The organism is Blastopirellula marina DSM 3645, from assembly GCF_000153105.1.
Classification (GTDB): domain Bacteria; phylum Planctomycetota; class Planctomycetia; order Pirellulales; family Pirellulaceae; genus Blastopirellula; species Blastopirellula marina.
Genome location: NZ_CH672376.1, coordinates 1627804 through 1685474, shown reverse-complemented (window position 1 = coordinate 1685474; position 57671 = coordinate 1627804). Strand labels below are relative to the sequence as shown.

General features: G+C 57.9%; 49 protein-coding genes and 1 tRNA gene. 21 read left to right on the top strand and 29 right to left on the bottom strand.

Annotated elements, in window-relative coordinates; all coding sequences use genetic code 11:
• Positions 1-26: 26 nt before the first annotated feature.
• The 6 genes from DSM3645_RS08720 to DSM3645_RS08695 all read left to right on the top strand — a co-directional run bounded on the left by DSM3645_RS08720 (position 27) and on the right by DSM3645_RS08695 (position 6602).
• Positions 27-1136: a GNAT family N-acetyltransferase gene (locus DSM3645_RS08720; RefSeq protein WP_161603312.1), complete on the top strand. Its 1110-nt coding sequence runs from the start codon at positions 27-29 to the stop codon at positions 1134-1136.
• Between the two features lie 33 nt (positions 1137-1169).
• On the top strand, positions 1170-2057 hold the full coding sequence (locus DSM3645_RS08715; protein ID WP_002651753.1) for a polysaccharide deacetylase family protein: 888 nt from the start codon (positions 1170-1172) through the stop codon (positions 2055-2057).
• Positions 2054-3610, top strand: coding sequence for a lipopolysaccharide biosynthesis protein (locus DSM3645_RS08710; protein ID WP_002651752.1), 1557 nt, complete (start codon positions 2054-2056; stop codon positions 3608-3610). Before DSM3645_RS08715 ends, DSM3645_RS08710 begins: the two co-directional genes overlap by 4 nt.
• Positions 3607-4815, top strand: a complete 1209-nt coding sequence (locus tag DSM3645_RS08705; RefSeq protein ID WP_002651751.1) for a glycosyltransferase — start codon at positions 3607-3609, stop codon at positions 4813-4815. The genes DSM3645_RS08710 and DSM3645_RS08705 overlap by 4 nt, the downstream gene beginning before the upstream one ends.
• Positions 4816-4946: 131 nt before the next feature.
• Positions 4947-5564, top strand: a complete 618-nt coding sequence (locus DSM3645_RS08700) for a lysophospholipid acyltransferase family protein (protein ID WP_002651750.1) — start codon at positions 4947-4949, stop codon at positions 5562-5564.
• 12 nt (positions 5565-5576) lie between these two features.
• Positions 5577-6602 (top strand): phosphatidate cytidylyltransferase, encoded by a 1026-nt coding sequence (locus DSM3645_RS08695; RefSeq protein ID WP_002651749.1) that lies wholly within the window; start codon positions 5577-5579, stop codon positions 6600-6602.
• Between the two features lie 416 nt (positions 6603-7018).
• On the opposite strand, the gene DSM3645_RS08690 is transcribed toward DSM3645_RS08695, so the two are convergent.
• Positions 7019-10897, bottom strand: a complete 3879-nt coding sequence (locus tag DSM3645_RS08690) for a family 10 glycosylhydrolase (RefSeq protein WP_002651748.1) — start codon at positions 10895-10897, stop codon at positions 7019-7021.
• Positions 10898-11057: 160 nt separating this feature from the next.
• Here DSM3645_RS08690 and DSM3645_RS08685 point away from each other — a divergent pair, with 160 nt between their 5' ends.
• Positions 11058-11585, top strand: a complete 528-nt coding sequence (locus DSM3645_RS08685; RefSeq protein ID WP_002651747.1) for a GrpB family protein — start codon at positions 11058-11060, stop codon at positions 11583-11585.
• A 167-nt stretch (positions 11586-11752) separates the two neighbouring features.
• On the opposite strand, the gene DSM3645_RS08680 is transcribed toward DSM3645_RS08685, so the two are convergent.
• Positions 11753-12085: a hypothetical protein gene (locus DSM3645_RS08680; RefSeq protein WP_002651746.1), complete on the bottom strand. Its 333-nt coding sequence runs from the start codon at positions 12083-12085 to the stop codon at positions 11753-11755.
• 209 nt (positions 12086-12294) lie between these two features.
• On the bottom strand, positions 12295-12525 hold the full coding sequence (locus DSM3645_RS08675) for a carbon storage regulator (RefSeq protein ID WP_002651745.1): 231 nt from the start codon (positions 12523-12525) through the stop codon (positions 12295-12297).
• Positions 12526-12936: 411 nt separating this feature from the next.
• On the opposite strand from DSM3645_RS08675, the gene DSM3645_RS08670 reads away from it, so the two are divergent.
• Positions 12937-13018: transfer RNA gene (locus DSM3645_RS08670), tRNA-Ser, on the top strand.
• Between the two features lie 202 nt (positions 13019-13220).
• Here DSM3645_RS08670 and DSM3645_RS08665 read toward each other — a convergent pair.
• From DSM3645_RS08665 to DSM3645_RS08620, 10 genes are all read right to left on the bottom strand, one after another.
• Positions 13221-14393 carry a PepSY-associated TM helix domain-containing protein gene (locus DSM3645_RS08665; protein ID WP_002651744.1) on the bottom strand — a complete coding sequence of 391 codons (1173 nt, stop codon included), beginning with the start codon at positions 14391-14393 and terminating at the stop codon, positions 13221-13223.
• Between the two features lie 83 nt (positions 14394-14476).
• Positions 14477-14980 carry a hypothetical protein gene (locus DSM3645_RS08660; RefSeq protein ID WP_131282349.1) on the bottom strand — a complete coding sequence of 168 codons (504 nt, stop codon included), beginning with the start codon at positions 14978-14980 and terminating at the stop codon, positions 14477-14479.
• Positions 14981-15056: 76 nt separating this feature from the next.
• Complete coding sequence (locus DSM3645_RS08655; protein WP_002651742.1) at positions 15057-16010, bottom strand: DUF1559 domain-containing protein; 954 nt, start codon at positions 16008-16010, stop codon at positions 15057-15059.
• A 319-nt stretch (positions 16011-16329) separates the two neighbouring features.
• Positions 16330-17022 (bottom strand): hypothetical protein, encoded by a 693-nt coding sequence (locus DSM3645_RS08650; protein ID WP_002651741.1) that lies wholly within the window; start codon positions 17020-17022, stop codon positions 16330-16332.
• A gap of 111 nt (positions 17023-17133) precedes the next feature.
• Positions 17134-20052: a hypothetical protein gene (locus DSM3645_RS08645; RefSeq protein ID WP_002651740.1), complete on the bottom strand. Its 2919-nt coding sequence runs from the start codon at positions 20050-20052 to the stop codon at positions 17134-17136.
• A 108-nt stretch (positions 20053-20160) separates the two neighbouring features.
• Positions 20161-21144, bottom strand: a complete 984-nt coding sequence (locus DSM3645_RS08640) for a zinc ribbon domain-containing protein (RefSeq protein WP_002651739.1) — start codon at positions 21142-21144, stop codon at positions 20161-20163.
• A gap of 7 nt (positions 21145-21151) precedes the next feature.
• Entirely contained in the window at positions 21152-22273 is a 1122-nt protein-coding gene (locus DSM3645_RS08635; protein ID WP_002651738.1) for a zinc ribbon domain-containing protein, read from the bottom strand.
• A gap of 28 nt (positions 22274-22301) precedes the next feature.
• Positions 22302-22928 carry a Holliday junction branch migration protein RuvA gene (gene ruvA, locus DSM3645_RS08630; RefSeq protein ID WP_002651737.1) on the bottom strand — a complete coding sequence of 209 codons (627 nt, stop codon included), beginning with the start codon at positions 22926-22928 and terminating at the stop codon, positions 22302-22304.
• Positions 22929-22989: 61 nt separating this feature from the next.
• Positions 22990-23490, bottom strand: coding sequence for a crossover junction endodeoxyribonuclease RuvC (ruvC, locus tag DSM3645_RS08625; RefSeq protein WP_237564781.1), 501 nt, complete (start codon positions 23488-23490; stop codon positions 22990-22992).
• 158 nt (positions 23491-23648) lie between these two features.
• A complete protein-coding gene (locus DSM3645_RS08620) occupies positions 23649-24257 on the bottom strand; it encodes a hypothetical protein (protein WP_040351712.1) in 609 nt (202 codons plus the stop codon).
• Between the two features lie 379 nt (positions 24258-24636).
• On the opposite strand from DSM3645_RS08620, the gene DSM3645_RS08615 reads away from it, so the two are divergent.
• The 3 genes from DSM3645_RS08615 to DSM3645_RS08605 all read left to right on the top strand — a co-directional run bounded on the left by DSM3645_RS08615 (position 24637) and on the right by DSM3645_RS08605 (position 28128).
• Positions 24637-26259, top strand: coding sequence for a type II and III secretion system protein family protein (locus DSM3645_RS08615; protein ID WP_002651733.1), 1623 nt, complete (start codon positions 24637-24639; stop codon positions 26257-26259).
• A 66-nt stretch (positions 26260-26325) separates the two neighbouring features.
• Complete coding sequence (locus DSM3645_RS30880; protein WP_002651732.1) at positions 26326-26958, top strand: hypothetical protein; 633 nt, start codon at positions 26326-26328, stop codon at positions 26956-26958.
• A 69-nt stretch (positions 26959-27027) separates the two neighbouring features.
• On the top strand, positions 27028-28128 hold the full coding sequence (locus DSM3645_RS08605) for a tetratricopeptide repeat protein (protein ID WP_040351711.1): 1101 nt from the start codon (positions 27028-27030) through the stop codon (positions 28126-28128).
• Positions 28129-28135: 7 nt separating this feature from the next.
• Here DSM3645_RS08605 and DSM3645_RS08600 read toward each other — a convergent pair whose 3' ends face one another.
• From DSM3645_RS08600 to DSM3645_RS08540, 13 genes are all read right to left on the bottom strand, one after another.
• Positions 28136-29101 (bottom strand): type II secretion system F family protein, encoded by a 966-nt coding sequence (locus DSM3645_RS08600; protein WP_002651730.1) that lies wholly within the window; start codon positions 29099-29101, stop codon positions 28136-28138.
• 33 nt (positions 29102-29134) lie between these two features.
• Positions 29135-30067 (bottom strand): type II secretion system F family protein, encoded by a 933-nt coding sequence (locus DSM3645_RS08595; protein ID WP_002651729.1) that lies wholly within the window; start codon positions 30065-30067, stop codon positions 29135-29137.
• Entirely contained in the window at positions 30067-31515 is a 1449-nt protein-coding gene (locus tag DSM3645_RS08590) for a CpaF family protein (protein ID WP_002651728.1), read from the bottom strand. The genes DSM3645_RS08595 and DSM3645_RS08590 overlap by 1 nt, the downstream gene beginning before the upstream one ends.
• Positions 31516-31557: 42 nt before the next feature.
• The gene (cpaB, locus tag DSM3645_RS08585) at positions 31558-32484 is read right to left on the bottom strand and encodes a Flp pilus assembly protein CpaB (RefSeq protein ID WP_040351710.1); all 927 of its coding nucleotides are present in this window, start codon (positions 32482-32484) and stop codon (positions 31558-31560) included.
• A gap of 178 nt (positions 32485-32662) precedes the next feature.
• Entirely contained in the window at positions 32663-33199 is a 537-nt protein-coding gene (locus DSM3645_RS27935) for an A24 family peptidase (protein WP_002651726.1), read from the bottom strand.
• A 234-nt stretch (positions 33200-33433) separates the two neighbouring features.
• Positions 33434-33787, bottom strand: a complete 354-nt coding sequence (locus tag DSM3645_RS08575) for a hypothetical protein (RefSeq protein ID WP_002651725.1) — start codon at positions 33785-33787, stop codon at positions 33434-33436.
• 152 nt (positions 33788-33939) lie between these two features.
• Positions 33940-34293 carry a hypothetical protein gene (locus DSM3645_RS08570; protein WP_002651724.1) on the bottom strand — a complete coding sequence of 118 codons (354 nt, stop codon included), beginning with the start codon at positions 34291-34293 and terminating at the stop codon, positions 33940-33942.
• A gap of 181 nt (positions 34294-34474) precedes the next feature.
• Positions 34475-34864 (bottom strand): hypothetical protein, encoded by a 390-nt coding sequence (locus tag DSM3645_RS27930; protein WP_002651723.1) that lies wholly within the window; start codon positions 34862-34864, stop codon positions 34475-34477.
• Between the two features lie 119 nt (positions 34865-34983).
• A complete protein-coding gene (locus DSM3645_RS27925) occupies positions 34984-35406 on the bottom strand; it encodes a hypothetical protein (protein WP_002651722.1) in 423 nt (140 codons plus the stop codon).
• A gap of 11 nt (positions 35407-35417) precedes the next feature.
• Positions 35418-36680, bottom strand: a complete 1263-nt coding sequence (locus tag DSM3645_RS08555) for a hypothetical protein (RefSeq protein ID WP_002651721.1) — start codon at positions 36678-36680, stop codon at positions 35418-35420.
• Positions 36680-38296, bottom strand: coding sequence for a hypothetical protein (locus tag DSM3645_RS08550; RefSeq protein WP_002651720.1), 1617 nt, complete (start codon positions 38294-38296; stop codon positions 36680-36682). Before DSM3645_RS08550 ends, DSM3645_RS08555 begins: the two co-directional genes overlap by 1 nt.
• Positions 38280-38747: a TadE/TadG family type IV pilus assembly protein gene (locus DSM3645_RS08545; protein WP_131282346.1), complete on the bottom strand. Its 468-nt coding sequence runs from the start codon at positions 38745-38747 to the stop codon at positions 38280-38282. Before DSM3645_RS08545 ends, DSM3645_RS08550 begins: the two co-directional genes overlap by 17 nt.
• A 95-nt stretch (positions 38748-38842) precedes the next feature.
• Entirely contained in the window at positions 38843-39070 is a 228-nt protein-coding gene (locus tag DSM3645_RS08540; protein ID WP_131282343.1) for a Flp family type IVb pilin, read from the bottom strand.
• A 334-nt stretch (positions 39071-39404) separates the two neighbouring features.
• Here DSM3645_RS08540 and DSM3645_RS08535 point away from each other — a divergent pair, with 334 nt between their 5' ends.
• The 3 genes from DSM3645_RS08535 (at position 39405) to DSM3645_RS08525 (ending at position 42639) form a co-directional block, all read left to right on the top strand.
• Positions 39405-39872, top strand: coding sequence for a TadE/TadG family type IV pilus assembly protein (locus DSM3645_RS08535; protein WP_002651717.1), 468 nt, complete (start codon positions 39405-39407; stop codon positions 39870-39872).
• 55 nt (positions 39873-39927) lie between these two features.
• Positions 39928-40554 carry a pilus assembly protein TadG-related protein gene (locus tag DSM3645_RS08530; protein WP_002651716.1) on the top strand — a complete coding sequence of 209 codons (627 nt, stop codon included), beginning with the start codon at positions 39928-39930 and terminating at the stop codon, positions 40552-40554.
• A 552-nt stretch (positions 40555-41106) separates the two neighbouring features.
• Positions 41107-42639 carry an ammonium transporter gene (locus DSM3645_RS08525; protein WP_237564780.1) on the top strand — a complete coding sequence of 511 codons (1533 nt, stop codon included), beginning with the start codon at positions 41107-41109 and terminating at the stop codon, positions 42637-42639.
• Between the two features lie 120 nt (positions 42640-42759).
• On the opposite strand, the gene DSM3645_RS08520 is transcribed toward DSM3645_RS08525, so the two are convergent.
• A complete protein-coding gene (locus DSM3645_RS08520; RefSeq protein WP_002651714.1) occupies positions 42760-43017 on the bottom strand; it encodes a hypothetical protein in 258 nt (85 codons plus the stop codon).
• Between the two features lie 111 nt (positions 43018-43128).
• Here DSM3645_RS08520 and DSM3645_RS08515 point away from each other — a divergent pair, with 111 nt between their 5' ends.
• The 3 genes from DSM3645_RS08515 (at position 43129) to DSM3645_RS08505 (ending at position 47662) form a co-directional block, all read left to right on the top strand.
• Positions 43129-43773, top strand: coding sequence for an RsmD family RNA methyltransferase (locus DSM3645_RS08515; protein WP_002651713.1), 645 nt, complete (start codon positions 43129-43131; stop codon positions 43771-43773).
• 156 nt (positions 43774-43929) lie between these two features.
• On the top strand, positions 43930-46599 hold the full coding sequence (locus DSM3645_RS08510) for a hypothetical protein (protein ID WP_131282340.1): 2670 nt from the start codon (positions 43930-43932) through the stop codon (positions 46597-46599).
• Positions 46600-46768: 169 nt separating this feature from the next.
• Positions 46769-47662 carry a diacylglycerol/lipid kinase family protein gene (locus tag DSM3645_RS08505; protein ID WP_002651711.1) on the top strand — a complete coding sequence of 298 codons (894 nt, stop codon included), beginning with the start codon at positions 46769-46771 and terminating at the stop codon, positions 47660-47662.
• On the opposite strand, the gene DSM3645_RS08500 is transcribed toward DSM3645_RS08505, so the two are convergent.
• Positions 47657-50599, bottom strand: a complete 2943-nt coding sequence (locus DSM3645_RS08500; RefSeq protein WP_002651710.1) for an FAD-binding and (Fe-S)-binding domain-containing protein — start codon at positions 50597-50599, stop codon at positions 47657-47659. The two genes, DSM3645_RS08505 and DSM3645_RS08500, sit on opposite strands and share 6 nt — an antisense overlap.
• A gap of 1056 nt (positions 50600-51655) precedes the next feature.
• Between DSM3645_RS08500 and DSM3645_RS08495 the strand changes: the two genes are divergently transcribed.
• The gene (locus DSM3645_RS08495) at positions 51656-52144 is read left to right on the top strand and encodes a M50 family metallopeptidase (RefSeq protein WP_002651709.1); all 489 of its coding nucleotides are present in this window, start codon (positions 51656-51658) and stop codon (positions 52142-52144) included.
• 14 nt (positions 52145-52158) lie between these two features.
• On the opposite strand, the gene trpE is transcribed toward DSM3645_RS08495, so the two are convergent.
• Positions 52159-53664, bottom strand: a complete 1506-nt coding sequence (trpE, locus tag DSM3645_RS08490) for an anthranilate synthase component I (RefSeq protein ID WP_002651708.1) — start codon at positions 53662-53664, stop codon at positions 52159-52161.
• 347 nt (positions 53665-54011) lie between these two features.
• On the opposite strand from trpE, the gene DSM3645_RS08485 reads away from it, so the two are divergent.
• From DSM3645_RS08485 to DSM3645_RS08475, 3 genes are all read left to right on the top strand, one after another.
• Positions 54012-54545: a UvrB/UvrC motif-containing protein gene (locus DSM3645_RS08485; protein WP_002651707.1), complete on the top strand. Its 534-nt coding sequence runs from the start codon at positions 54012-54014 to the stop codon at positions 54543-54545.
• Positions 54546-54606: 61 nt separating this feature from the next.
• A complete protein-coding gene (locus DSM3645_RS08480) occupies positions 54607-55689 on the top strand; it encodes a protein arginine kinase (protein WP_002651706.1) in 1083 nt (360 codons plus the stop codon).
• Between the two features lie 300 nt (positions 55690-55989).
• Positions 55990-57459 carry a neutral/alkaline non-lysosomal ceramidase N-terminal domain-containing protein gene (locus DSM3645_RS08475; RefSeq protein ID WP_002651705.1) on the top strand — a complete coding sequence of 490 codons (1470 nt, stop codon included), beginning with the start codon at positions 55990-55992 and terminating at the stop codon, positions 57457-57459.
• The last annotated feature ends 212 nt before the right edge of the window (positions 57460-57671 follow it).

The following is a 57671-nucleotide window of genomic DNA, read 5'->3' as shown; positions in this document are numbered from 1 at the left end:
TAAGCCCCACCCTGCTTGGAAATAGCATGCGCGTCGAACGCCTTACTACCTTGGCGGACCTCACCTCCAGCGCGATCGATTGGTCGCCGCTGGTCCGCGGAGTTCCGTTTCGTCGTCCCCAGTGGCTGATCCCCTGGTGCGAAAACTATGCGCCCAGCGACCTTTACCTCGTGGCCGCCTACGACGGCGATCGCTTGGCCGGACTGTTACCGCTCTACCGCACGCGCTCGGCCGCCAAAGGCGCTACGCTACGTCTGATCGGTGACGGCGAAATCTGCACCGACTACTGCAGCGTGTTAGCGACGCCGGATGACTTGCCGGCCGTTTGTGCGGCTATCGCCCAATGGCTGACCGCAGCGGCGACCTCGCCGGCCGACAACTGGGATCTGCTGGAACTGGAAAACATCGCCGCCGATGACGAAGGCTTCGCACTACTACGCAATGGTCTGGAAGCGGACGAGAACCTGCTGCACCAGCGCGAAGCGCTGCAATGCTGGCGCTTGGAACTTCCCGCCAGCCAAGCGGAGTACGAGGCTTCACAGTCCAAATCGCATCGCAAGCAAATCCGCCGCTTTTTCAAGCGGACCCTCGACACCGATCGCGCCCAACTGCACGTCTGCAGCCAACTGGCCGAGATGCCGAAGGCGATGGAAATCTTGATCGACTTGCATATGCGACGCCGCCGCAGTCTGGGCCAGCCAGGCTGCTTCGCATCGCCGCAGTTTGATCAGTTTTTACGGCAAGCGACGGCCGAGATGATCTCGATCGGCAAGTGCGAAATCCTCTGGCTCGATCTCGATGGTGCGGCGATCGCCGCCGAGATTCATTTTCTCGGTGATCACATTCCATTCTGTTATCAAGCCGGCGTCGATCCCCAGCGACTCACCGAGGACCCCGGCAGCTTGATGCAGGCGGCCATCATTCGCCGCGCGATCGAGCAAGGGAATACCGCGATTGATTTCCTCCGCGGCGACGAACCTTACAAAGCTCACTGGCGCGCGACCCCGCGGCCATGCGTTCACTTGCGAGCGACTCCTAATCGGGCGACCGCCAAAGTCCGGCACGGTCTGTGGCTGGCCGGTCAAGAAGTAAAGAACTGGGTCAAAAGCGGGCTCAACATATCTGCGGCCGACTAAATCGACCGTGGGGACTAACCTCCAAAAAGTGCAATGACTACCTTGCGAGAGCGGCTGATCGATCTTTATTACGGCGCGACGTGGCTTTGGCGACGTCGTTGGAATCGGTTGCGATCCCGCGTCGGTTTGTCGCCGGTGATGATCTTGTTCTATCATCGCGTCGCCGATGACAACCCCAGCAGTTGGACGATTTCCAATCGCGGCTTTACCGAGCAAATCGACTGGATCGGCGCTAACTTTGAATTTGTTTCACTGGAAGAAGCGCAGCGGCGGATCGAGCTGCGCTACAACCCGCGTCCCGCGGTGGCGATCACCTTTGATGACGGATACGCCGAGAACTGCGAACAAGCGCTGCCGTTGTTGATCAAGCGAAAGATCCCGTTCACCTACTTTGTCAGCACCGGCAACATCATGACCGGAAAACCATTTCCCCATGAGGCCAACGCGCCGTTTCAAGCGCCGGTCAACACGCTCGAGCAAATTCGGAGCTTGGCTGCAGCTGGCGTCGAAATCGGCGCCCATACGCGCTATCACGCCGACCTGGGCTCGATCGATAACGAAGAACAATTGTATGACGAAGTTGTCACAGCGACGCGCGATCTGGCCGCGGCCGTGGGACAACCGATTCGCTACTTTGCGTTTCCGTACGGCTTGCCCAAAAATCTGAATGACCGTGCGTTTGAAATGTGCCGTGAAGCAGGAATGCTGGGCGTTTGCTCTGCTTACGGCGGTTACAATCTGCCGGGGGACGATCCGTTCCATCTGCAACGCATCCATGGCGATCCGCAACTGGCGCGGCTGCGCAACTGGCTCACGATTGATCCGCGCAAACTGTCGGTTCCCCGTTATACGCCAGAGACGCTGGTCGAAAAACATGCTGCTCCTCGTTATGCGACAGAAGCGACGGGAGTGATGGCATGAGCGCCGGCGCTACGTCCGCTTCCAATTCGGTATCCAACACCAAGAAGACGACGATCTCGGCCACTCCGCTTGCCGAAAGTCTCGTGCTGCTGGCCGTGCTTACGGTCGTCCAGCGGCTTGTCGGTTTCGTCCGCGGCGTCCTGTTTTGCCGCTGGCTCTCGCCAGAGCAACTGGGTCAGTGGGATTTGCTGTTCGGCTTTTTAATGCTGGCCGGCCCGTTGGTCGTCTTGGGCGTACCAGGAACCTTTGGCCGCTACGTCGAGTATTACAATCAACGTCAGCAGCTACGCACCTTTTTGAAGCGAACCGGGATCGTCTCGCTGGTGCTGGCGACCATCGGCTGCATTTCGCTGGTCATCTGGAATCGCGAAGCGGCTCAGATGCTGTTCAACGAGACGACGTCGTACAACACTATTGTCGCCGCGTCGATCACGTTGGCGGCGGTTGTGGGCTTCAACTACTTGATTGAGCTGTTCATCGGCATGCGTCAGATGCGCGTCGTGTCGGTCTTGCAGTTTGTGAACAGCCTGATTTTCGCCGTCGTCGGACTTGGTTTGATCCAATTCTGGGAAGCGACTTCGATGGCCGTGATTCTCTCGTATGGGATCGCCTGTGCGGTGACGTTCGTGCTCGGCGGCTTCTTCTTGCTGAGCAAATATCGCTTGCTTCCCAGCGAGACCGAGATCACGACCAATCGCGAATTCTGGGCGAAGCTGGCGCCGTTCGCCGCCTGGATGTGGGTTGCGAATCTGCTCTCCAATTTGTTCCTGGTGGTTGATCGTTACATGATCGTTCACTTCGGCGGTTTTTCGCCAGAGCAAGCGGCGTCCGAAGTCGCTAATTATCACAGTAGCCGCGTCGTCCCTTGGCTGATGGCTTCCGTCTCCGGCTTGGTGATCGGCGTGTTGTTGCCGCACCTTTCGGCCGATTGGGAAGCGGGCCGACGGCGCGAAGTGGGCGAAAGCTCCAATCTGATCGTCAAGCTTGGCTCCTTGGTCTTTACCGGCGGCGGCGTGGTGATCTTGTTGGCAGCGCCTTGGCTGTTTGCTGTCGTCTTCAACGGCAAGTATGACGGCGGTTTGGCGGTGCTGCCGTGGACGGTCGCTTCGTGCGCCTGGAGCAGCATCGGCGGTTTGACGTTGCTGTATCTCTACTGCGCCGAGAAAGCGAAGCTGGTCAGCTTGCTCTATGCCGTTGGCTTGACCTTCAATATCTGTTTGAACTTCCTGCTGCTCCCGCGGTTAGGACTAGAGGGCGCCGTGCTCGCGACCGCCGTCTCGAACGGAATTACCTTTTGCGTCGGACTCTCGCTTTGCAAGCGGCTCGGCATGGAGGTTGACTCGTCGACCTGGATGGCGGTCATGCTGCCGATGACCTTGGGCTTTGGCCTGCTGATCGCAGCGCCGATCTGGATCGTCTGCGTTTGGCAAGCCTGGGTGGGTCATACGATTTTGTCAAACCACGAAAAACATCAGATCCTGAATGGAGTCGCCATGCTCCGAAAACGTTATGCCAGCGGCCCCAGTACCGCGAGTCCCGGAGACGCGTCATGAGCCGCTACTTTCGCCAACCGCTCGACCGCCGCGGCCCGCTGCGCGTGATGTTTATCACCACCAGCATGCCGGTTGGCGGCGCCGAAACGTTGTTGGTCAACCTGATTCGCCGACTCGATCGCACACGTTTTGCGCCCGAGCTGTGTTGCACCAAACAGCGCGGCCCGCTGGGCGAAGAACTGAGTCACGAAATTCCGACCTTCGATCATTTGCTGAGCGGCAAGTACGATCTGCGAGTCTTGCCCCGCATGGTTGAACTGTTTCGCCTGCGGCAGATCGATGCGATCGTCACTGTCGGCGCCGGCGATAAAATGTTTTGGGGGCGCCTGGCCGCTTATCTGGCCGGCGTGCCGGTGATCGCTTCAGCGATTCATTCAACCGGGTGGCCCGATTCGATCAATTGGCTCAATCGTCGTTTGACCGGTATTACCGATCGCTTTATCGGCGTCGCCGATCCTCACGGAAAACATCTGGTCGAAGTCGAAGGCTTTCCGCCGTCGAAGGTGGTCGTCATACGCAACGGCATCGACACCGCTCGCTTCCGCCCTAATGTCGAAGCACGTCGCAAATTACGTCGCGAGTTGCAAATCGCCGAGAACGCCCCGGTGTGCGGCATCGTCGCGGCGCTGCGTCCCGAGAAAGACCATCGTCTTTTCGTGACGGCGGCGGCGAAGGTCTTGGAAACGCTGCCGGAAGCTCGATTTTTGATCGTCGGCGATGGTCCCGAGCGCCCGGCGATCGAAGCGAAATGTCGCGAGTTGAATGTCCAACGGCAAGTGATCCTGACCGGCAGCCGGAGCGATATTCCGGAGCTGTTGGCCGCGTGTGACCTGTTTGCGCTTACGTCCAAAAACGAAGCGAGCCCTGTTTCGATCCTCGAAGCGATGTCGGTCGAACTGCCGATCGTCGCTCCGCGTGTCGGCAGCATCCCGCAAGCGGTGGATGACCCCGCTAACGGATTGCTTTACCCGGCCAGCGACTTGTCCGCCGTCGCCGCAGCGATGCGACAGTTGCTGGCCGATCCTGCTCGCATGCGGCAAATGGGAAAATCGGCGCGTGACAAAGCGATCGGCTACGGCTCTCTCGAAACGATGGTCGGCGGCTACGAATCGCTGATCGAGTCGGTCTATTCGGCGAAATACCCGGAATCCGCAGCAATGAGCTCCCGATCCGGATATGCCGAAAATCCTGCGTCGACTGCGTAACATCCCTCAATTACAGACCTTACGCCGGATCAGCGGACTATCGGAACCGAGGGCCGCGCGATACGATAGAGGCGTCGACATTTCCCTTATCGTGATCGGCGGTAGATGGACTGGCCGCCTGAATTTTTGCCGTGGACCTGAATCTCACTGCACCATTTCTGGCGGCGTTGGCGAAGGTATTCGCAGGCCCGAGCGTGCGCTGGGTCGACTGTCAGCCTGACACGTGTCAGCGGGTCTATTTCGCGAATCATACGAGCCATCTCGACCCGATCGTAATTTGGGCGTCGCTGCCTCCGGATGTTCGTAAGGTCACACGTCCGATCGCCGCCAAAGACTATTGGTCGCGTGGTTGGTTCCGTCGTCATCTGGCCCGTTCGCTGAACGCGATGTTGATCGACCGCGACAAAATCAAAGTTCATCAAAGCCCGGTCGACCTGATGATTCGGGAGATCGGCGACCAATATTCGCTGATCGTCTTTCCGGAAGGGACGCGCGGTCATAGCGACAGCGGCCAGATTCGCGAGTTCAAAAGCGGCATCTATTATCTGAATAAGAAGCGACCTGATCTGGAATTGGTGCCCGTCTACATGGACAATATGAACCGCATTTTGCCTCGCGGCGAATACCTGCCGGTGCCGATGCTAAGCCGCGTCGTATTTGGTCCTCCGATCTGGTTGGAGCAAGGGGAAACGAAGAATGATTTTCTGGCGCGTGCGCGCCAATCGGTGCTGCGACTGCGAGACGTTTAATCGGCCCACGGAATGACTTTGCTCTCTCAAATCTTCACCCTGATCGCTCAGTCGCAAAGCGTCCATCTGCTCGATGGTCCGACTGGGGTATTGTTGGGGGTCGTGATCGGTTGCTTGTTGATCGCGACGGCCGCCGGCCAGATTCTCAAACGCCAACCTGACTCCAGCGTCAATCCGGCGATCGTGCAGGCCTTTATCCATCGCGTCCGCGCGTGGTGGCTGATGACGGCGATTTTGGCGGTCACCTTTTTGATTCCCACGCCGATCGCAACGGTCATTTTGTTCGGCCTGATTTCGTTTTGGGCGATGCGTGAGTTTATCACGCTGACGCCGACGCGACTCGGCGATCACCGGACCTTATTTTGGGTCTTCTTCGTCCTGACGCCGGCCCAGTACGTGCTGGTCGGACTAGGGTCGGCGCACTACGAACTGTTTAGCATTTTGATTCCGGTCTACGGATTTCTGTTTGTCTCGGCCCGGATCGCGATCGCGGGAGACTACAAACGCTTTCTGGAACGGGTCGCCAAAATTCAAGTCGGGCTCTACATCTGCGTCTACGCTTTAAGCTACGCGCCGGCGCTGCTTTACCTCGAGCAATGGAAAAACACCGACTACACGACGTCGGCCGGTCTCCTGTTCTTCTTCATCCTGATCGCCCAACTCAGCGATCTGCTGCAGTTTGTCTGCGGCAAGCTGATCGGCCGCAACGTGATCGCGCCGTCGATCAACGCCAGCCGGACCTGGGAAGGATTCTTCGCCGGGACCGGCGTCACCGCAATCATCGGCGCGGCATTGTCGCTGACCGGCGCTACGCCGTTTAACTCTTGGCAATCGGCCCTGATGTCGATCGTCATCGCCGTGATGGGCGCCGCCGGAACAATGACCATGAGCGCCATCAAACGTGACCGCGGCGTTCGTGATTATGGAACGCTTGTCGAAGGCCACGCTGGCGTCTTGGACCGGATCGACGCGATCTGCTTCGCCGCGCCGGTTTTCTATCACATCACGCGATATTACTTCACGACCCTCGCGGGGTGAGGAAGAAAACCGGAAACGGGAAAGCGGAAACTGACTCGGCGTCGGACCGGACCGCTGTGATTTTTTTTGGCTGTCCAAGCTCTCTGGTGTTAATTTGGGAGAATTGACGGCCTTCTCGGATGTCAATCTCGGATCGGACGATAGGACCGGACCGCTACATTTTTTTTATCGGATCCCTCAACCTCTCTGAATGTTAATTTGGGAAGGTCACTATACAGCTCGGCGTCCGGACTGGACCGGACCGCCAGCATTGGTGCGTTTCGACATGTCGATTCTCTCGATGCGTCGAAGCTGGTCGAGCGGACCAAGATTCCCATTTCCCCTCTCGCCGTACGGCAATCGACCACGGATCTGTGCGGATTGTCAACGGACAATCTTTGACCGTGGGCATGGCCCAGCCAAAAGTGGTCGCCTGTTTAGAACCGCGGGAAGCGGGGGGTGTATTTTCGGAGCCAATCGAAGCGGGATTCTTCTTTCGGTTCAGCCGGAGCCGCGCGGTCAGGCAAGGTTGCGGTTCGCTCGACGGTCTTCGGCTGCTGCGTCAACTCGGGCGCGATCGGTACGCGCTCTTGCAGGAATCGGACCCAATAGCTGTCGAGAATGCGGTAGCAATCGGCGAATTGACCTTGATGGTACTTACCGTCTGAGAGCGTTCGCAGCTTTTGCAGCTCGCGCTTTTCTCCTTCGCTAAAGCCGACGTCGAACACCTGGACTTCGTCGACCGAGACGTCGCCTGCGCCCATCAAGTCAAACCCAACTTTCAGGTCGACCAGATCCGACGGCAAATCATAGACGCCATGTTCAAAGATGCGCCAGTTCGCTTCGACCGCCGGATTGGGCCCGGCGCCTAGCGATAGCGGTTGGTAATAGTCTTGCCCATTCACTTCGCCGTCGACCGAAATCCGGAGCGGCGGCGACAACTGCGCCTTGTTGCTGCGAAGCTGCGCTCGTACGAAAAGTCGCCCTGTGCTGGGACGCGGAATCGGCTCGCTCCGAATCCACGCGACTCCGCCGCCGCTTTGCATCTGCAGCGCCGCAGCGCCCACCGGCGGGTTATCAGGATCAATTGCAATTCTGGCGTCCGCCGCGGCGTTGTACTTCCAGCCCAAGATGCCTTCGGCTTGCGGCGGCGACTCGAAGCCGGGGTTTTTCAACACGGCCAGCGGCGGAACGCTACGCAAACTACGCAGTCGCAGCGAAAATTCTTTGTTGCTTTGATCCAGCGCGGCCAGCAGCGCCGGCGGCAGCAATACTTCGGCCGATTCAAACAGCGTGCCGGGAGTATCAATCGAAAAGGCTTCGAGTCCATAAGCCGGTAATGTCAGTGACCAGACGGCGTCTCCAGCGGCCAAAGCAACGCTTTCAGCCGTTGGCTCGCCAAGCGGCGCCGCCGATGCTGCGGCCGCATGTCGCACCGTCATGTTCAGCGTAATCGGCCATGGAGATGCGTTGGCGAAGTAGCAATAGGTAACCCCGTTCTTGACCAGGCGGCGAGCCACAACCGGTTGCAACACGCACGGCGTCGACCAGGCGATGTCGTCAAAACGTTCACGCGGTAAAGCGGTCATCGTTTGCAAAACGTCACGGACCACTTCTTCTTCGCCCAGCGGAACCGACCAGCCGCCGCGCAATAAGATCGCCGCATCGACATCGACCAGCGCCTCGATCAACGGACGTCGCGCTTGCCGCCCCACGCCGACAAACTCGGCGGCGATCCAAGAGAAATTATCGGTTCCCCCAAACGGGTTCGCTTCGTCCAGTTTGGCCAGCCGCATGGTCGCTGGGACATGAAACTCCAGCACGCCGCGATTCACGTGCTGACTATAGGCCGCTTCTTCCTGCGAAGCGTTGATCATCTCATACGAGCCCAGGTTTGCAGGCTCCCCTTCCGGTCGAACATAGCCAGTCCGCAACAGCGCGATCGCGTCGCTCGCTTGCAGTTGATGCCGACTGACGCCGGCTTCGAGCAGCGCCCCGTCCAGCGTCATATTGCGCGGCAAACTAGGCGCCAAGCGATCATTCCAGTCATAGCCCCTGAAAGAGCCTGCCGTGTCGAGCATCAATAGGCCCGTCGGTTTCTTACGCCGGACGATTTGGGCCGCGGCTTCATAAAACTGACTCATTTGCTCGGCGCGCCAAGCGAGCCACGCTTGGCGATGCTGCGCTAAAATCGCGGTGGAAGGGCGTTGTCCCAACTCTTCAATCGAACTGGCGATGCGCGTCTCTTGCAAGAACCGGTTGACCGTCGCACGATCCATTCCCCATTTGGCGCCCGGCAGCTGGGCGTAGCCGTTCGCGTTCAGTTGCAGCGTGACGCCGCCAAACGACGGATGATGTCCATAACGGTTGACCAGTTCCTCGATCAGCTGCTCCATCGCGGCGCGAACTTCAGGATGCAGCGGACTGTAATAGGCGCCCTGCCCTCCTGCACTGCTGATCTCGATCGCAGCGCGACCTTGATCGTCAACCAGATCGAGCCGCTCGTCGCCCAACGACTCGCGTAGTTTCTCGAGCGATTCTAGCGGAGCGTTGAATTCGATCGCCGGGAAGAGCGTCATCCCGGCTCGATCAAACTGCCGCAGCAGCATTTCCAACACATCTTTTTGCACAGGATCGCGCCCATCCAAAAAGTAAACGCCTTTGTCGTACTTGGGATTGGTCCGAATCAGCTCACTCGGAAACAGGGCCGAACCTTCGCTCAGCACCGAGATCGACGCTCCGTTATAGCCTGCATGTTGCAGGTACTGGATCAGACGATCGCCCCCTTCGTAGAAGGTGACCCAGTCGTCGAGACTGCGCTGCGATACCGGATTGACATCTTGCGTGGCTGAAAAGGTAGAACCAAACAACGGCTTTTCGTAATGTGCGATCGCCAAGCGACCATCGGCCAACGGTTTGGCTTTTGCCGGCGCGACGGCGGCTTGTCCCGCTAACACGCGGATCCGGCCGAACACCGCTTCGCCCGTCTCGCGTCGATTTGTCAGCACGACCAGCGGCGTCGTACTCTTGGGCCAGAAAACGATTCGATGCGTTTTCAGCTCGGCCGTTTCTCCACCGACTAGCCCGCGATTTTCTAGTCCAGCGTCGACACCCAGCGGCGAGATCGAGCCTCCCGCGTTCGGTTCGAGAATGCTGATCCCCAAACTTTGCGCGACGTCGCTAGGGTATTCAATTTCTAAGACATGCGGCTGGCCCACTTTTTCAATCGCCAACGGAAATGCGTGCCAAGCGTCGACGGTCAGCTCGGTCCACTTGCGATCTAGATGCGTTCGCGTCGTCGGCGGTTGGTTGAATAGTTCGGTCGGGCGTTGCCGGCGCCAAGGATTGTATTGCGACAACCGCGACATTCGCAGCCACCAACCGGGACTGGCCGGGTCGATGTCAACGATCGTGCGCAGCGGACCATCATCGGCGGCCGCAGCGTGCTGCGGATCGATCACGACCAACTGCACTCTCCGTTCGAGCAACGGCTTGGCCGAGAAGACCAGATTGGTCAATCGATCTTCAACTAGCGTCGCCGTCAGTTCGTAGACCCCTTCTTCTTGGGGAAGCGGGACAGCGTAAGTCGTTTGCAAATCAATGCCGCCGCTGCGATCCGTGGTGTACGCTTCACTTTGCGTCCAAATCGCATCGGTCTTGCGAGCATGGCTCAGCCGCAGATCCAATCGCAATTTGGCGCCAAACGACAATTGCGGCTGATTCGCCTGATATCGAAGCGAGAACGTTTCGCCTGGTGCGAAGATCAGATTCTTGCGATCCATCACAACCCGCAGCGCATCGCCAGGTGAGCGTCGCACCAACAGTTGCGTTCCCTGCGGATCGAGCGCCGCGCTGTGCGAGCGATCGAGCAGCGTCTGCAGCGGGATGACGATCGGCTGCGCCGGCTGCGTCGCGGATTGGGGGTGAATATCAATTTGCAACTGGGCCGAGAGAGGCGCTGTCACCGCAATATCAAAGCCGTCGTAAACGCGCTCGGTGCGATGTTGAATTTGGATGGCGCCATCGATTTCGCGAACCGAGCGGGCCTCATCGGCTTCCATCCCCAACAACCGTTTTAGCTCGATCTTGCCAGAGGAAATGCGCACGTCGCCGCTCCAGCTTTGCACCGGACCTCCGCCCCACGCGATCCGCAAATCAAGCTGGACCGGTTCGCCGATGGTTTGCGCAACGGCGAAATTCCCCCAGCAAAGCAGCGACCAGGCGAAGAGAATGGGCGCATAGAGACAGACAAGACGCGTACTTTTATGACGCGCACGCCTCGCCGTCGGACCTCCTTGTCCGGGAGAAAACGCCATCTGCTGGTTGGATTTCGGTTAAGATGCCATCGTAGCAATCATTCAATACTGGTCGCGGATTATAGGCGTTTGATCGTCTCCGCGACTAGAGAGATCTCAGCGGTAATCCAGCGAATTGGGTTTCCCGCAAGCCGCTAGCACCGCCCGAGGAGGGACTGCGATGAGCCAACTTGTTTTGTACGCCTACGACCCCCGCTGGCCGCAAGCTTTTGAGCAGATGAAATCAAGCCTGCGTTTCGCCGCCGAAGGACTGATTTCCGCCGTCGAGCATGTCGGCGGCACGGCGATTCCCATGGCGCCAGCTAGAGACGGGGTCGTCGATTTGCTCATCGGCGTCGACGATACGGACCAACTTGCCGAAGTCGCCCCCTATATCGAAGGGCTCCGCTTCTCGGCCGTCGACACGCGTCTGGCCGAAGAGGGAGTGCTGGCCGAATATCGCCGTCGGCGATTTGGCAGTACGCCTGCCTATCGGTTGCTGTTGACCCCTGCGAGCGGAGATTTTTGGCGCAATGCGGTTCGGTTTCGTGACGCGATCGCCCACTGCGGCGGCTCGACTGAGCGTTACGTGCAGCTCAAACGGCGTCTGGCGATCCAAGGAGTGGATGGAGCGCAGTACGAACTTTCGAAGCTCGTATTCTTCCGCCATATTGAAGAACAACAAAGCGGCGGAGAGCTCGCAGAATAGCCTTTGGGCGATGCAAGCCAGCCGGAGAGTGGAGAGGCTCGGGGAAGTCGTCGTTCGGCGCCCAGTCGCGCGTTTGACAGAGCGCCTCTCTACTCTCCGACTATCGGCTTACATCGGCGATCAAGCGGCAACGGATCCGCATGACCGCAGGGAGGTAATCGAGAGAGTTACGCCGAAGCGTCGTCCGCAGAGGCATCGGACGTCAGGTGATCTGGTTTAGCCGTACGACGACGGCGTTTGGTCTTGGTGGCGCTCCACTCTTTGGTGAGCGATTCAAAGACATCGGGCGATTCGTAGCGAATCACGTTTTTGCCTTCCGGCATCGGGCCGATTAGCCCGCGGAAGATCGGCATCCCTCGCAGCGCCAGATCGGTGCTGCAATCTTCGACGCCGACTTGAATATGCATTTTCAGCAGCGGTTCGGCGTTGTCATAATCTTTGATCCGCAATTGACCATTTTGTCCACGGGTCACAATTCGGAACGTATCCTTCTTTGCCATAATACCTGCTCGCTGGTGTCTCGTCGTTCGATCCAGTCGCTGTGGCGACAAGGATAGTTATCGACGAGTTGCTAGCAGAGACAAAGGTTTTCTGGCCAAGGACTTAAACCGAGATTATCGGCTACAAGCGGCACAACGCGTACGATAGGCGTCTCACCACCCGGCTTGGTGATGCGACTGCTTTTCTCACGGAAATGTCTGGGCCAGAACTAGCCGACATACGCATTCTCGTGATGCGATCCAGCGTGCGAATAGAACGGAATCGCGGCCGGCAGCTCGTCCTTCTCGTCTCGCACTTCTAACTCGCCGCGGCGAATCCCCATCTCAGGCGGTGCGTCAATCCCGATGCGAACTCGACCACCCTTCAACTGGCTGATGGTGATGACGATGTCGTCGCCGATGCGGATGGTTTCGCCAGGTTTGCGTGTCAGTACCAACATATCTAGGCTCCTTTGGAAGAATCAGAGGGGAAATCCATTTACCTTGCCTGAGCGAAAGGTCTGTAGAAGCAAACGACAAACCAAACCGGCAAAAAGTGACCAAAACGCCAGATTTTCTCAATTTTGGTCACTTTTCGGCCAGTTTTGCTCAAGTAACTGGGTGCTACTACCGACAGGCGCCCCGCCAGACTGGTCTCAATCCGTCCAAATCCGCACAAACGCACGAAGAATATCAGGACCGATTGAACAGCAAAATCAAACGCTCGTCGTCTTAGCTAAGCGTTACCACCGGACAACTTGATCAGAAACTGTTTCAAGATGAGACGAATCGCCCCCATTTGCCCCAGACGAACCGATAGGGGAGCGGACTTGTCTCTCAGACGTCCGACGGTAAACTAAGGGACTTGCCCTGGAGGGTATGCGAATGGTTAGCAACCTGACTCGAAATCAGGCGCCCGGCAACGGGTTGAGGGTTCGACTCCCTTGCCCTCCGCTTTAAGCCGAAAAGGCTGTTGAGATAAGGACTTGCGTCTGAGACGCGGGTCCTTTTTTGTTTCTTGGCGAGTGATTTTTTTGAGGGTCGAACTCGGAGCGATATCTGTCTTGGCGCCGAGAACGACGGCTTTCTCCAGATCTGCTGTGTCGTAATGGCGGAGATCGTCCAATTTCACGCCCCAAATTAGAGCGACCTCCGTCTAAGAAACCGCGACCGGCCGATTCTGCGTTGCGGCAACCTTCTTCTGTTGGGCGTTGGCCCGCTTCTTTGAGCGGCGGCGATACCACAGCAGAAATCCAGTCACATAAAGAATGGCCGGAGTGATCCCCAGCCCCACGACGCACCAGCGACCGACGATTCCGAAGGCTTCGCCGTTATGCAGTGGGAATTGCCAGGCGTCAAACGTGTCGGTTGCAGTGAATGTCTGCGGAGCATGCGTAAAGAGGATCTCGCCAGAGTATTGATCTAGGTAAACCTGGGTTCGTCCGAACGAAGTTTGCACTTCGCCCGGTTGGCGAAACGCGACTTCGTAGACGCCTGCCTCCCCTTCCGGCGGATGCAGGTGATCGTACACGGCGGTCGGAAATTGCTTGTTCGCGACGACGATCGCTTCGTCCGCGGTCATTGCCTGACGTCCTTCTGCATCGGCGGACTTCAAATCTTTGGGCGGCGACGTCTTTTCGGAGACGACTTCGAGAACCGGCTTGATGACGAACGGCAGTTCCATATAAACGCCGGTAAAGGTGATCACCAGCAAAAAAAGGACAGAGAGAATCCCCGTCGTCTTGTGGAGGTCATAGTTAAATCGACTTCCGGAACGAATCGCGAGCGCAGCGCGGAAGCCTCCTTTGATTAACGGCCACCAGAGCACGATGCCGCTCAGCAGCGACACCAACACAAGGATCCCAATTACTCCGACGGCTAAGCCGCCGAACATTCCGGCCAACAGGCGAAAGTGGAGACTGTAGATGATTCCCATCGGGTCGGTTCCAAAGGTCCGTTGCCCCGTGACCTGCGCCGTGTAGGGATCGACATAAACGACGATAAACTCGGGCGATCCTTTGGTTCCGCCGCGATACAACACCGGCCAGACGCCGTTTTCTACCCGCGGATGGCCAACGACCAGCGCCTTAGAAATCTGGCCGGTCGAGTCCCCCTGGTATCCGGCGTCCGCGGCAGCCAGGACCTGTTGCAGCGTCTTCGGCTTTCCGGAACCTTCTGTCAGCAGCAACTGGGGGAAGAACCATTCGTCGATCGCATGGTCAAAAACCAGCAGACTGCCGGTTAGTCCCAACAGCACAAACGCGAGACCGAAGGTAAGTCCCAACCAACGATGGACGATGAGCCAGAGACGACGGAGACGGACATTCATAATTTTGTCGAATTCGATTTCAGCGAGTGGACGAAATGAAGTCTCGCGTCCAACATTTCCGCCAGACGCACCACGGCTGCCCCTCAGAGACCAGGACCGGGGCCGACTTTACCCGATTGTCGCGGAGCGCTCATGGTGATCTTCGCTTTGTCGATGATGACCGGCTCAATCGGACTGCCGTCATCCGCAATGGTAACCGTCAAACGCGTCACGGTCGGCGTCGCAAAAACCCGTCCCAAGCGGTCGGGCGAGAGTCCTCCCAGCTTGGGATCTTGCGGCCACAAGATGGTGAACTTGTACTCACCCGGAGGCGCTCCGTCCCCATATTCGTACGTCGTTAACGTATAAGTCCCATCCGCGGCCACCAAAGCGGAAGGACGCGACGCACGCTTGTCGATATCCCCTTTAACCGGATGCAAGTTGATAATTGCGCCGGCGGGGATTTCTCCGTTGACCGTGACGCTGCCGACGGCCGGAACCAAATCCGAGTGCCACTCCTCTTTCGAGCTGCAACCAAGACTCCAACCGAACAGGGCCAGCGCCGTCGCAGACATCACTGCGTATCGTGCGGGTGAAGGACGATTCATGGTAATCATTGAACCAGGGAGTTGAGTGTTTGGCGAATAAACCTCACGCGATATCAATGCATGAAGACAGAGCGGACTAGTACTCGCCGACGACCTCGCCGCCGGCACAACTGGTCATCGCCCAGAGGGTGTCGAGATTGATCGTCTCGGGTGCGAACCGTACCGAACCATCCCCCAACAGAATGTTCATTCCACCGGGGTGGAAAGCGTACGGTGCGCTGTAGAGATTTGTAACGTTCATCACTTCTGAACCGGCAAAGAGCGTGATCGTCGGTTCCTCTCCTGCGGTCATCGGCGGCGTGACCAGTACCGGTGCGAAGTAGGTTCCCAGCACATTGGAGGTCCAAGCTTCCCGCTCTTCACCATAGTTGGTTCCATAGCCGGTATAGATTGTCGGCGTCGATGCGCCCCCCGGCTCTTGCTGGTTTTTCGCCCACCAATGGGCTCGACCAGCTGACTCATACATACAGATCGTATTGGTCAAACCATCGGTGACATCGCGAAAGCCAATCTTGTCGTTGTACTGAAAGAAGGACTTGCCGGGCGCATTGTATTGATCTGCGGCGTTGAAAGGTGAGTAGCAGTAGGCGTAGTCGGAAGTCGCCGAACCGGCCACGGTTTGCTCTCCCCCGCCGGGAGCAGACGGACAAACCAGCGCTTCGGGAACGCTTGCTGCAATCGGAAGATTATCAGCATGATGCCAGGCCTCGTCATAGTTGTATTGGTCTTCTAGATTCGATAGCTCCAGATAGGGAAGCAGAGCGACAAAGGCGCTGCGCTCCGGCGCCGATACCGGCGTCCCTCCCAGACTCCCGATTAGCGGAAAGCAGCCCAGGACATCGTGATAGTTATGGATCGCCAGTCCCAGCTGTTTCAGATTGTTGGTGCACCGCATCCGCCGGGCCGCCTCGCGGGCTTGTTGCACCGCAGGCAATAACAAGGCAATCAACACGCCGATGATTGCAATGACAACTAATAATTCGACCAGGGTAAAGCCGCTGCGTTTGGTGTTTGCTGTAGAGATTTGCATCAGAGGAACTCTCGCTGGTTGATCGCCGGTTGCGACGACAAAGTGGAGCGTTGGCTCGCCCGCGAGAGGCTGGCTAATAGCTATTGGTGGGATATTTGAATCAGCATAATTGCCAATAATTTATTGACACTGATTCTCAATAGCTCCATTTTTAGTTCGTCGGAATGCGAGAAACAACCACTAACACCTAATTTTCCCCATAGAATGGTGGAATCTTAAAATTCTAGATCATAAGGTCGATAGTCTCTTTTAGCGACGAAAAGAGACTAAGCCCCCCTTATGGTCAGCCCAGTCTTGCCGGTTGTTACTTTACGCCCAATCAGTTGGCCCCCGCTGCCGTCAACTTCTTCACCGTCACAATCCAGCGCTCGGCGACTTCTACCCCGGCTCGCCGCTCTAAGCTGCCGGTGACTTTCGCCTGCTTGCCATCCAACGTCTCGGCCATCTTGCGCAACTCTTCACTGGAGCCCAGTTCCAACTCCCAGGTGATTCCCTTTGCGGTAATCGTTGTTCCGGTCGTTTCTCCGCCGATGGCGACAAGTCCGGTTTGCAGCTTGCCGATCACGGTGACCTGGATCGAACCTTCGCTGGCCGACGCGGCGTTGATCGGCTGGCCGTTGACCCGTTTGACGCCGGCTTTGTTGACGGCGACCAGTTTGTAGCCAAAGCCGGGGCCTGCCATTCTCGTGCCGGCGGTGACAAAGCGGATTTCTTCGATCTGCATCGTTGGTCGCAGCATGACTTGATTGGGCCCATCCACGACGCCCACGAGGACGATTTGTTGGGTGAAATCGATCTTCGGCAGTTCTTCACCCGGGCGCCAAGCGGTCCAGAGCTTTTTCCATTGCTCCGTAGCGGTGACAAATCCCGACTCTGGCGCCAGACTCTTCAGCGAGTTGTTGGGCGTTTTGCCGGACCATTCTTGCAGCACTTTTACTTCCAATTCGGTCGCCATCCCCAGCGGAGCAATCACCGCCGATAAAAGAAGTGCGAGCAATAGACGGGTAAACATGTTTATCTCCGTGGAACCTCGTGAAAGTGGGGTCTTCTCTTTCGTTATGACGACGGACAGCGGCGTTTCGTTTTCAGGCAAAAGCTCGATTGACTGCATCCTCGACGCTGATTATCGCCAATTCAACACTTGAAACAGCCCTTCACGCTGCCGGGCTCGCTGCGGCAATGCGAGCAGCGTGTCGCGGTACAGACTTAGCATCAAAGCGACCGCAAAGAACGTTCCACCGCCGATCATCATATAAACGGCCACGCTTTGCAGCATGCCCGGCAATTGCACGTAGCAGAGGAGCGTGCCGAAATAAAGCAGCATCGCCACCGCGCCGCTGATGGTGGTGCCGCGAACGCGGCAGACCAGACCGACGCCGACCAACACCAGCGCGATCGCCAACACGCCGATCTCATGGAACATTCCCCAGGCCGTCAGATCCGGGGAAAATTGAAAACGACGCCACAAGAGCGCCACGGTCATCGGCACGGCGAACAACAGACTGCCGAGCCACAGTCCGACCGACACTTCCTCTCGCTGATGACCCGCTTCGCGCGCCCAACCAACATGACTTGCGATCAGCATCAACGCGCCGATCACCGTCGCGGCGATTTCGACCTTTTGATGAATCGACAGTTGACTCGACGCCGCACAAAACAAGACTAGCGTCACCGTTTGGCAAATCGCCAACACAAAGTACCCGCGGCGCCAAGCGGCGGCGGAGATCAGACCGGCCGCGATGACCGACGCGACGATCAACCCCAGCAGCAAACCGACGATCTGAGCGTCAAAAACGCGCAACGGCAACCGATTGAAAGCGAACAAAATACCCGCCGCGCCGGCCAGCGTCAGCAGCGTGTTGCCGCTTTGAAACAACGCCAACGAGGCGCCGCTCGCCGCGTTGCGATCGGCGATTCCCCAGCGATAGAGCCCCAGTTGCATCAGACCCGCGACTGCAAACGTAGCGATGTAGGCGGCAAAGCCAACGTCGGCGTATGACAACGCTTGCCAAGCGGCCAGCGCTCCGGCGACGCTCGCCAGGTGAACGCCAAAGGCCCGCTTTTGTAGTCGCGCCGCTAACAGATAGAAGAAACAAGCCTCGGCGAAAAAGATCGCTAGTTGCAGATGAAGCGAACCGCCGGCGATCGGCGTCAGGACAAGTTCCGTTTTCAGTTCCAACGACGATACCATCACTTTGAGCAACAACGTCGCCGTCGCCAGATGCGCGGCGATCTCTAATCCGCTGGCGGCCCGCGGTTGGTGTAAGCGAGACGCAATCAGATAAGCGACCGGAATCACCATCATGATCGGCGCGGTGACGTACCAAGCTTGAAATCCATATAGCGCCAAACCGCCGACCGTCGCCAGCATGACCGACAACGCGCCCCCTACGAAGTAAACGCGCTCGGCCTCTCCTTCATCTTGCAGCGCGACATGAGCGCCAAAGCGACACGCGACGGCGGTTCCCACCATCGCGATCACATAGGCCCACGTCCACGCGGCGTGAGGGTCACCGTATTCGATTCGCAGGTACTGATAGATTCCAATCGCCAGCGGCGCCGCGAGCAGCACGACCGCCAACGCATGCGTGACCGTTTGGGCCGAACGGAGGTTGATCAGTTTCGAGCCTTCGTTTTCGGTCGAGCGAACCAGCAATAAGCGAATTCCATTAATCAGCAGCGACGTGAAGGACATCGCCAGGATCAGCGTTTCCGGCGAGATCTCAATCGGCAGCAGATCGATCAAGACGAACTCGGCGAAGAAACAGCCGATGATCGCGGCCGCCAAAAACTTTCCGCTGCGCTGAACGACCAGATGAGAATAGGCGTACAGATAGATTGCACCCACCGTCAAAGCCAACGCGAGCGACTTCAAGCCGAAGTGTTCGGCCAGCGGCGGTCGGGCAAAGGTCAACGGACCATGGAACCAGTCTCGCCAAACGTTGACCAGCAGCGGCTGATACAGCCAGGTCGCGGCGCACCAGCCGATCAAGATCGACACGGCGCCAAGCAAGACGAGATGTCCCGCGCGAAAACTGGCGCGACCAAATTTGTCGCGACTGAAATCTCCCTCATCCGGTGGAAAGGCGCGCTCGGCGTGAATCGCGACGGCGGCGATCCCCATCAGCAACGTCGCGGCGGCCGCTCCTTCCCAAAACTGAGCGACGTTTTGATCGGCCAGGATCAATAGCCCGGTCAATGTCGCTCCGCCGACAACCACATACACAAAGATCGCATCCCGAACTTGCCGCGCCATGACCACATACAGCAGACAGATCACCAGCGCCGGGATCCAGAGATGTCCTCCCTGGTCAAGCACAATCAATCCTTGCGCGTCATAGAACCAAAGATGCAGCGGCATCAACAAGCAGGACAACAGCGCCACGCCGCGACCGGCGGTTTGAAATTTCGACCAGCGAATCAGTCCAAAACCGCTTAACAAGATCGCCAGGTTTCCGGCGCCCAACAGCAGGGCCACGGTCAACGGATCATCAAAGAAACCGATGGTCGCCAGCCAGATGACCAGCCCAACCATTAGCAGCGCGCCGCCGAGCGCCATTAGATATTGCAACGTTTTTGGATCTAAGGCGACTTCTAAGAAACCGCGTCGCGGCGCTTCGGCCACTTCGGCCGTTGCAGTCGCTTCGGCGATGAGCGGTTCTAGCTCGCTGTCGTCATCGTCGGCGGGTCGCGGTTGTCTTTCAAGTTGGGCGCGCACTTCGCGGCCGCGGGTACGGTTTTCGCGTTGGCAAACCTGCGCCTGATACAGAGTAATTCGTCCCGCCTGCAAGTGTCGCTGGATCTCTTGATCAAGAAAGGTGCGATAACGGAACTCTTGCGGCAGACTCTGGGGCGCCTCGTCCGATTCTGGCGAAGCCAAATCATCTGGCGGGACGGCCAGTGGATTGTCGATCAGTTGGCGATAATGTTGCAAAATCGCCTTCTGGTGATTGGCCGTCACATATCCCTGTTGACTCCACTGCTGGAAGGCTTGCAACGCGAAGTCGATCGCCTGGGCGTAATCTTGACGCCGATCAGTCATGGCCCGCTCCCGAAGGTGGTTAGTAATGGCCCCCTGCCGTCGAGAATGGGGGACTAACAACCAACGCGTAAGAAGCGCGGATCAGGGACATTCGACCGCCAAATTCGGTTATCGCCCGGCGATGCCTGCACACAGGGCCATCAGTGCGACAATCGCAAGTCCCACGCCGATCGTCACCGCAACGGCGACGCCGAGCTTCGCATAAGAAACGGGCGCCTGGCCAAAGGTCTTGCCGGTTTGGCCATTGATCAGGAAGCGAAAGATTTTGTCTTTGTAGCGATAGGCCATGATCCAGATCGGCAACAGCATCGGCTCGCTTGACATATCCTGGATGCGCAAATTGACTTTGACATTTCGACTGCGCGGCGGAACAAACTTGACGTCACAGGCCTGACACTCCAGCGTTTCCAAACCGCTGCGTGCGTAGGGGCGCGCATATTTTCGCGAAACGTTGAAATCCTCGACGGTGAACGCATCAAAATCGATCGTCTGCGGCTCAACCGCTTCGCTGAGATGAAACGGTCCGACGGCGTCGGTCTCATGCGGCGTCAGCGCTCCGCTGGCGCCAACGAGCAGACCTTGATATTCAGCGCGATGTTGACCAGAGACGGGTCGCCATTCGCCTGCTGCGCCATACGGCAGGTCGGAAGTATCGGCGGTCCAGTTGCTAAAGACCTGCGCCTGAAACACCCAAAACGGAACGTAGACCGGCGTAATCTTTTCGAGGATGGCCGCGTTCGACAGATCGCCTGGGCGCCAGAACCCCTGTTTCAATTCGCTGCGCATCAAACGCTCGGCTTGATCGCGCGTGATCGCAAAGGCGATCGCCGCTTCGGGCGCGATGGTCTTATGATCGTCATTCTTAATCAGCTTTTCGCTGCCGCAAAAAGGACAGCGTAGCGTTCCTGCTTTCGCCGAGTAACTCATCGAAGCGCCGCAACCTTGGCAATCAAAACTGAGCGTCGAAGTGGTCGACTTATCAGCCGTCTGCCCTTCACGATGCGGAGCTTCGGTCCCACAGTTCGCGCAAAAGAGATCCTCTTCGTCGATCAGAGCGCCGCAAATGACGCATTTTTCGAGATGGTCGCTCATGCAATGACTAATACAACGCTTTGAGAATCAGGATGATAACCACAAGCAAGAGGAGAAGTCCCCCAATGCCGCCGATCACGGCGCCGATCCGCCGCCACGAGATCGGCTTGTCGCCGACGATCTTACCGGTCTGGCCGTTGACCAGAAAACGATACAACTTGTCTTGATAGCGATAGCTGAGCAAGTAAACCGGCAGCAGACAAAGATCGGAGTTTTCGTGACTGAAATTTGTCTGAACAACCAAATTCCGATGCGTGTTGCCGGGTAAAAATGAAGCGATGTTTTGCTGCTCGCGTCGATAGAACTCTTGCTTGCAAATCTCGTGCGCCTGTTCTTTTTCGATCGAATACTCTTCGGCGCTCCACCCGGCCAGATAGAACGGCTCGTATCGTTTCAGCGCAGGCAGGTTGAACGGCTTGATCTGATCGGCGTCGGTCTGTTGCAACCCTTTGCTGGCCGATACCAAATAGCCGCTGTAGTACTCATGATGCTGGCCGTCCAGCGGCCACCACTCGGTCTCGGTGACGGTGCGCGTCTTCGTCACCATCTTGCCGTTTTCCATCGTGGTGTACGTTTCGGTCCGATACCAATACTCGCCGATCGACGCCGACCAACGGCTTTCGGCCAGCATCGAAAATCCCCAAAACGGCAGGTAGACGCCGCGCAGTTTTTCAGCGATCTTCGCCAGGTGCAAATCGCCAGGGCGATACCATTGATTATCCGTGATCCAAGCGTGAAAACGCGCTTCGGCCTGCTCTGGCGTCACGCCAAAGCCGATCACGAACTCGGGCCGCTGGCGTCCGATCTCCTCAGGCGAATACTCGACGACGTAGTTGGAGTCGCAAAAGGGACAGACAAACGCCCGCTCGTCGATCGAGACGTTCACCTTGGCGCCGCAAGCGTTACACTGAAAAAATTTGTGCTGATCAGCGCCGCGCCCCGCAGGCTTGATCGGCTCGACCACTTCGCTTGGCGTTCCGCAAGCAGGGCAAAACTTGTCTTGGGGCTCAACCGGACAGCCGCAAGACGGACAGGGATGCCCGGCAGGGGGAACGACGTCCGCATCGACCACGTGGTCCACGAGCGGTTCGACCAGTTCTTCTTCCGGGAGAGTTTCGGCAGAGGACATTGCGGCGTGTCGACTCGGCGGTGTGGGGTTAGCTCGAATGACTCAACTGATAGACGGCTTGCAGCAGGGTTTCGACATCTTTGTACTTCTTTTTCTCTTCCAGCGCCGCATCGATCAACCGGCGCGCGTCGCTCTCGCTGTGCCCTAGTGAACGGAGCACGTCGAAAGTCTCAGAAATCACATCGCGCGGCGCGATATCTTCGCCGAGCTCGCTGCGACCGACCAGCAAAGCGAATTTCGGCACCTTGCGGCGCAACTTGGCGACAATTCGATCGGCGGTCGCCGGACCAACGCCTGGCAGCGCCGAAAGTCCCTTTGTGTCCTGTTCTTCGATCAACGAGGCGACTTCTTGGACCGGACGAACCATTGCCCGCAAAGCTTTTCGGACGCCGACCCCATCGACCGAGCAAAACAGCTCGAAAAACTCCCGCTCGATCCGATCCGAGAAACCGATCATGCGCGGCGTCAGGCGCCCCTGTTGAGGGTTTCCTTCGAGGTATTCGATCGTGTGCAGCGCGACTTCTTCGCCGAGATGGTTCTGCAATTGCCGACGCACGAACTCGGGGATCAAAACTTCATATTCGAAAGCGCCCACGGTGAGCGTTAGCACCGCTTCGCTGACGGAAGTCACTTTGCCCGTAATTTTGGTAATCAAGGATCGGTTCCTGGTGGCGCAGTCGAAGGCGAAACCAAGGTTTTAGAGGATATCGGCGCGGTCACGCAACCTGCGTCGGCATGCTCGCCAGATAATAGTGGCACAGCGCCACGGCCAAAGCGTCGGCAACGTCCGGCGGTTCGGGGATTTCGGGCAGGCTCAGTTCGCGCTGCACCGAGAGTTGCACCTGGTTTTTGGGCGCCCTGCCCGATCCGGTCAGCAGTTTTTTGATCTGCGTCGCCGAGTAATGGTGGATCGGCATTCCGGCCTGTTCGGCCGCCAGGCAAAGCACGCCGCGAGCGTGCCCCATAATAATGGCCGTCTTGGGGCGCTCGTAATGCGAATAAAGTTGCTCGATCGCCATCGTCTGCGGTTGCAGCGTGGTGATCACGTCGCGCACGCCGTCATAGATCTCGCGAACACGGGCCGGCAACGAGCCGCGCGTCTTACCGCGGACGACGCCTGCTTCGATGATTCGAATGCGGCGATTTTGGACTTCGATCACTGCATATCCGGTGATGTTCAGCCCTGGGTCGATCCCCAGAATTCTTGTGCACTCCATCGCATTCCTACTGACAGCAGCGGCGCGGGTCGCGCGTGGGGCGGCGCCGCCCCACGCAAATGTGATTGTAACGGCAGCAAGGTTTTCGAGCGAGGCGCATAAAAAGGCCCCGTACCGACGACGGGGCTTGGTTGGCGCTCTAGGCGAGACTTGTCCTGTTACGGAACCAAGGGATCGATCGCTTCGACCGGCGGAGCAAACTTGGCGTCGAATTCTCGATAGACTTCGTCAAACACGCCGTTGGCGTAAGGCAACCGCGGATTGGCGACCCAAGACTCAGCGACGGCTTGCTGCGGCGCAATTTGAGCCGCGTTGTAAGGGCGAAAGTAGTAATAGAAGTGAGGCGTCGCATCATAAGGAAAATGCTGACGCATGTTGCCTGGACAGCACCACGGGCTGGGCAAACAGTGCTTCGACCAGATGCCGGCATGCTGTTCGCAACGATGGTAGTAGTCGTCGCTGCGGCGCGACGTGCGATCGTAGTAAGCTTCGGAAGGACCGTAGTTGAGCGGCGCCGCGTCGTAACGCAGAACCGAAGTTTCTCCCGTGTGAACCGGCATCGGCTCAGCATACTGAACCATCGGTTCTTGGCCAACCGGCGGTGCGTTGTACTTCACCTGCTGCAGTGCGCCAGTCCCCACGTCGTCGGTGGCGATTTGGGCCGCTTCCGGCGTCCGCAAGGAAGGCGGAGTCAGATGTCGCGTCGTGCCGTGACCAGGACTTGCTGAGACGGCAGCTATCGCAACAAGAAAGGTGAGTTGTACCATCGTCCGCTACTTTCCAGGAATGAACGTCGAGAGACCGACGCAATCCAGCCATTTTGATCGCGTCTTGTTATTAACGTCGGACGTCTGCTCGCTTTGTCTCATAAAAATCAGAGCGATCGCAAAAGCTTTCACAGTCTTCTACGCTGCATCTAGATTACCTGTCTCACCATTCTTAAGCGCAACGCTAGCAATGCTTCGGACCGCCACCGCTCTGAGACCGCTGGATAAATGATCAAAATCGTTAGATTTTGCCAACGGAACTGAACTGACTTAGGTGACTTTTCCGAAAGTGAGACTATTGCCGATCATCGTGACTTTGCAAAAAGGCAAGGTTTTGCTCGTCACAGAACGGCGGCGGCGACCACAAAAGATAAATAGGATGACAATGCGCAATCTCAGCACCGCTCTCGCAACACTTGCGATGATCCTCTCGGCAGGGGGCATCGCGTTTGGTCAGGCGCAGGAAATATTGCCGGCCCCCAACCAACTCGAACAGCTTTCCAGCCCGAATGCCGCGACGCTCCAAAAGCAATTCGATCTGATTGATGAGGTGCTGGAGCCAGAATTGATTTTCAGTCTTATGACCTCGCAATCGAAGATCGTAAGAACGAAGTCCCCCGTCTTTCGCGTAGCGATCACCAATCCGGCGGTCGTTGAGGTCAACGAGTTCTCACCCACAGAAATGGAAGTGATCGGCTCTGCGGTTGGCCAGACGACCATGACGCTCTGGTTCAACAACGCCGATGGCACGGTCTCGACGCTGCGATACTTGATTATCGTATCGAACGACGACAACCGCGCTGATCTCGAATACGGCAAACTTCAGGCGCACATCAACGAGATGTTCCCCTATAGTCGGGTGCAACTCTTTCCGATCGCTGACAAGTTGATCGTTCGCGGTCAAGCTCGCGACTCGAAAGAAGCGGCCGAAATCTTGGCGGTCATCGGCGACCAGGCAGTCAATCAAAATGGCAATATCAGCGGCAGCGGCACGGTGAACGTCGGCTCTGTGGCCCGTTTGCCCGACGCGGAAGACCTGGAAACAACCTCACTGATCAACTTGTTGGAAGTTCCCGGCGAACAACAGGTCATGCTGAAAGTTCGCGTGGCTGAGTTGTCGCGGCAAGCGGCCCGCGAGTTAGGAATGGATTTTTCCGTGATGGAAGAATCGTTCTCGATCGCCCACACGATCATGGGCGGCGCCGGCAACTTGTCCGCCATCTTGGACGGCGGCGACGTTGAGCTCTTCATTCGCGCCTTCAGCAGCAACGGCTCGGCGAAAATCTTGGCCGAACCGACGTTGATGACGTTGAGCGGACAATCGGCCAGCTTTATCGCCGGTGGCGAATTCGCCGTACCGACGGCAGTAGGAGTCGGCGGCATCGGAGCGGTCAGCACCTCGTTCCGTGGGTTCGGTACGCAAGTTCAATTTATGCCGACCGTCATGGACAAAGACATGATTCGTTTGTCGGTCGCTCCTTCGGTCAGCTCGATCAATCAAAGCTTGAGCGTCGACGGAGTGCCGGGTCTTGATATTCGTGGAGCCGTCACGACGGTTGATCTTCGCGAAGGCCAATGGTTGGCGATCGCCGGCTTGATCCAGGACGAACAAGAGGCCTCGCGGTCACGACTTCCCTTGCTAGGCGACATCCCCTACGTCGGCGCCGCCTTCGGCAGTCAAACGACCAAGCGAATCGAAACCGAACTGGTCATCCTGGTCAGTCCTGAATTGGTTCATCCGATGGAACGAGATCAGGTTCCGTTGTACTTGCCAGGCATGGAAGTGACCGAACCGACGAACAAAGAATTCTTTCTGCATCAGCAAATCGAAGGCTTGCCTGGCTACGACTATCGCAGCACGGTCTGGCCCAGCTATCGGCACCAGATCCATCACGAGAATTTTGAACATGTGCGAGCCGAACGTCAGGCCCGCAAATGTCGCGGTCAATTCCAAGAAAGCGAAGGGTACTACATGCACGGTCCGGCTGGTTTCTCCCAGTAGTTTCCGCCGATCGCTGTTTCATGTCGCCCTACTATCCCACATAAAGCCAACCGAGGGTCTTTCCCTATGAAAAAACGCCGCAACATTGTCGCTGGATTCGGCCTGACGGTCGTCATGTTCGGTGCTCTGACTGGCTGTCAAAAACGAGGCATTATCCAACCGGCGCCCTTTCCCCCGCTCGGAACGGTCGTCGATCAGATGAATGCGGCGCAGGAAGAAAACGCCGAAGCGGCCAAGTTTGTGATTTACATGCACGAGTTTGAAGCCAGCCAGCCGGAAGAACAAATCCGCGACGTTCAATCGTGGAGGCTCAACGACTATGGCGAAGATCACGTAAAGCAAATCGCCGCGAAGTTGAAAGAAGGGGTCGGCTTCCCGGTCGTCGTCGAACGCAATCAAACGAGCGTCGATCCTCGCAGCACTTACAAGTATCCGGTCCACTTCAACGCCCAAGTCGACGAACGACGGCGTCAGGTCGTAGTCGCGGCGCTCGTTCACATGGGAGTTGAAGACGCCGAGAATCGCGTCGTCGTCGCTCCTTCCTTCTCCGAAGGCTTGAACGCTCAGGAAGCGGCGTCCGCCTATGGACGCTCTCGCCTTGGCAATGGCGGTCGCGGCGGCGGCGGTGGTTTTGGCGGCGGATTCGGGGGTGGTTTTGGCGGCGGCGGTGGATTCGGCGGCGGCGGCGGTTTCTTTTAATCGCTCCAGACCACGTCCTTCCCCATTGATTTGAACGCGCGACTTCAAACGCAAACGATAGTCAACATCATGAATAAATACGCTCCACTCGCTGTGCTCGTTTCGATTGCGTGCGTCGGTTGCGCCTCGACTCACAACGGCGGTCTCTTTTCGTCCGTCCGACCAGGCCCGACGAACTTTAACCAAGAGCTGAGTCTGGCGCGGCTGTCCGAACGTCAAAATAAGACGGAATCAGCGGAGCGCATTTATCATTCGATTCTGAAACACCAGCCGGACAATGTCGTCGCCAACCACCGGTTGGGCGTGATGTCGGCGAAGCGCGGGCTGCACGACGAAGCGACCAAGTACTTTCAGACGGCGGAAGCGGCCGGACTTCGTTCCGCCGAGTTCTATAATGACTACGGCTATTTGCACTACCTGCAAAACGAAACCGAAACCGCCGAACAATATTTCCAAAAATCACTGGCCGTCGACGCTTCCTACCGTTCGACTCACAACAATCTCGGCTTGATTCTGGGAGAATCTCAGCGTTACGACGAAAGCCTGAAGCACTTCCTGCTTGCCGTCGACGAAGGAGAAGCCTACGCCAACTTGGCCTTCATCCAATCGCAAATGGGCGATCTGGAAACCGCCGAAAGAAACTACCACCGAGCTCTGGAACTGGACCCTGAGTTGAAACGAGCGGCCCAAGCTTTGGTGCAGATCGCCAGCAGACGCGGGACGGTCAAGCCGGTCGATCGCATTCCAGGCAATCAAGAGAAGCAATCGGCCGATCGCGTTGCGAAGAATCTACGACAAGCGGAGACGGATGTCGTCGCCGCTTCGGTCAACGAAGCGATCGCGGCGAAACCAACAGCGCCGACCGAGCAAGCGATCGCGACGCTCTCGTCCGATGCAGTCGCACCCGCTTCGTTCATGACGGAGAAATCATCCGCTGCCGCTTCGATCGAGACGCAACAGCAGGTAGCCGACGCCGGACAAGCGTCGCTTGAGACCAAGGTCGAATCGTCGATGACCAGCAAGTCGGGACTGCACTATCCGCAGATCATGTCGCTTCCCCCTTCGCTGCAGACTAGTCACATCCGGAGAAGTCTGAACGCGAATCCCAACGCAGCCTCGCGACTAGGTTTCGCCGAGAACACGCTGCGGGATACTCCGCGTAGCGAATAGACAGACGCTATCGATTAGGCGTGGCGCTCGGCGGCCCCGCCGACGAGGATTGATCCAAAATGCCGCCCGACTCTCTGCCTGAGCCCATGAAGTCTTGCAACCGCAGCACCGAAGGGCCGAGCAGTAAGATATAAACCGGCGGCGCAAGTAAGAAGATGACCGGAATCAGCAGCTTGATCGAGTTCTGGTTGCCACGCTCTTCGGCCAACTGACGACGCGAACGTCGAATGCTGTCGGCGAAATCGCGAAATGCGCCGGCCACGCTGCCGCCGATGCGCTGAGCCTGGGTCACCAAACTCGCCAGCGCGTTGACTTCCGGCACTTCCAATCGCTTGGCGAAATTCTGAATCGCTTGGCCCAGCGAACCGGTCTCGGCTTGGCGATCGAGAATCATCAATTCGCACGCTAAATCTTCGTGCGAGCGAACCATCTCGTCACTGACTCGCTTGATGGACTTCTGCAGCGGCAGTCCGGCGGTCGTCGTCATCGTGATCATGTCGAGCGCATCGGGCAAAGCATGTTGAATCCGACTGACGCGCGCCGCAGCTTGCGAGCTGATAATGACGCGAGGAATCGCAAAAATCAAAATCAAAACCGCCACGCTTACGATCAGAATCAATTGCGTCGTCGTTTCGTTGGCGTCCGCCAACGCGATCAACGTTGCGCCGACAAAAAAGACCCACGCGACAAGCGCCGCGTTCCGCACAGCCAGAAACTCGTCGGCGGCGTCGCGATGATAGTAGCCGGCTTTGACCATATCTTTTTGCAGCGTTTCGTACGACTGCTTCGACTTTGGCAGGATGCCGGCGAAGGCGCGGGTCAGGCCTCCCAGTCCGATCGATCCTTTGGCGCCGGGATGCAGCATCTCACTAGGCTTGTTCCGATCCGAAGACAGCAACAAGCGCCCCGCGAGATAGATCAGCATGGTGACGCCAAAAAAGGCGCCGACGATAAGCAGTGCGGGATTCATCATAAATGAGATACTCTCTACAAATCGGCCAGTCGCCTAGTAGTCGGCTCGCACCAGGCGATAGACGAAGTACAAACCGAGCGCTTCGCTGACCAGCGCGAATAACAGCAAGTAACGCCCCCACGGGTGAGCGAAGAACTCGCTGAAATATTCGGGTTGAAACAGCAAGAAGAAGACAAGCAAAAGCGGAGCGAGCAGCGCGATAATCGTCGCCGACATCCGCCCTGAACTGGTAATGCTGCGCAGTTGTCGATGGTAAGCCATGCGGTCACGAATCACCGCCGCCAACCGATCGAGCGTCTCAGGCAGCGCCCCGCCAGACTCGCGATGCACGCTAATCGTGGTGGCGAAAATCTTGACGTCCATCAGTTCGACGCGATCCGCCATTCCTTCCATCGCCTTCGGCGCCGACAGCCCCACATCCAGTTGCTTGGCGCAACGACGAAACTCGACGCCGATCGGATCTTCGCTCGATTCGCCGACCAGTTGAATCGCTTGTTCAAAACTTTCGCCGGCTCGAACCGCTCGCGCGATCAATTCCAGCGCGCTGGGAAATTGATCCTGAAAGGCCCGCAGTCGACGATTTTTGATCCAGATCAAAACCCCCAGACAGGCGAAGATCCCCAGCACCGTCACCAGGCCGGTCACCAACGGGTCTTCGGTGATGACAAACGCGGCGACTCCACAAGTCGCACCAACGGCGATCATCAGCGCCACCGCCATCCCCGGGCCGAAATCGAGACCTGACAGATAGAGCGTACGCGTCAACCAACTATCAAACTGGCCGATCGACGCTCCTTCTTCCGCAGCTCGGCGCGGCGGAAATTGCCGTAGCCCTGTCGAAACGGTCGCTCCGCTTTCTCCGCCAAACGCCAATTCCTTGACGGCGAGAAAAACGAAGGCCGCGACCGAAGCGACTCCGGCGAAGATGATCAGCGCGACGATATTTGGATCGAGATTATCGAACACTACGCACCCTCCTCTGGATCGCCGCCGGCGTCATGCATGTCGGCGTCCGCAGCCAGATCCAGCAAGCCTGACTCGTCGCTCGACTGGGCGACTTCGCCGCGTGAGTTCAAGTACTTCGCGTAGATCAAATCAGATTCGTGTTTCTTCATGACGGCGTCGTCAAACTCGACGCCAGCGTTGGCGAAACGTTCGCGACAAAGGGCCCAGTAGCCGGTTGCGTAGAAACGACCTTTGGCGCGTCCTTGCTCGTCGAGTCCCTCTTGGCGGAATCCAAAGATGTCGTCCAGCACGTAGTCCCCATTCTCGTTCACTTCGCGAATCTCAGCGATGCGGGTAACGCGGCGAACGCCCCCCTTCAATCGCGAGACATGGACGACCATTTTGATCCCGGTGGCGATGTATTGGCGGATGACTTTGACCGGCAATTCGAAGCCGGTCATCGCGACCATCATTTCGAGTCGAGCGAGCGCGTCGCGAGAATCATTGGCGTGAATCGTCGTTAACGACCCTTCGTGCCCGGTGTTCATCGCTTGCAACATGTCGAGCGCTTCCGCGCCGCGAACTTCACCGACGATGATTCGATCGGGCCGCATGCGTAAACTATTGCGAACCAAGTCACGCTGCGTGACGGCGCCGGCGCCTTCGGCGTTGGAAGGCCGCGTCTCCATCCCCAAGACGTGCGGATGCTGCAGCAGCAGTTCGGCCGAGTCTTCAATCGTAACGATTCGCTCGTCGTGCGGAATGTAGGTCGACAACGCATTGAGCAACGTCGTCTTACCGGCGCCTGTACCGCCGGAAATCAAAAAACTAATTCGCGAAGCGACGGCCGCTTGGAGAAAATCAGCCATCTCCTGCGAGAGCGAGTCGGTCGCGATCAGATTCGCTAGATGCAAGTGTTCGACGCCAAACCGGCGAATCGACAACTTGGGTCCGCCCAGCGCTAGCGGCGCGACGACGGCGTTCACACGTGATCCATCCGGCAGGCGAGCGTCGACCATCGGACTGACTTCATCAATCCGCCGACCGACGCGCCCCACCACGCGCTGAATGATCCGCAGCACATGGGCGTCATCGGCGAAGATGACGTCGGTTAATTCTAACTGGCCGAATCGCTCGATATAAACCTCGCGGGCGCCGTTCACCAGGATGTCGCTGATGGTCGGATCGTGCATCAACGGCTCAATCGGCCCGAGGCCGAATAGTTCGTAGTCGAGCTCTTTCTCAAGTCGCTCACGCGTCTCGGCGTCCAGCTTGAGATTCTTGCGCTGGCAATATTTGCTCGACAGATTGCGGATGTCGCCGCGAATCGCTTCTTCGTTGCGGTTGGTGACGGCGCCCAGATCGAGTGAATCGACCATTTCTTCATGGAGCGACGTCTTCAAACGCTGGAATTCGATTTCCGCCTGGTCGATGTTACGATTGGGCGCGGCGTGGTTCGGCATGATCATCGCGCGGTAGCCTACGAAGAGAGTTGGGGGGAGGAGATACGCTTAGTCGGCGCTGGCGACTTCCGCCGCAGCTTCAACGGCGCCGGAAGTTTGCGAAGCGCGGAACAGTTGGTCCCGTCCAGCGACGTTCGGGCGGAACTCCAGTTCCGAGATTTGCCCACCGCGATAGACCCGCATCATCTGGCGCAACGGCGGACGGCGATCAAGCAGTTCGGCCAACGTCCGCGGCGCACCGTTATAAGAAACGACTTCTCCGTCCAGCGGCACCAGCGCGAGTGCGAACGTTCCATGATCGTCGGCGACTTGCAGCTTGGTCGCTTCGTGCGGCAGCACGGCCAAAGTGACGGTCGCGTATTCACGCATGCGTAGTCGTTGCGACTGCTCATTGACGATCGGATGCAGCGCCGAAGGACTCGAGTCAAACGCCAATACCTTGACGTCTTGCAGCAATGTGACCGTCGTTTCGGCTAGTTCGTTTTCCGGATCCGCTTCGGCGCGAAAGAGCACGTCGACTTTGGTGCCGGGGCGAGCGAATCCTTCCACCGCTTCGTCATATTCAATGCGAACGGTAAACGCACGTTGACCAGCTCCAAGATTTTGCACGATGCCGGGCCCGGTTCCTTCGGGATAGAACATGTCAGGCGTAAAGACCGACTTTTCAGTCAGCTCTTGACGCAGCGTGCGGCCGATAATCTGGGTGGCGTTCACCATATAGCCGGTGGGCAGCGGCTGCTCTTCCAACTGTTTTTCGGTGTACTGATAGATCACCACATCGCCCAGCGTCAGCGTACGGCCAGCCGGCAGATTGACGGCCGCTTTCGGAACGACAAACGTTTTGGGCGGTGCTGTCGTTTCAACCACCGGCGGCGTTTCTTTCATCATATTCTTGCGGACCACATAAGCGGACAACAAACCGAACATGACGGCGACAACGCCCAACAATAAGGTTCCAGGACTCAAAGAAGACATTGCTGCTCACTCCGCTTACGCGATCGTTTGCTGATTTGAAATCTGAATTCAGCGGCGATCCGTGCCGAGACAGCGGTACAACCTCCTGTTGTGCCGAAGTAGTGATCTGGTACTTAGTTTAATTACAAGCGGCGAATTTCATGCTAGAAACACCACATTTCGGTGGGATTGGGGCAACCTAGGCGTTATCCAGGGGCGGTTTTAACAGGGTCGCCAGCTTGAGCAACAGAATAATCCAACTAGCCAGACAAACTGGAACTCCATAGGGGATCGTCTGCCGAGCGATGTCTAACTTTTTCTGGGTAGAGTCCCCCGTTTCACCGGGCTCCGCGTTGTCCGATTTGGCGCGAAACATCATCTTCCCCACGAAAATGGCGATGGTGATGATTAGCGCTAAAACGGCGCTGGCGACAAACACAAGCAAAATCAGGATCGGCCCGAACCAAGCGCCCAAAGCGGCCATAAACTTGACGTCTCCGCCGCCGCCGCCCCCGATAATAAACAAGATAAACAGCAGCACAAATCCGACCAAAGCCCCCAGCAACGCATGCTGGAGCCCGCCCCAACCGTTGACTGCGGACTGAAACAACAGGCCGATCAGCAGCGCCGGCATGGTCAACCAATTTGGTAATTTACCCGACGTCAGATCAACGTAGAACGCAATAGCCGTAAACAGGGCGACCAGAATGATGGCGACGAAGTTCAGCTTGTCCACTATCGGCCCGTCTTGGTTGGTTCGTAGCGACGAATCGCTCTAGTTTCCCATCTCAACGCTCTCCCAGCGGGAAAGGCTGACTTGCGCGTCCAGTGCGCAAAAAACGCATCTCTGCAAATATTGAAGTCGAAAGAGAGACCGTCGACCCAAGAGCCGACGATCTCTCCATTCGATTCTTCCCATTCACTGAAAGCGACGTGTGGCGATTTCAGTGACATCTTTAACATCCAACTACTAGCGGTTCGGCGTCGGAGCGTTGCCGCCCTCATCGCCATCATTGCGACCATTGATATTGATGCAGTTGTCAATACGGCCATTGCGATCGTCGTCGCCGTCGCAATAATCTTGCTGGTCGCCAAAGTCGCTGCCCGAAACGGCGGCCGAGTGACCGGTAACGCCATACAGGGTGTAGCTTTGATCCATGTCCTGGATCGCGCCAGCGACGTCCGACAATTCGGAAGTAACCGCGTCACGGACAGCCGACAGGCCAACGATCAAACCGATGACGACGATCGTCGCAATCAAGATCAATTCGGTCGAGACGATGAAACCGGCTTCATCGTTCCAAATACGTTTCAGCAAAGACATGTGCATAGACTCCAAAAAAGGAGGGGAACTTTAGTAAACTCGTCGCGGCATCCGATCCGCGAAATCAGCAAAAACTCTTCAACACGCTGGCGTAGGACAAGGCGATCCGTCTTGGCAACTGCCAGGATAGAACACGCTTACCAACGCAATCACTACAGGCTGGGGGTCGGAGCCGAGCCGCCTTCGTCGCCATCGTTGCGATCATCGATCACAATACAATTGTCGATTCCGCCGACGGGATCGCCATTGCTATCGCAGAAATCCGTCGCATCACCAAAGTCGCTGCCCGAGACGGCGGCCGAGTGGCCGGTAACGCCATACAGGGTGTAGCTCTGATCCAAGTCCTGGATCGCGCCAGCGACGTCCGACAATTCGGAAGTAACCGCGTCACGGACAGCGGACAGGCCAACGATCAAACCGATGACGACGATCGTCGCAATCAAGATCAATTCGGTCGAGACGATGAAACCGGCTTCATCATTCCAAACGCGCTTCAGTAGAGTCATAGATCAAACATCCTAAAAAACAAAAAACATGGGGAAGGGTAAGGTCTTGCTAACACGCAACCAAGGCCGCAACGGACTTGATTTGTCGCACTAACAAAATGAACTTTGCGTTAGGTGGCCTTAAACAGAAATTGCGTTCTGATCTAGGACCTTGGTCGACATTCAACAAACCAAAACTTCTTCAGGGAATCGGCGCGTCTTCGCCGGCGCCGCCTGCGTAGTTCGGCCCAAAGCTGAGCCCCGCCGGCGCTTCACCATCTTCATCCGCCCAAACCAGTTCGTCTTCGTCCACATAGGCCGCCGAAACGACAACCTGCGACGGACCGATCGGCGGCGTCACGGTGATCTCATACGCAAACGATTGATCAAGACTGTCAATCGCCACGCCGAGATCGCCATACTCCTGCACAACGTGGTCACGCAAACTCGTCAAGCCGACGATCGCGCCTAAAATTAAAACTGTTGCGATCAAGATCAAGCCATACGCAGAAGCGACTCCGCGCTCATCGCGCCAAAGCTCTACCGCGAGATTTACCCTGATGGATCGCAAGTTGTTCGTATGTCGATTCATGATTCTGTCAGGTAGGAAGCGTAGATTGTGATGGCTTTAACGGCGCTGACTAGCAGGCTTCACCATTTTTTCTTCTAACACGGCCAGCAAGGGGACCACGCCGAGGGATCCGTTCTCCACTAAGGGTGGGGAGATGGCGCGGTCCCGTTTTCATCCGTGTCGTTACCGCCGATGACGATCCCACCCGGCTCAGATCCTGCGACGTCTGGGCCGTCGCCGAGATCGGGTAGATCCGCATAGCTGAAGTTATTAAAGCTGGTAACGACATGGACGTTCCCGCCCAGTGGATCGCCGAACGTGTTGTCGACGACGACCTTGTCGCCCATCACTTGCAGATATCCGCCGCTTTGAAACTCCACTGCGTAGGATTGATCGAGTTGTCCGACTGCTTGCCCAGTGTCAGCCAACTCTTGCACGATACCGTCGCGTAGCGCCGCTAGACCCACGATCAAACCGATCACGACGATGACGCTGAACAATAACAATTCGGCCGAATTGACGAAACCCGATTCGTCGGACCAAAGTCGATTTAATAGTCGCATGCTAGCGATCCTTATTCTGAACTGGGCGAAGCGTTACTTTCGCCGGAAGTTGTCGTTGCTAATTTCAGGGCCTGATCGCACTCGAGACGGCTCCACTGCTGCGCGGGAAGTGCGCCCCGCCACAGCGCCAGCGCTCGGCCGACATGGCTTAAAAAGGTGTAGTTATCACGAATAACGTCGTCGCTCATTTTTTCAACTTCGGTCGCTAACCACTGTCCCGCGCGGATCTTCGTCTCACGCGGGGGCTGTACCGCAGCGGGGGAGATCGCCCACCACTCCAGCGCATGACCGGTCGCTAGTAAGCGCCGCGACAACGGATCGGCAAGCCCGTCGTCGATCGGATCTCGCTCGGCGTTATACCAATTTTGATCCCAGTAACCGGCGTCGTTTTGACTCTCGATCAGCCGGCGAGTCGCGTCGGTTAAATGAGCGACAATCTCGTCGCGCGTCACGTTGTCTTGAAAAATCCCGACCTGCTCGTCCAAACGCAACAGCGCGGCCAACGTGAACAGGCGATGATTGCCGTAGCAAACGCCTTGCACCGCTTGTTGACGCATTAATCGCTGCGCCATTTGATCAAACGTGATTCGCTCACCTTCGCGCGACACCCAGGCCGAGTTATCGGCGGCGAAGGTGGCGGCGGCGATCGTCGTCCATTCGTATTCTTGCTGGTTCAAACGGAAGTCTTGCAGCGCGCCGACCAACAGCTCTCGGAGCGTCAGCGAAGTTTCGCCTGACTGAATTGCGTAGTCGAGCGGCGTGCCGATTTCGGCAAGCGTCGCCAACGTGTGATCGACATGACTGGAAGTCGCCGCTCCCTGTTGCGTGCGGACGCCCCACCCCATTTCACCAGGCGTGATCAGATCGCGCGAAGCGTCTCCCCAGTATTCATGGAAGACGCTCATATCGGTCAGCATTTTTCGCATTTCTTCGCCAGAAAGGCATTCGGGATCGGCGAACTTCGCATCGGCGCCCCAACACCGCAACGCATGGTCGACGTGATTGATCTTCGGTTGCTGGTGACGCAACCGAGGTCGCAGTCGCACCAAGACCGTCCGCAACTGATCGTCGGTGATCAACTCTGGCATGTCATACTGCGGAGAGACGAGCTCGGCCGTATTGCGCAGCGACGGCAGACGGGGAGCGCTCTGCCGTCGATCTTGCGACAGCGCCCATCCGACGCCTGCGAAAACGGTCGCCAACAGCGCGACTTGCACCAAGATGAACCAGACCGGCTTCATGGCGCGCTTCGTGATGGAATCAGGCGTCGGCATCAGTCGATCCTCCGCTGCAGAATGAGAGCGCGATCGCTCTCCCAGGCCAATTGCCATTGCTCATCGACGTCGCCCAGCGCTTGCGTCGCGAAGTCGGCCTGCGTCCGCTTGTCGATCACCAGCGTGTCGACCGCATAACGATCGAGCACGCGTTTCCAGTCCGCGCCGCCTCGCAGTAGGCGGCGATAGTCAAACTTCGCTTGTTGCGGCAACCGTTCAAAATCGGAACTGACGAACAGATCCGGCGATTCGCTCACGGCGTACCCGATCCAGTCGCTCCAGACGAGCGGGGCGAACACAAAGCGAGGCCTTGGATTTTCGTTGAAGTATTGGACGACTCCCACCGGCGGATCGTCGACCGCTTTCACCAATGGACGCGGAGTTCCACCCAGCACCGAAGCGCTAATCGGACTCAACGCGAAACCAATCCAGATCACCAAGAGAGAAAACAGCGTAAACACGAATCGCAGCGGCCGCTGCTCTTGATCAGCGTCGGACGTCGTCAGCTTCGTTCGGATGGGCGAGAGGGAAAACATGCCGGCGGTCAGCGGCAGACAAACCAGGGTCGCGATCGCGACAAACGTCAGGACGAAATGCGTATTGCAGGCCGCCAAGCCAGCCGCGACGACAAACAACAGGACGTCGCCGCCGTAAACTTCGACTTGCGAACGACGGAGCAGATAGGCGAAGGCGATGACGAACAAAGCGACGACCAAGCCCAGCGGCGAAAACAGGACAAGCGGGGCCGAACCATCAAGCGGAACGGCGATCTGAGCGATCGCGTCAGACCACACGCCGAATCCCCACGGATTAAGCAACGTCGCGAATAAGCAAAGTTGCATGAGCCATGCCCAGGCCTGAACGGTGCGGTTTCCGCAGGCTTCGCGCAGCTTACCGCTTTGCCGAAACGCGTCGCTCGCGACGCCGCAGGCAATCGCTCCGATCAACAATGGGCCGGCGATAAACGTCCAATGCGTATTGGTCCAAGCAATGATCGCCAAAGGCGAAACAATCCAGGTCCACAGCGAAGGAGCGCCATTGGGCGACCGCCAACGCGTAAAGATCGCCAGCGGCGCCAGAAACAACGCCAACCGGACCGCCGACGCCAGCGCCGGAGACAAGCCTTGCCAGTCAAACAACAGCGTCGCCGCCGACAAAACCACGGCGACTAGTTTCAACAGCGAAGGGTAAGGACCGCGACAAAGGAGAAAGTAGACGAACAAGAGATATCCGACCGCCAGCAATGTCGCCGCCAACGAAATCGCTTCTGCCCCGCCGATGCGATCCACCAGCGCCAGCGAAACATCGGCCAGCCAATGGGTCGCCCGATACGGCGTTCCGGCGGCAAGCGGCATCTGCAACGGATGCGACGGCAAGCTGGCCTGGGCCAGGATAGCGCGGCCAACGTTGACATCGCGCCAGACGCCGACCGACGGCAAGGGCAAGTAGTAAAAGAGCAGATAGGCGGCGACGAACGTGCAGACCACGACAAAGTCGATTGCCGAAAGTGCGTAGCGGTCGCTCAAGACCGGCGCAGCCGCATGCTTTTCGGCTTCGTGGCTGTTTTCGGCGGCAGGATCCATGCCAAGTTGCTCCTGTTTAGGCGCCGCTAACATGGGTCGTCTCAATGGTACGTTGGTCAAAATCGAGCCCGAACGTTTTCAGCAAGTTCAGGGTCGGAGCAGCACGCAGGGAAACCGCCGCGGTGACGCGAACTTCATTGCCGATCACCGAGCCAGGCGCGAGGGTGATTGCGGAATCGCCATACACGGTGTGTGATCCGACGAGATCAATCGCGAGTGCGATTTCTGGCGTGCTGGTCGTGATTCCATGCAATTGCATCGCCCGATTGAAGGTCACTAGCGCCGTTTGCGGCGCGTCGAGAGGATCAATCGTCTTCGCCGCTTCGCGGGCCGCTTCGGCCACGGCCGCTTCGACCGTGGCTTGGAACGCCGAGAGCGTGGCGAACTGCACAATCGCCAACGATGCGATCAATAGCAACGGAAAAGCAATGACTAACTCCAACGTTTGCACGCCAGAGCGCAGTCGCTTTCGAATCGACACCATTTTGGGAATCAGAGCGCGCATACAGACAGGCATTTCTGCTAAAGCGTTAAAAACGAGTTGTGAGACAATCGAGCCGCTCAACCGCGGCCCAAGTTCTAAATCTGGATTTGCGAAATCGCGTTCGCCAGATCGATTAACTCGTTTAACAGTGCTCCGCGCACCGTCGCCAAACCTGCAATCGCCCCGATCCCTATCAATGTGAGGAGGATCAGATACTCGACAAACACGCCACCACACTCATTGCGGGCAAGTTTGCGTAATCGAGATGTCAAAAAATTCATCGTAGCGCGAAATCCGTAGTAGCTGGGTGGGGGGAGTAACATCCAGAACTCGCTTTCCTGCAAAGTCAAACGAGTTTTCGCCAAACGCGCACGTTAGCTAAACCCCACGGTAATAACGCGGTCACCCGCTTTCAACTTCCGATATCACTTTTTATTTGCATTCCTTGCCAAAGCGCATAACCGGCCTATATGTCGAAACTTGCGCCAATATCGCCAAGAAACGGTTGACGACGAGATCGCGGCTCACGTTAATGAATAAGAGCCGCTGATCATCCTCCTCCCCCCATGTAGAACGATCCGCTTGTTTCACCCAGACCACCTACAATCGCATAAACAAAGAGGCGCGGGTTCATCTCCCCCCCGTCGCGGCGGGGTCGTGCTGGAACTGGTCCTGACGCTGCCGATCCTCCTTATCTTGCTGCTGGCCATCGTGGAGTTTTATCTGCTTTACGCCAACTTGCAGCGATTGGAAGCGGCCAGCCGCGCGGGCGCGTTGGTCGCCTCGCGGATCGATCTACCCGCGACTGGCGCTCCGCCTGAGGTCGTAATCGCCGCCGTCGATCGACAGCTCGAAACCTTAAATCTCCCGGGTCGACGGATCATTTTGGTCCACAATTCGGTCGGTCCGATGACGCAGTTGAACGCCGGCGCTAGCTACCCTGCGCCCACCGAATTGCTTGACCTGCTGCCGACATCTCGTCCCTGCGTTCGCGTTGCAATTCAAACGCCGATGACGGGGCTCACGCCCAACCTTTTAAAGACTTTTGGGATGGATATTACCGGGCGAATCGTGTCGCAAACGACGACGCACCGGCTCAATACCGCGCCGATCAGCCTTCCCTAGATTTTCGACGACTTTCTTACCAATTTCCTTCTTTCGCTCGTCAATTGAACCGGTCATGCAGCGCCAAAATCATCAACGCCGATCGAACACGCGACGCTTGCGTCGCGGAGTCTCGGTTTTGTGGCTGATTGTCATTATGCCGTTAGCATTAACAGGCTTGATCTTCACGATCGAAACGGGCCGCTTGTGGCTGGCTCGCGCTGAAGTCGAGAACGCCCTGGAAGCCGGCGCGCTGGCCGGAGTGATCGAATGGAACCAACTGCTTGCCGTGAACAATCAGATCTCGACGCAGACCCCGCGGCAAATGGCCGCCGAGATGGCCGGATCCAATACGGTGCAAGGGGCCAATTTTGCGTTTGCAGATCCCGATCTTAACTATCTGCCATATGAAGTCGGCCAAGTTCAAACCCATTTGAACGGCAATAAGCTGGCCGGCGGAGAACTGATTTTTGGCGCGATTACGCAAACTCAGCCGACCGTCATCTTCGATCCCGCTGCGAACCCGCTGCTCCCCACCTACTATCGCGCCGTCCTGGCCCGGTCGGCCTACCAGATCCCCAGTCAATGCAGCTTGGGCGGGTTTTCGCTCGGCCCCTTTACTATTCAGGCCGAGACCGTCGCAATGATCGACGAACAAGGGCGAGCTCGCGTCGTCCGAATTGATTCGATCGCTTCTCCTTAGCGCCCCTTCTTCGCGGCGTCGAGCCGCCGGTGTCGAAAGCAGCCTAGACGCGCGTTGCTTTCACCCTGCTGGGTAACTCCCTGATCGACGAATTCTCGGGGGCAAATTGGTCTCGCGCCGTCGTAATGCGTTCTGGAAATCGTTCTGCCTCTAACCGGCTGAAACGGCCCGTTGCGGTCCGTTCATCTTCCATCACCGGACGAAATGCCGCGATTCAGGCGGCCGATTGCTAAGAGATCGCGCAGAGTCCATGCGCATGATCGCAGCAAAGTGACCAACTGGCGCAAAATCTTTCTGGTTTATGAACAAACCGTCGTCGGCTGCAACTACTTCTCACTACACGGTTTGTCGCTATTTGCGCCAATTTCTCTCCCTTTTTCACAAATGGCGCCAGCACCGCGTGGCACGACGGTTGCTTTTCCACCCGATCGTGCACGTGTGGTTCGTTTTTCTGGCGGTTGCCGAGAAAGGCAAACATGAAAGATGGACCTAAAAAATTTGGCCCTGGCAATAGAGGCTGACTGTTTTCACTCCTACTTAAGGTAATGGCCCATGTTGAGCTCCCTCTCCCTTAACCCGAAATTATGGTGCACGCTTTGTGCACTGGCGGTTGCGATGGTAGTCGCCGCCCCGCTGCGAGCGCAAGACGGCGCCGCGACGGAAGAAGCTGCTGAAGGTGCTCCCGCTGCTGAAATGGCGGCGGAAGAAGAAGTCGAAGAAGCGGAAGCGCCTCCGACGATTGAATCGCTGAGTGCTGACCTCGCTGCGTTCCAAGGCGATGTCGATACTCTCTGGACTTGTTTGGCTGCGTTCCTCGTCTTCTTTATGCAAGCTGGTTTCGCGTTGGTCGAGTGTGGTTTCACTCGCGCGAAAAACGCTTGTAACATCATCATGAAGAACTTGATGGACTTTTCCGTCGGGTCGTTGGTGTTCTGGCTGGTCGGCTTTGGTTTGATGTTCGGAGCGACCAATGGTTTCTGCGGCACGACGCTGTTCATTTTTGACGGCGCCAGTGATGCGGCCTTGGAAACCAACTCGAACGTCGGCTTTAACTGGGCCTTCTTGATCTTCCAAACCGTGTTCGCTGCGACGGCCGCTACGATCGTCTCCGGCGCCATGGCGGAACGCACCAAGTTCGTCTCGTACCTCTGCTACTCGTTCCTGATCACGCTTATCGTTTACCCGATCTTCGGCAGCTGGTGCTGGGGTGGTTTGTATGCTGGCGGCGGCTGGCTCGAAGGCATGGGTTTCCTGGACTTCGCTGGTTCGACGGTTGTTCACTCGGTTGGCGGTTGGGCGGCTTTGGCCGGCGCCATCGTCATCGGTCCGCGTATCGGCAAGTACACCGCCGATGGAAAAATCAAGCCGATTCCGGGTCACAACATCCCGTTGGCCGCACTCGGCGTCTTCATCCTGTGGTTGGGATGGTTCGGGTTTAACCCGGGCAGCACGACCGCGGTTGGCGGCGGCAGCTTCGCTTACATCGCCGTGACGACTAACCTGTCGGCGGCCGCTGGCGCCATCAGCGCTCTGGCCGTCTCGTGGATCATGTTCAAGAAGCCTGACACCTCGTTCGCGTTGAACGGCGCCTTGGCTGGCTTGGTCGGCATCACCGCGGGCTGCGATATCATGTCGCCGATGTTCGCCGCTGTGACCGGCTTGGTTGCTGGCGTGCTCGTCGTCTTCTCCTGCGTCTTCTTTGACAAGATCAAAGTCGACGATCCGGTCGGCGCCGTTTCGGTGCACGGCGTGTGCGGAGCGTGGGGAACCTTGGCGATCGGTTTGTGGGCCGGCGATGTCGGCATTCTGACCGGTGGCGGATCGGCTCAGCTGATCACGCAAGCGATCGGTGTTGCGGCCGGCTTCGGTTGGGCCTTCGGCACCAGCTTGGTGATCTTCCTCTTGCTGAAATTCACGATCGGACTTCGCGTTCCGGCTGAAGAAGAAATCAAGGGCTTGGACATCACCGAACACGGGATGTACGCCTACCCGCCGCACTTGGTCTCGGAATCGCTCGGCGGCACGCCCGGCGGATCCCCGGCCATGTCGACTTCGACTTCGGGAGCCGTAACTCACGGCGCCTAATGAGAAATGTCATGGCGAGCCTGGCTAGATAGTCAGGCTCGCCTTTCGATGATACTTCGGCCTTTGCCTGGGCCAGAAGTTCGACCCCAATGGCCTGTAAGGGTGTTCCGCCTCGCCCTTTCAGGCCGGGGTTTTTTCTTGGCGACACTGATCCAGCTTTTTCGCCGCGCCCGCCGACTTCCAGCCGCGCCACAGGATCGAGACAAAGCAAATCGCCGTTGTTCCGGCTCCTCCAAACGCCAATACGGGCCACTGCAGCATCAGCCCTACCAACATCAGCAGCGTCGCCCCATTGCCGATCGCAACCGACAAGATCTGGGCGCGCCGATGGCGCTGGATCTGCTTTTCTAGCTCGCTGGCCTGCTCAATGTCGGTCACGGAATGATGTCGCTCATGGGGTTTCGTCTGGTCAGATCCGGTTGACGACGACCTGCAATTCTGGTCGTCTGGATAGATTATTCTGATGTCCAAACAATTGATTGTAGCGGAATGCCTAGCCGTCCTGGGAAACCGAAATCGAACCCGCGCTCTTCCGACAAAGAGCCGCGGCTCGATGCGCCGATCCGGATTATTGGTGGGGACTTCAAGAACAAAAAGCTCGTCTATTCAGGCGATGAGTTGACTCGCCCCATGAAACAGCGCGTGCGCGCCGCTGTCTTCAACCTGATCGGCCCAGCAATCAAAGGGAAATACGCGATCGACCTGTTCGCCGGAACCGGCGCACTCGGGATCGAAGCGCTGAGCCGCCGGGCCGTCGGAGCGACGTTTATCGAACGTCACATTCCGACCTCGAAACTCGTGCGGCAGAATCTCGACGATCTGGGTCTTAGCGATCGCGCACAGCTGTTCGCCGCCAACACCTTCTTCTGGGCCAGACGTCTACCCAAGTTTGACGAGACGCCGTGGGTCGTTTTTTGCAGCCCACCGTACGAACTGTTCATCAGCCAGGCGGACGAAATGCTGGCGCTGATCAACCAGATGATAGCAGCCGCCCCCCCGGACAGCATCTTTGTGGTCGAGTCCGACGAGCGTTTCGACTTTGCTAGCCTGCCCTATGCCGAAGCGTGGGATGTCCGCGAGTATTCGCCGGCTGTGGTGGGAATCTTGCGCGATTTAGGCGAGTTGACCAGCTAGCGTCGCGCCAAGTTCACTTCCTCTGTGAAAAATCCCCGCTTCCCAGTATTGTTTGCGCGAATCGGATTTCACTACGCGGGCAGAGAATCCGATTTTAGGGTTACGTCCCTTTTCGGGCTCGCAGCGGACAGGCCACTTCTCGAGGGGCATACCAAGGTGACTTCTAGGCGGAACCCGCAAATCCTTCACCCAGCCTATTGGGCTTACGGCGTATTACTGCTAGGGCTTAGTGCGGCATCTCCCTGGCTCTGGCAGCAATCCGAAGCGCCCAGCCATGACAGCCGTCTGGCCGCAGCGCAACCGGCTGCGCCGATCGCTCCCCAGCCGCCCAAAACCAATAAGCCCCCAGCTCGGCTCCAAGGCGAACCGACCCCGGCCACAGTTCCGACGTTGGCCAAGGGAGAACCGACCCCGGCGAAACGACCAGCGCCCGCCCGAGGGGAGCCGACCCTCGCCAAACGCCCGGAGCAACTCGCCGCCAAGGGCCCAACGCTCGCCGATCCCAGTTCACGCCCGCAGCAAGCCGAAATTGCACCGCGTGTCGAAAAGCAGTTCTCGCTCGATCTTACCCCCCCGCTTCCGACCGATTCGCCATCCGAGCCGCCGGTCGAACAAGCGATGCTCGCAAGTCCGGCGCCGCGTACCGATATCCCCGACCCAGTCCTTCCTTCGTTGCCACGCGCCTCAGCGACGGTTCGCCCCGAAGAAGCGCCTGATCGTACGCGGCTGATCATCTCCGAGCCGATCCTCTCGAATGAGCCGCTGGCCGAAGTCTGGCCGCCGGCGCCCCAATTACGAGCTTTGGCCGAACGAGTTGCGTTTCATCCCGAATGCAAAGCTTGGGCCGCTCGACTGAATCGAGAGCTGGACCAGCTAGCAGGGCTCCCGCTCGATTCTAGCGAAGCGACGGAGAGCTTGGATGCGTTGGTCGTGATTCACAACGACGCTTCGACGCTGGCCGATCAATTGGGCTATTCGTGGAAACGGACTGACATGCTGCAAGTCGGCTTCGCGCTGCAGCGACGCTTGGCGATCTGGCGACCGCTGCATGCTTGCGCTCAATCTGGCGCCATCGCCGAACGTCCTCCGCTTGATCCGCAGCAGATGGCGACGCCGCTCAACGCGGTCGAAGCCGAGTTGCGAACCGGCGGCGAGCTATTAAGCTGGAGCGACTTTCTGTTACTCGACCACATTCGCGACGCGATGTCGCTGGGATATCCCGAAGTGGAGCGACGCACGCTCGCTCGTAAAGTACTTCGCCGCATGGAATCAGCGGAGTTGAACGACGCGCAAAAGCAGGTTCTTACCCAACCGGCTTTCGCTCCGTTCCAACAAGAGTTGACGGTCTGGGCGGCGGAAGACGTCTCGCTGGCGACGGCGCTGATGCAAATGGAACAGTTTGAAACGACATTGGCCTCGATCGACGCGATTCGTTTAGCCGACTCTTGTCAATCGCTCAGCTACAGCTCCGACACGGGGCTGACGGCTCTTGCGGTGTTGATCGATCAGCATTATCGCAACGCCAATTGCCGGATCGCGGTCAACGCCTCGTTTATGGACGCACTGTTGCCGCAGATGGAGCCGGCCGAACAAGATGTGGACGACACAATCCTGGGGAACCGCGTACGAGGGCGAAGTCGCCGCGAAACCGAATTGAAGATCCGTCTCTCGCCCGATCCGATTCAATGGCGCGTGCAATTGGATGTCTACGGCGTTGTCGATAGCAACACCTCCAGCAGCTCCGGCCCGGTGACCGTCTTCAACCATGGTCGCTCGCGCTATCAGGCATCCAAACAGCTGGTCGTGAATCCGCTCGGATTTTGGGTGTCGCCGGCGACGGCGTCGGCCCAAACTACAACCGGCATCAACGGCCTGCGAACCGATTACGATGAAGTGCCGCTCCTTGGCTCGATCGTTCGCTCAGTCGCTCGCAACCAATCCGAAGCGAAGCAGCTCGAAGCGCGTCGCGTGGTCGAATACAAAGTCGAACAAAACGCAACGCAACAACTCGACGCAGGGCTCAACGAGAAGGTCGAGCTCTGGCAAGACAAACTGCTCAACCTGGCGGTGGATCCGCTGCGCACGATGGGACTTGCTCCTGCCGTTATCGATTTAAACACGACCAGCGATCAACTCGTGGGGCGTTTCCGCATCGCAGGAGACATGCAGCTTGCGGCCCACACGCCGCGTCCGGTCGCATTTGCCGACTCGGCCTTTAGCATGCAACTGCACGAATCGACCCTTAATAACAGCGTACGACAATTGAACCTGGCCGGTCGGCGCTATCGGCTGGACGATGTCGTTCGCCAAATCGAAGGCCGTCTGCCGCAATCCGAAGGCAGCCTGCTCGAACAGCTTCCGGAAGGCATTGAAGTTGTCTTCGCCGATGAGAATCCGATCGAAATCCGCATCTATGACGGCAAGGTCGAAATGTCGCTCGGATTGGCCGAACTGGCCAACGGCAGTCGCATCTATCGCAACTTCCGCGTCATCGTCGCCTACTCTCCCCAAATCACAGGCCTGCGAGCCGAATTGGTCCGGGAAGGGACGATCAAGTTAGACGGATCAGAACTCGGCTTCGGCGGTCAGATCGCGTTGCGAGCGGTCTTCGCGAAGGTCTTCTCAAAGCAACGCTCACTACCGATCATTCCGCCGCAAGTTGCCGACGACTCGCGGCTGCAATCGTTTGAGCTGAGCCAATTGGCCCTGTACGACGGTTGGGTCGCGTTGGCGATCAGCCCGAAAGCAGCGGTTGCCGCCGAAACGACGGACGAGCCGAAAATCCGCATCGGCCAAGGGGCCATCCTGCAGAAGATCACGCACTAAGCGGCGTTGCTCGTGCGACGATCAACCAACCTTGCCGACGATCACTTGACGCTCACGCTGGCTTGCCTGGGAGCATGTTTGTCCGAGCAATCGACCCATTGTCGATTTGGCGCCAGATCTGCTCTAGGATGGGGATCCGCTGTTCCACCCCCTTTAGCAGGCACCACCGATGCGCCGTTACTTCGTCATTTGGAATCGCAACGCTCGCCAAGGCGCCGTCGCCGAAGAAGCGAAGCTCGAACTCCTGGCCCTCGCCGGCGATTCGTTTCACGAAACCGAATCCTTCGAACAGGCTTGCCGCTGTCTCGATCAGGTCACCGATAACGACCTGGTCATCGTCGCCGGCGGAGATGGTGGAATCAGCGGCATGATCCATCACCTTCATTCGGGAGACGTGCGGCCGACGTTGGCCGTCGTACCGCTAGGCACCGGCAACGACTTCGTTCGTTCGCTCGGCTATGCGCCCGATCCCACCGCGGCGATCGCGGCGATCCGAGCCAATCAGACCACGAACGTTGACGTGGTGAAGCTGGAATATGACGGTCAGTCGAAATGGTTTATCAATGTCGCGGCCGGCGGCAATCAGCGCAAAGTCGAAGACCGCGTCAGCGACGAGGTGAAACAGTTTTGGGGCCCCTTCGCCTACGCGCGCGGCAGTCTCGAAGCGCTCCCCGAGCTCGAAAAGTATCCGCTTCGGCTGACGCTGGATGACGACGCGCCGCTGGAACTGGATCTCTGGACGCTCACGATCGCCAACGGACGCACCGTCGGCGGCGGCGTCGAAATCGCTCCCCAGGCCAAGGTCAACGACGGTCAACTGGAAGTGACCGGTCTGCAAGGGGAAGGGCTGATCGAACTCGGTTCGATCGCCGCCAGCTTTCTGCAAGGCAACTACCTCGATCACGAGTCCGTCTTCTACCGCCGAGCCGCCAAAATCGGCCTCCACAGCGAGAAAGAGTTCGAGTTCTCGGTCGATGGCGAACTAATCACCGGCCACGACTTCACCTTCACTACCCTGCCCCACGCGCAGCCGATGATCGTAGGGCCCGAGTTTTCTTCATGACGAAGACGCCGCCTCAGGCCGCGTCAATTCTTCCAGCAAAAATAGGACCGATCGATAGTCGGCGCCGGTCGCCTGATTCATGCCGATTTCGCAGGTTCGATTGCTTGAGACATAGCCGTCGAACTCACGATGATCCAGTTCGGCCGCTTGCTCGGCGGTCGCCGCTTTGGTTAGCTCTGGATGCAATAGCCCGCGATCGCCGGCGAAACCGCAGCAGGTTGCGTGAATCGGCACGACGGTCTCCAGCGCCAAGGCCGCGCAGAGAGCGCGTAGTTTTTCTCCCAATCCCAGATGCTGCGTCGCACAAGTAGGATGAACAGCGACCGAGCCGACCGGCCGCGCGATCTGCAACCGCGGCAATAAAAAGTCGTGCGCCCAGTCGATCGAATCGAGCAGCGAGAGCTGCGCGTGTCGCTCGCGATTCTCCGGCGTCAGGTACTCGAGAATCTCGCTGGCGATCCCAAGCGTACAGGACGACGCGTCGCAGACAATCGGCAGTCGGCCCGCGTCGCTCCAGCGCCAAAGGCTTTCGACAATCTTGTTGGCCATAAACGCGTTCCCCTGGTCATAACCCTTTGAGTGCCAGACCGTGGCGCAGCAGTTTCCCCAGATGTCGCTGGGAATATAGACCGGCATGCCGGCGCGAGCCGACACGGCGACCATCGCTTGGGCCAAACTGGGCGCCGGCTTGGCGTCGGGCGAATCGCCGAAGATCCGATTGACGCAGGCCATAAAGTAAACCGCCGTCGCGTTGGCGGGATCGGTCTGCGGAAGTTTCGTATCGGCCGCCGCCGGCAAATTGGGGAGCCATGCCGGCGCTAGATCGTGACTGACGATCGCCCGCGATGCGCCGGTGATCGTTTTGGCGGGCCACTCGCCCAAGGTACTTGCCGAGAGTTGATTGGCGCGAAGCGCGGTACGCGTGATGCTTTCGACCGTCGACCAATTTTGGGCCGCCTTTTTGGCGACATACTCTTGCGTCGCCGAGTGCTCTTGACGACGAAACTCTTTCATCAAATTGCCGGTGTTAATGTTGACCGGACAAGCGATCGCACAAACGCCATCGCCGGCGCAGGTTTCAATCGCTTCGTACTCGTAATCGCGCAGCAGCGCCAGCGTGACCGGCGAGTCGGCCGGTTGCCGCATCATTTCGCGTCGTAAAATGATCCGCTGTCGCGGCGTCGTCGACAGATTGCGGCTCGGACAAACCGGCTCGCAGTAACCGCATTCGACGCAGCGATCAACTTCGTCTTCAACGATCGGCGTCGTGTGCAAATTCTGCAGATGTGATGCGACGTCTTCCGACAACAGTACGCCTGGCGAGAGTATCCCATCGGGATCGGTCAGCCGCTTCAGCTTCCACATCAGCCCAGTCAGCTTGGGTCCCCATTCGCGCACCACAAACGGCGCCACGTTGCGACCGGTGCCGTGCTCCGCTTTGAGGGAGCCGTCGTATTTGTCGACGACAAGAGCCACCACATCGGCCATGAACGCGTCATAGCGATCGATGTCGGCCTGCGTGTTGAGCGACGGCGTGATTAAAAAGTGCAAATTGCCCGCCGACGCATGCCCAAATACAAAACCCTCGTAATCATGCCGGGCAAGCAACTGTTGCAAATCAATCGCGCCATCCGCCAGACGATCTTTGGGAAAGCAGACATCTTCGAGAATCAGCGAAGTACCGGCCGGGCGCGATCCGCCGACCGACGGCAATAAGCCGTTGCGCACGCTCCAAAACTGCGCCGCCAAGCGACGATCAGTCGTAAACTCGGCCGGCTCGACCAGGTTCAAGCTGGCCAACACCTTGTTTGCGGCCGACAGGGCGGCGTCACGCAGTTCGGCGGTGCTCTCGCGGAACTCGATCAACAGCCCGGTCGCCGTCTCGCCCAGCTCGCGCCAACGGTCCGGCACGCCCGGCTTCCCTTCGACCGAACGAAGCGACGCGCGATCGGTCAATTCAACCGCCGCCGCGCCTGCTTCTACAAAGGGAGCGACCGCGGCCGCCGCCGCGTACATGTCGGGAAAAATCAGAAACGCCGTCAGACGTTGCTTGTCGTCAGGAACCGTTCGAAAAACGGCTTCGGACAAAAAGGCGAGCGTCCCTTCCGATCCGATCAGCAGGCGTCGGAAAATCTCGAGCGGCGTGTCGGCGTCCAGGAACGCTTCCATGTGATAGCCGGTCGTATTTTTGATGCTGAACTTGCGGCGGATCCGCTCGACCAACGGAGCGTCCGCTTCGATCTCCCGTTTGATTTCGAGCAGGCCTGCGTTCAACTCAGGCGCCGCACTCGCAAAATCTTCGGCAGCATTCGGGTTCGCCGTATCGATCAAGTGCCCCGTCGGCAGCAGGAAGGTCAGCGACTCGATCGTTTGGTACGAATTTTGGGCAGTGCCGCAGCACATGCCGCTGGAGTTGTTCGCGACCACGCCACCGATTGTGCAGACGCTGCCGCTGGCCGGATCAGGCCCCAAGCGATAACCGTGCGGCGCGAGCGCCAAGTTAGCGCGAAACAGGACCGTGCCGGGGCGCACCCGCAAGCGGCGCCCTTCTTCTTCGATTGTCCAACCGGCCCAGTGACGCCGCGCTTCGATTAAGATGCCGTCTCCTTGCGCTTGACCGCTGAGACTTGAGCCCGAGGCGCGAATCGTCACCGGCAATTGCTTTCGCTTCGCGTAAGCAAAAATCTGCCGCACCTCTTCGACATGCCGCGGCAGCACAATCACCTTCGGAAACAACCGATAGGGACTCGCGTCGCTCGCGTACTTGATTAGGTCAATCGGCCGCGACAATACCTGATCGGCGTCGAGCATCTCGATCAGATCATCCCGCAGCCAAGCCGGCGAACCTGCGGCGAGCTCATCCGGCGCACGATCGGCCGTCGGCTGATGACCCACGGGAAGAATCCGCAGAGGATCGGGTTGAAAGAGCTTTTTCATATCAAAGTTGCTTTATCTGGTCGCAAAGCGGCGTTGGGCAGGACGAGGATCGAGCGATCACAGGCGGGAGGCGATCGAGAAATCATATCAAATCTCGAAGTGACTCGATGGACCGGACTGGACCGCACCATTTTTTTAAGACCAAGGAGTGGACTCTACCGCGACGTTTTTTTCTGAGGAGCGGACTGGACCGGACCACGACGCTTTTTTCGAAGTAGTGGGTGGACCGGACCGCGGCGTTGCTTTTGTGGTCTGACGCAAGGGTGATGAATAATCTGCCTCTATTTTGAATGGGGAGCACTTTACGGTCATTTGGATTCCATTTGTTATCCGAGTCGCGACCTTTGTGAATCGTTTCACAATGTGGACTGGACAGCAGCGCATTTTTTTTTGGGGCTGGCGCGTGGTCAGGATCGCTGCTCTTTTTCCCTCAAACCACCCAAGCTGCCTGGATATTCGTTGGAGCCTTTTGGCGCAGCCGACTGTGTTGGACAGGACTGGTGTCCCACGGTCCGCTCGTAGCGACCAGTCGGGCGTATCGCCGCATCGCCCTGATGGATAAGTGGGGCGCAATCGCCTACCGCCGCCGCTCCACAAATTTGTGGGGAGCGAATATCGACCGATATCGTATTCACTGCTGATCGCGGCAAAGCGGAGGTTTCGCCTGCTTTCACCGCTTCTGAGCAAAGGCGATTTTTTCTAGTTCGAGCTCGGCTAGAATTCGACCGGAAATCTGTGCGCTTCGTCAAGCGACAATCTTCGCTTCCTATTCTCCCCTGTTTTCCTGCGGAAGCATCAACCAAAATCGGCGATGTCGGATGGCTACTGAAGTTCCGTTCGTCGTTGACTACTGCAAAGATCAGCAGGGGCGCAACTTGACGAGAGCATCTGACTTCTTGGCTTCGCTAGAAGAGGAGTTGTCGGTCAGCGTCGAGAGATGCAATGATTGCCTAGCTCACCTGGCTGAAGTCCGGCTAAGCAACCATCGTCAACGTCGCGGTCAACGTTGCACAACTTCCTACTCCCAACCAATTGTTAGCCCCCCAAACGCCGATCATGGATGACGACGAAGAAACCATCGCCTATCACGAATCGGGTCACGCGTTCATGGCCGTCCTGGTCGGCGCTCGCGTTCGCCGCTTGACCATTGAGCCGGAAGATGACGACGGGCCGCAGCGGTTTGGCGATGCGCAAATTGAATGGCGACTCTCGCAGTTCACTGCCAAGCAGCGCCAAGAGAAGATGGTGCTGGTCGCTTTGGCTGGACCGGTCGCCGAGATGCTCTATAGCGGCGAGCCGTATCACCCTGGCCATGTCGCTGAGTGGGCCCCCGACTGGGCGGCGGCGTGGGAAGCGGCGACTCCCCTGTTTCGCGATGAGAAGAAGCGGCTTCGCTATCTAGAGGATGCGACGCGGCAACTCCATTCATTACTCGACGCCGAAAATCACTGGGCCGCCCTAGCCGCAATCGCCGACAACCTGGCCGCCCACGAGACGCTCAACGGCGAGCAAATCGAAGAAATCGTAGCCGGCTGGATCGGATGATTAAAGCGGAAAAATCAGGGAGACTTGCCCGCTCGCCGCTCGGTAATCTCGATCGCCTTCAACAATCCCCGCGCCTTATTCAGCGTCTCTTGATATTCGCTGCTCGGGTCGCTGTCGACGACCATGCCGGCGCCCGCTTGAACGTAGGCGACGCCATCTTGAATGACGATCGTGCGCAGCGCAATGCAAGTGTCCATATTGCCGCTGTAGTCGATGTAGCCCACGGCGCCGGCATAAGGACCGCGGCGACGGGTCTCGAACTGGTCGATGATTTCCATCGCGCGAACTTTGGGAGCGCCTGAGACAGTTCCGGCCGGCAAACAAGCGGCCAGTGCGTCGAACGCATCGCAATCGTCGCGTAACTGCCCCGTGACGTTCGAGGTGATGTGCATCACATGGCTATAGCGTTCGATCACCATCACGTCCGAGATCTCGACGCTGCGATACTGGGCGACGCGACCCACATCATTGCGGCCCAGATCGACCAGCATGACATGCTCGGCTCGTTCTTTGGGATCGGCCAACAGTTCTTCGGCCAGCGCGTTGTCTTCTTCTTCGTTCTTGCCGCGGGGGCGGGTGCCCGCTAACGGTCGGACCGTGACATGTCCGTCGACGACGCGAACCATAATCTCGGGCGAACTGCCGACCAGCGTCGTCTCGGCGGTCCGCAGAAAGAACATAAACGGGCTCGGGTTCACAATTCTTAGCGTTCGATAAATCTCGAACGGATCGCAGCTGATCGCCGTCTGCAAGCGTTGGCTGATCACGACCTGGAAGATGTCGCCGGCGCGGATGTACTCGACGCAGCCGCGGACCGCATTTTCAAATTCGTCTTGCGTGAAGTTCGACTCGTACTTCAGCGTCACCGCGCCGCCGGTGTCGATATCGGTCGGGACGAGCTGCGCGTCAAAAGTGGCCAACTTGGCGACGATGCGATCGACTTCGCTACAAGCGGTGGCAAATATTTTTTTCAGCCCAGCGTCATCTTTGGCGTCGCAGCGGGCTAGCACGATCACGTCGACCGTTTTGGCGACGTTATCAAAAACAACCAATTGGTGATAAAAGCCGAAGGAAAGATCAGGCAGTCCGCGATCATCTTCGGGGGCGTTCGGCAGATTTTCGACGTAGCGAATCACGTCGTAGCCGGCGTATCCGATCGCTCCGCCCGTAAACGGAGGCAACCCATCCAGGTGGGCGACGCGTACATCGGCCAGACGGCGGCGCAGCTCTTCTAGCGGATTCTCGCAAGTGAACTTTTCAATTTTGTCGCCGGTGGTGACGGTGACTTCACTACGTGTCGCAGCCAAGTGATAGTCAGGCTCAAACCCGAGAAAACTGTAGCGGCCGATCTTCTCACCGCCGATCACGCTTTCGAACAAACAGGCTGGCCGCCCCTCGTCGAGCTTGTGAAACGCCGAAACCGGAGTCAGTGAATCGCTGATCAACCGCCGAAAAACAGGGACCATATCATGGTCGGCGGCCAGTTTGGAAAATTGGGCGAAGTCAGGTGCGTGCGGCATCAGGTTTTCTGGCGGCCTGCAGCGGCCGGGAAATGGTGATAGCAAAGTGACCAAACGGGCTGCGTCCAAGCCTAGCAAGGGGGCGGCCCAGCGGCAATGCCGGCGCGACGGTAAGCCAGTGCAAATGCACGACTTAGGCCGCGCGAGGGCGACTACATGCTTCGGTTCGATCGTCTTGACGCAGCCCCCTGCCCCGATAGAATCCAATTGTCCGTTGGCGGCTTATCTAGGTCCGACGGCTGACTTTAGGTCGACGTATCCGGCGGCCGGCGCTACGGATGTAGTGGCGCAGTCGCGACAAAGGTTCGCTTCGCCGGTCGCTCTTCGATGTGAAAAGAGGTGTGGGTATGAAGTGCCAGCAATGCGAAAAACCGGCGACGTTCCATATCACGGAACTAACCGGCGAACAGCCGCAAGAGATTCATCTCTGCGAGGGCTGCGCGCAAAAGTACCTGATGCAGACCCCGGGAACCGGCATGCCTGGCAAAGCGTCGCTGGCCGGCATGTTGGCTCAGCAGTTAAAAGTCGCCGACACGGCGAAAGAACTGGAAAAGCTGGACGAAAAATGTTGTCCGATTTGCGGCATCAGCTTCTTTGAGTTCCGCAATCAAGGGCGCCTTGGTTGCCCGCATGACTATGTCTTTTTCGCCAGCGAACTGGAGCCGTTGATCGTGAACATCCATGGCGATCTGCTTCATAAGGGGAAACATCCCCTGACGCACAAGCGCAGCACCGAGAGCCAAACGAAACTGATACAATTACGGCGTGAGATGAACGAAGCGATCCGGCTCGAACAATACGAGCGCGCTTCCGAACTGCGCGATACGATTCGCAACTTGGAAGAAGGCGAAGAGCAATCCGAGGACGATCATACCGTCTAAGGCGCCGACTCCAGCGCGGTAATTACCCAACCGAATTCGCCACTTCAATGTGTGCCCAAGGATGAACGTGGACCTTAACGAATTGACAGGACGAGCCGGCGAATGGATGAAGGGTGCAGGCCCTCAATCCGACATCGTCATTAGCAGCCGAATTCGTTTGGCCCGCAACATCGCCGAGTTTCCCTTCATCCGTCGCTGCACCGCAACCGATCGCGCCGCAATCGACAAAGCGGTGCGCGATCGCCTGGCTGAGGTCCCGCAGTTGACCGACCTGGCCTACATGCGCGTCGACGAACTTTCGGACGTCGATCGACACTTTCTGGCCGAGCGCCAATTGATCAGCCGCGAGCTGGTCGAAGCCGAAGGCGCGCGTAGCGTCGCGATCGACGCCAACGAGCGTTTGAGCCTGATGATCAATGAAGAGGATCACCTGCGCATCCAAGTGATGAAGAGCGGGTTCGACCTGGTCGCCGCATGGGACCAAATCAACGAAGTCGACGACCTGCTCGAGAGCAAGTTGACCTACGCGTTTCATGACAAGCTGGGCTACTTGACCGCTTGTCCCACGAATGTCGGCACCGGCATGCGCGTCAGCGTGATGCTGCATCTGCCGGCGCTGGTGATCACGCAGCAGATCGAGAAAGTCTTCCGCAGTTTGCAAAAGATCAACCTGGCCGTCCGCGGCTTGTACGGCGAAGGTTCGCAGGCGATGGGCGACTTCTACCAGATCAGCAATCAAATCACGCTCGGCCGCAGCGAGATTGAACTCCGCAATCAGGTGCACGACGTCGTGCCGATGATCATCGACTACGAACGCCGCGCCCGCGACTTTCTGCTCAAGCAGAACCAGCAAGATCTGCACGACAAGATCAGCCGCGCCTACGGAATTTTGCGCACCGCCCAGACGATCAGCAGCGAAGAGACGATGCACTTGCTGTCGAGCGTCCGCATGGGGGTCAACTTGGGCTTGATCGACGATCTGCTAATCGCCGACATCAACAAGCTGTTTGTCGACACCCAACCGGCTCATCTGCAAAAGCTGCGCGGCGGACCGTTGGACACGGCGGGGCGCAACTCAGAGCGGGCCCTCTATCTGCGTCGCTATTTGTCGCAAAAAGAAAAAGATGGCGCCGATCAGAACTAAGCGGCGTCGTTAGACACGGCGTATTGGAACGCATCTGTGATGCGGTAGGCCAAACGCCGATTGTCGAGTATCCCGATCGCGGTCCGCTTTCACGCCATCTGGGGGAATCCTGCTCATTTCTTTCCGCCGCCAGATTTTGATTGTCGGCCTCTTGTCGATCGGATAATATCAAATCCTGCCGCAACACGATGACGCAACAGCTCCCTCCTTGTGTGACGATCGATCCGGCTGTTGCCGTCCCACACGATTGATCTAACCTCCGCGGCCCATTTCCCACCTGACGTTCGACGGAGAAACGCAATGCCACGCTTTTCAAACACGCCGCTCCTCTTGCTTGCGGGATGTCTCGTAATATCATCCTGTGTTTCGGCTTTTGCCGCGGAAGAGGCCAAGCCGGTCTTCCGTGCCGGCGCGGTAACCAGCAATATCACGCCTCCTTTGGGGCAAAAGATTGTCGGCGGCTGGAAACCTTTCCCAGCGACCCATATTCATGACGAGCTGCACGCGCGCTGCATCGTGCTGGATGACGGTCAGACCAAGCTGGCGATCGTCGTCTGCGACAATGTCGGCATTCCCCGTGAAGTCTTTGACGCCGCCAAAGAGCAGGTCAGCAAAGAGACTGGGATCCCCGCGAGTCATCAATTAATGTCGGCGACCCACACGCATTCGGCGACGACCGCTCGCGGCCCGTTCTACATTCTGCCGAACGCCGAGCCGACCGATTACCAAACGTTTCTCGCGGGTCGCATCGCCGACGGAGTTCGCCGCGCGATCAATCAATTGGAGCCTGCCCAGATTGGCTGGGGCGCAATTGACGAACCGTCCGAGGTTTTCAATCGTCGCTGGTATGTCAAAGACGCCGGGCTGCTGACCAATCCGTTTGGCGGCATTGATCGCGTCCGCATGAATCCACCCAAGGGAAGCGCCGCGCTCGATCGCCCGGCTGGTCCCACCGATCCCGAAATCAGCTTCATCTCGATCCAAAGCAAAGAGGGGCGCCCGATTGCGCTGTTGGCGAACTACTCGCTGCACTATGTGGGCGGCGTTCCCGCCGGCGATGTCTCGGCCGATTACTTTGGCTACTTCGCCAAGTTCATCGAGAAGAAGCTGAACGCAACGGACCAGACGCCTGCCTTTGTCGGCATCTTGTCGAACGGCACCAGCGGCGACGTCAACAACATCAATTTTTCCGAGAAGAACGGCAAACGTTACGGGCGATACGAAAAAATGCAAGAAGTGGCCGAGAAGGTCGCAACGAAGGTACAGGAAGCGCACGAGAAGCTGGAGTTTCAGGCCTATGTCACGCTTGACGCCGCCGCGAGCGAACTGCCGCTGAAAGTGCGTAAGCCGACACCGGAAATGATCGAACATTTCCAGGAAGTTCGCGCCCGTGCGAAAGCTGGCGGCAAGCCAGAGCATAGTCGTGAGCTGATCTACGCCGATCGAACCGATCGTTTGCAAGAATCGCCCGACGAGCTTTCGATCCCGTTGCAAGCGCTGCGAATCGGCGATCTGGCGATTACGGCGATTCCGTTTGAAACGTTTACCGAAACGGGTCTCGAACTGAAAGCGCGCACGCCGCTGGCCAAGTCGTTCACCATCGAACTGGCCAATGGTTCCTTCGGCTATCTGCCGACGCCGGAACAGCATCGTCTGGGTGGATACGAAACCTGGATGGGGACTAGTTCGGTCGAGATTGGCGCGACGACCAAGATTGTGGCCGAACTGCTGAAGCTGGAGGAATCGTTGCTGCCAGCGGCAGGCAAATAGTCGCCGCTGCAATCATCAAACGCACGTTTTAGATTGCGCAACTTTCGAGATGCACGAGCGAGGGGACTACCTGTGGCGGCGCTACAGCGGATGAAAGTAGCGAGCCCATTCCCTCGTTGGCGCATTTTGAAGTTGCGCTATATGTTCTATGGTTGGCCGCGATAGCTCCGCTATCGGGGCGGCGCTGCCGTAGGAGGCATTGGTTCCCCGTA

Excerpts from the sequence above, each read along its gene's own strand:
- DSM3645_RS08720 (WP_161603312.1), top strand. The coding sequence starts at position 27 with ATGCGCGTCGAACGCCTTACTACCTTGGCGGACCTCACCTCCAGCGCG.
- DSM3645_RS08715 (WP_002651753.1), top strand. The coding sequence starts at position 1,170 with ATGACTACCTTGCGAGAGCGGCTGATCGATCTTTATTACGGCGCGACG.
- DSM3645_RS08710 (WP_002651752.1), top strand. The coding sequence starts at position 2,054 with ATGAGCGCCGGCGCTACGTCCGCTTCCAATTCGGTATCCAACACCAAG.
- DSM3645_RS08705 (WP_002651751.1), top strand. The coding sequence starts at position 3,607 with ATGAGCCGCTACTTTCGCCAACCGCTCGACCGCCGCGGCCCGCTGCGC.
- DSM3645_RS08695 (WP_002651749.1), top strand. The coding sequence starts at position 5,577 with ATGACTTTGCTCTCTCAAATCTTCACCCTGATCGCTCAGTCGCAAAGC.
- DSM3645_RS08690 (WP_002651748.1), bottom strand. The coding sequence starts at position 10,897 with ATGGCGTTTTCTCCCGGACAAGGAGGTCCGACGGCGAGGCGTGCGCGT.
- DSM3645_RS08685 (WP_002651747.1), top strand. The coding sequence starts at position 11,058 with ATGAGCCAACTTGTTTTGTACGCCTACGACCCCCGCTGGCCGCAAGCT.
- DSM3645_RS08680 (WP_002651746.1), bottom strand. The coding sequence starts at position 12,085 with ATGGCAAAGAAGGATACGTTCCGAATTGTGACCCGTGGACAAAATGGT.
- DSM3645_RS08675 (WP_002651745.1), bottom strand. The coding sequence starts at position 12,525 with ATGTTGGTACTGACACGCAAACCTGGCGAAACCATCCGCATCGGCGAC.
- DSM3645_RS08665 (WP_002651744.1), bottom strand. The coding sequence starts at position 14,393 with ATGAATGTCCGTCTCCGTCGTCTCTGGCTCATCGTCCATCGTTGGTTG.
- DSM3645_RS08660 (WP_131282349.1), bottom strand. The coding sequence starts at position 14,980 with ATGAATCGTCCTTCACCCGCACGATACGCAGTGATGTCTGCGACGGCG.
- DSM3645_RS08655 (WP_002651742.1), bottom strand. The coding sequence starts at position 16,010 with ATGCAAATCTCTACAGCAAACACCAAACGCAGCGGCTTTACCCTGGTC.
- DSM3645_RS08650 (WP_002651741.1), bottom strand. The coding sequence starts at position 17,022 with ATGTTTACCCGTCTATTGCTCGCACTTCTTTTATCGGCGGTGATTGCT.
- DSM3645_RS08645 (WP_002651740.1), bottom strand. The coding sequence starts at position 20,052 with ATGACTGATCGGCGTCAAGATTACGCCCAGGCGATCGACTTCGCGTTG.
- DSM3645_RS08640 (WP_002651739.1), bottom strand. The coding sequence starts at position 21,144 with ATGAGCGACCATCTCGAAAAATGCGTCATTTGCGGCGCTCTGATCGAC.
- DSM3645_RS08635 (WP_002651738.1), bottom strand. The coding sequence starts at position 22,273 with ATGTCCTCTGCCGAAACTCTCCCGGAAGAAGAACTGGTCGAACCGCTC.
- ruvC (WP_237564781.1), bottom strand. The coding sequence starts at position 23,490 with ATGGAGTGCACAAGAATTCTGGGGATCGACCCAGGGCTGAACATCACC.
- DSM3645_RS08620 (WP_040351712.1), bottom strand. The coding sequence starts at position 24,257 with ATGGTACAACTCACCTTTCTTGTTGCGATAGCTGCCGTCTCAGCAAGT.
- DSM3645_RS08615 (WP_002651733.1), top strand. The coding sequence starts at position 24,637 with ATGACAATGCGCAATCTCAGCACCGCTCTCGCAACACTTGCGATGATC.
- DSM3645_RS30880 (WP_002651732.1), top strand. The coding sequence starts at position 26,326 with ATGAAAAAACGCCGCAACATTGTCGCTGGATTCGGCCTGACGGTCGTC.
- DSM3645_RS08605 (WP_040351711.1), top strand. The coding sequence starts at position 27,028 with ATGAATAAATACGCTCCACTCGCTGTGCTCGTTTCGATTGCGTGCGTC.
- DSM3645_RS08600 (WP_002651730.1), bottom strand. The coding sequence starts at position 29,101 with ATGATGAATCCCGCACTGCTTATCGTCGGCGCCTTTTTTGGCGTCACC.
- DSM3645_RS08590 (WP_002651728.1), bottom strand. The coding sequence starts at position 31,515 with ATGATCATGCCGAACCACGCCGCGCCCAATCGTAACATCGACCAGGCG.
- cpaB (WP_040351710.1), bottom strand. The coding sequence starts at position 32,484 with ATGTCTTCTTTGAGTCCTGGAACCTTATTGTTGGGCGTTGTCGCCGTC.
- DSM3645_RS08575 (WP_002651725.1), bottom strand. The coding sequence starts at position 33,787 with ATGTCTTTGCTGAAACGTATTTGGAACGATGAAGCCGGTTTCATCGTC.
- DSM3645_RS08570 (WP_002651724.1), bottom strand. The coding sequence starts at position 34,293 with ATGACTCTACTGAAGCGCGTTTGGAATGATGAAGCCGGTTTCATCGTC.
- DSM3645_RS27930 (WP_002651723.1), bottom strand. The coding sequence starts at position 34,864 with ATGAATCGACATACGAACAACTTGCGATCCATCAGGGTAAATCTCGCG.
- DSM3645_RS27925 (WP_002651722.1), bottom strand. The coding sequence starts at position 35,406 with ATGCGACTATTAAATCGACTTTGGTCCGACGAATCGGGTTTCGTCAAT.
- DSM3645_RS08555 (WP_002651721.1), bottom strand. The coding sequence starts at position 36,680 with ATGCCGACGCCTGATTCCATCACGAAGCGCGCCATGAAGCCGGTCTGG.
- DSM3645_RS08550 (WP_002651720.1), bottom strand. The coding sequence starts at position 38,296 with ATGTTAGCGGCGCCTAAACAGGAGCAACTTGGCATGGATCCTGCCGCC.
- DSM3645_RS08545 (WP_131282346.1), bottom strand. The coding sequence starts at position 38,747 with ATGGTGTCGATTCGAAAGCGACTGCGCTCTGGCGTGCAAACGTTGGAG.
- DSM3645_RS08540 (WP_131282343.1), bottom strand. The coding sequence starts at position 39,070 with ATGTTACTCCCCCCACCCAGCTACTACGGATTTCGCGCTACGATGAAT.
- DSM3645_RS08530 (WP_002651716.1), top strand. The coding sequence starts at position 39,928 with ATGCAGCGCCAAAATCATCAACGCCGATCGAACACGCGACGCTTGCGT.
- DSM3645_RS08525 (WP_237564780.1), top strand. The coding sequence starts at position 41,107 with ATGTTGAGCTCCCTCTCCCTTAACCCGAAATTATGGTGCACGCTTTGT.
- DSM3645_RS08515 (WP_002651713.1), top strand. The coding sequence starts at position 43,129 with ATGCCTAGCCGTCCTGGGAAACCGAAATCGAACCCGCGCTCTTCCGAC.
- DSM3645_RS08505 (WP_002651711.1), top strand. The coding sequence starts at position 46,769 with ATGCGCCGTTACTTCGTCATTTGGAATCGCAACGCTCGCCAAGGCGCC.
- DSM3645_RS08500 (WP_002651710.1), bottom strand. The coding sequence starts at position 50,599 with ATGAAAAAGCTCTTTCAACCCGATCCTCTGCGGATTCTTCCCGTGGGT.
- DSM3645_RS08495 (WP_002651709.1), top strand. The coding sequence starts at position 51,656 with ATGGATGACGACGAAGAAACCATCGCCTATCACGAATCGGGTCACGCG.
- trpE (WP_002651708.1), bottom strand. The coding sequence starts at position 53,664 with ATGCCGCACGCACCTGACTTCGCCCAATTTTCCAAACTGGCCGCCGAC.
- DSM3645_RS08485 (WP_002651707.1), top strand. The coding sequence starts at position 54,012 with ATGAAGTGCCAGCAATGCGAAAAACCGGCGACGTTCCATATCACGGAA.
- DSM3645_RS08480 (WP_002651706.1), top strand. The coding sequence starts at position 54,607 with ATGAACGTGGACCTTAACGAATTGACAGGACGAGCCGGCGAATGGATG.
- DSM3645_RS08475 (WP_002651705.1), top strand. The coding sequence starts at position 55,990 with ATGCCACGCTTTTCAAACACGCCGCTCCTCTTGCTTGCGGGATGTCTC.